Source organism: Thalassotalea sp. SU-HH00458, assembly GCF_040362795.1.
In the GTDB taxonomy this organism is placed as follows: domain Bacteria; phylum Pseudomonadota; class Gammaproteobacteria; order Enterobacterales; family Alteromonadaceae; genus Thalassotalea_H; species Thalassotalea_H castellviae.
This window is the reverse complement of record NZ_BAABWW010000012.1, coordinates 57,672-115,342: the sequence shown is the minus strand read 5'-3', so window position 1 is coordinate 115,342 and position 57,671 is coordinate 57,672. Positions and strand designations below refer to the sequence as shown.

Annotated in this window: 55 protein-coding genes and 1 tRNA gene (1 of these 56 only partly in view); 27 read left to right on the top strand and 29 right to left on the bottom strand. The window is 36.7% G+C overall.

The features are described from left to right. The 3 genes from ABXH06_RS16570 to ABXH06_RS16560 all read right to left on the bottom strand — a co-directional run. A protein-coding gene (locus ABXH06_RS16570; RefSeq protein WP_353518916.1) for a TonB-dependent receptor crosses the window boundary here: on the bottom strand, positions 1-566 show its start. It extends 1,930 nt beyond the left edge of the window; the window shows 566 of its 2,496 coding nt (coding positions 1-566); the start codon lies at positions 564-566; the stop codon falls past the left edge of the window. A 109-nt stretch (positions 567-675) separates the two neighbouring features. Next, positions 676-1,521 carry a carbon-nitrogen hydrolase family protein gene (locus ABXH06_RS16565; protein WP_353518915.1) on the bottom strand — a complete coding sequence of 282 codons (846 nt, stop codon included), beginning with the start codon at positions 1,519-1,521 and terminating at the stop codon, positions 676-678. A 334-nt stretch (positions 1,522-1,855) separates the two neighbouring features. Further along, a complete protein-coding gene (locus ABXH06_RS16560) occupies positions 1,856-3,697 on the bottom strand; it encodes an aminotransferase-like domain-containing protein (RefSeq protein WP_353518914.1) in 1,842 nt (613 codons plus the stop codon). Positions 3,698-3,837: 140 nt separating this feature from the next. Here ABXH06_RS16560 and ABXH06_RS16555 point away from each other — a divergent pair, with 140 nt between their 5' ends. Next, the gene (locus ABXH06_RS16555; RefSeq protein WP_353518913.1) at positions 3,838-4,029 is read left to right on the top strand and encodes a hypothetical protein; all 192 of its coding nucleotides are present in this window, start codon (positions 3,838-3,840) and stop codon (positions 4,027-4,029) included. Positions 4,030-4,087: 58 nt separating this feature from the next. On the opposite strand, the gene ABXH06_RS16550 is transcribed toward ABXH06_RS16555, so the two are convergent. Next, a complete protein-coding gene (locus ABXH06_RS16550; protein ID WP_353518912.1) occupies positions 4,088-6,337 on the bottom strand; it encodes a heparinase II/III domain-containing protein in 2,250 nt (749 codons plus the stop codon). A gap of 771 nt (positions 6,338-7,108) precedes the next feature. Here ABXH06_RS16550 and ABXH06_RS16545 point away from each other — a divergent pair. Continuing rightward, the gene (locus ABXH06_RS16545; RefSeq protein WP_353518911.1) at positions 7,109-10,114 is read left to right on the top strand and encodes a TonB-dependent receptor; all 3,006 of its coding nucleotides are present in this window, start codon (positions 7,109-7,111) and stop codon (positions 10,112-10,114) included. A gap of 223 nt (positions 10,115-10,337) precedes the next feature. Here the strand turns inward: ABXH06_RS16545 and ABXH06_RS16540 are convergent, their stop codons facing one another. Further along, positions 10,338-11,693 carry an aminotransferase gene (locus ABXH06_RS16540; protein WP_353518910.1) on the bottom strand — a complete coding sequence of 452 codons (1,356 nt, stop codon included), beginning with the start codon at positions 11,691-11,693 and terminating at the stop codon, positions 10,338-10,340. Between the two features lie 124 nt (positions 11,694-11,817). Between ABXH06_RS16540 and ABXH06_RS16535 the strand changes: the two genes are divergently transcribed. Beyond that, on the top strand, positions 11,818-12,750 hold the full coding sequence (locus ABXH06_RS16535; RefSeq protein ID WP_353518909.1) for a LysR family transcriptional regulator: 933 nt from the start codon (positions 11,818-11,820) through the stop codon (positions 12,748-12,750). A 565-nt stretch (positions 12,751-13,315) separates the two neighbouring features. After that, positions 13,316-13,918, top strand: coding sequence for a glycerophosphodiester phosphodiesterase (locus ABXH06_RS16530; protein ID WP_353518908.1), 603 nt, complete (start codon positions 13,316-13,318; stop codon positions 13,916-13,918). Between the two features lie 299 nt (positions 13,919-14,217). On the opposite strand, the gene ABXH06_RS16525 is transcribed toward ABXH06_RS16530, so the two are convergent. The 7 genes from ABXH06_RS16525 to rlmE all read right to left on the bottom strand — a co-directional run bounded on the left by ABXH06_RS16525 (position 14,218) and on the right by rlmE (position 20,565). Then, positions 14,218-14,302, bottom strand: a tRNA-Leu gene (locus ABXH06_RS16525). 16 nt (positions 14,303-14,318) lie between these two features. Beyond that, the gene (secG, locus tag ABXH06_RS16520) at positions 14,319-14,723 is read right to left on the bottom strand and encodes a preprotein translocase subunit SecG (RefSeq protein ID WP_353518927.1); all 405 of its coding nucleotides are present in this window, start codon (positions 14,721-14,723) and stop codon (positions 14,319-14,321) included. 9 nt (positions 14,724-14,732) lie between these two features. Next, positions 14,733-15,500 carry a triose-phosphate isomerase gene (gene tpiA / locus ABXH06_RS16515; RefSeq protein WP_311576211.1) on the bottom strand — a complete coding sequence of 256 codons (768 nt, stop codon included), beginning with the start codon at positions 15,498-15,500 and terminating at the stop codon, positions 14,733-14,735. 100 nt (positions 15,501-15,600) lie between these two features. Further along, positions 15,601-16,935, bottom strand: coding sequence for a phosphoglucosamine mutase (gene glmM, locus ABXH06_RS16510; protein ID WP_311576213.1), 1,335 nt, complete (start codon positions 16,933-16,935; stop codon positions 15,601-15,603). A 23-nt stretch (positions 16,936-16,958) separates the two neighbouring features. After that, a complete protein-coding gene (gene folP / locus ABXH06_RS16505) occupies positions 16,959-17,744 on the bottom strand; it encodes a dihydropteroate synthase (RefSeq protein WP_353518926.1) in 786 nt (261 codons plus the stop codon). Positions 17,745-17,897: 153 nt separating this feature from the next. Continuing rightward, positions 17,898-19,844 (bottom strand): ATP-dependent zinc metalloprotease FtsH, encoded by a 1,947-nt coding sequence (gene ftsH / locus ABXH06_RS16500; RefSeq protein WP_503012501.1) that lies wholly within the window; start codon positions 19,842-19,844, stop codon positions 17,898-17,900. Positions 19,845-19,935: 91 nt separating this feature from the next. Then, positions 19,936-20,565, bottom strand: coding sequence for a 23S rRNA (uridine(2552)-2'-O)-methyltransferase RlmE (gene rlmE, locus ABXH06_RS16495; RefSeq protein WP_311576220.1), 630 nt, complete (start codon positions 20,563-20,565; stop codon positions 19,936-19,938). A gap of 123 nt (positions 20,566-20,688) precedes the next feature. Here rlmE and yhbY point away from each other — a divergent pair, with 123 nt between their 5' ends. Beyond that, positions 20,689-20,985 carry a ribosome assembly RNA-binding protein YhbY gene (gene yhbY, locus ABXH06_RS16490; protein WP_311576224.1) on the top strand — a complete coding sequence of 99 codons (297 nt, stop codon included), beginning with the start codon at positions 20,689-20,691 and terminating at the stop codon, positions 20,983-20,985. A gap of 119 nt (positions 20,986-21,104) precedes the next feature. Here yhbY and ABXH06_RS16485 read toward each other — a convergent pair whose 3' ends face one another. Then, positions 21,105-21,485, bottom strand: coding sequence for a DUF3192 domain-containing protein (locus ABXH06_RS16485; RefSeq protein ID WP_311576227.1), 381 nt, complete (start codon positions 21,483-21,485; stop codon positions 21,105-21,107). Between the two features lie 183 nt (positions 21,486-21,668). Between ABXH06_RS16485 and ABXH06_RS16480 the strand changes: the two genes are divergently transcribed. After that, the gene (locus ABXH06_RS16480; protein WP_353518906.1) at positions 21,669-21,977 is read left to right on the top strand and encodes a hypothetical protein; all 309 of its coding nucleotides are present in this window, start codon (positions 21,669-21,671) and stop codon (positions 21,975-21,977) included. On the opposite strand, the gene syd is transcribed toward ABXH06_RS16480, so the two are convergent. Continuing rightward, positions 21,974-22,552 (bottom strand): SecY-interacting protein, encoded by a 579-nt coding sequence (gene syd, locus ABXH06_RS16475; RefSeq protein ID WP_353518905.1) that lies wholly within the window; start codon positions 22,550-22,552, stop codon positions 21,974-21,976. The two genes, ABXH06_RS16480 and syd, sit on opposite strands and share 4 nt — an antisense overlap. A 63-nt stretch (positions 22,553-22,615) precedes the next feature. Here syd and queF point away from each other — a divergent pair, with 63 nt between their 5' ends. From queF to ABXH06_RS16450, 5 genes are all read left to right on the top strand, one after another. Continuing rightward, positions 22,616-23,461: an NADPH-dependent 7-cyano-7-deazaguanine reductase QueF gene (gene queF / locus ABXH06_RS16470; RefSeq protein WP_353518904.1), complete on the top strand. Its 846-nt coding sequence runs from the start codon at positions 22,616-22,618 to the stop codon at positions 23,459-23,461. 199 nt (positions 23,462-23,660) lie between these two features. Further along, positions 23,661-25,256, top strand: coding sequence for a diguanylate cyclase (locus ABXH06_RS16465; RefSeq protein WP_353518903.1), 1,596 nt, complete (start codon positions 23,661-23,663; stop codon positions 25,254-25,256). Between the two features lie 30 nt (positions 25,257-25,286). Next, positions 25,287-26,636 carry a nucleotide 5'-monophosphate nucleosidase PpnN gene (gene ppnN, locus ABXH06_RS16460; RefSeq protein ID WP_353518902.1) on the top strand — a complete coding sequence of 450 codons (1,350 nt, stop codon included), beginning with the start codon at positions 25,287-25,289 and terminating at the stop codon, positions 26,634-26,636. Beyond that, entirely contained in the window at positions 26,637-27,449 is an 813-nt protein-coding gene (xni, locus tag ABXH06_RS16455) for a flap endonuclease Xni (RefSeq protein WP_311576245.1), read from the top strand. It abuts the gene before it with no gap. Between the two features lie 126 nt (positions 27,450-27,575). Continuing rightward, positions 27,576-28,022, top strand: a complete 447-nt coding sequence (locus ABXH06_RS16450) for a DUF3192 domain-containing protein (RefSeq protein WP_311576248.1) — start codon at positions 27,576-27,578, stop codon at positions 28,020-28,022. Between the two features lie 112 nt (positions 28,023-28,134). Here the strand turns inward: ABXH06_RS16450 and rlmM are convergent, their stop codons facing one another. The 4 genes from rlmM to ABXH06_RS16430 are packed head-to-tail and all read right to left on the bottom strand — an operon-like array spanning position 28,135 to position 31,284. Continuing rightward, on the bottom strand, positions 28,135-29,271 hold the full coding sequence (gene rlmM / locus ABXH06_RS16445; protein WP_353518901.1) for a 23S rRNA (cytidine(2498)-2'-O)-methyltransferase RlmM: 1,137 nt from the start codon (positions 29,269-29,271) through the stop codon (positions 28,135-28,137). Beyond that, positions 29,268-29,654, bottom strand: coding sequence for a DUF423 domain-containing protein (locus ABXH06_RS16440; RefSeq protein ID WP_353518900.1), 387 nt, complete (start codon positions 29,652-29,654; stop codon positions 29,268-29,270). Before ABXH06_RS16440 ends, rlmM begins: the two co-directional genes overlap by 4 nt. A gap of 54 nt (positions 29,655-29,708) precedes the next feature. Beyond that, on the bottom strand, positions 29,709-30,389 hold the full coding sequence (locus tag ABXH06_RS16435; protein WP_353518899.1) for an alpha/beta family hydrolase: 681 nt from the start codon (positions 30,387-30,389) through the stop codon (positions 29,709-29,711). Further along, a complete protein-coding gene (locus ABXH06_RS16430) occupies positions 30,379-31,284 on the bottom strand; it encodes a transcriptional regulator GcvA (RefSeq protein ID WP_353518898.1) in 906 nt (301 codons plus the stop codon). Before ABXH06_RS16430 ends, ABXH06_RS16435 begins: the two co-directional genes overlap by 11 nt. A gap of 296 nt (positions 31,285-31,580) precedes the next feature. On the opposite strand from ABXH06_RS16430, the gene ABXH06_RS16425 reads away from it, so the two are divergent. Continuing rightward, positions 31,581-31,868, top strand: coding sequence for a hypothetical protein (locus tag ABXH06_RS16425; RefSeq protein WP_311576262.1), 288 nt, complete (start codon positions 31,581-31,583; stop codon positions 31,866-31,868). Positions 31,869-32,085: 217 nt separating this feature from the next. On the opposite strand, the gene kdsA is transcribed toward ABXH06_RS16425, so the two are convergent. From kdsA to hemA, 7 genes are all read right to left on the bottom strand, one after another. Then, the gene (kdsA, locus tag ABXH06_RS16420; protein WP_353518897.1) at positions 32,086-32,928 is read right to left on the bottom strand and encodes a 3-deoxy-8-phosphooctulonate synthase; all 843 of its coding nucleotides are present in this window, start codon (positions 32,926-32,928) and stop codon (positions 32,086-32,088) included. Between the two features lie 32 nt (positions 32,929-32,960). Continuing rightward, positions 32,961-34,235: a DUF819 family protein gene (locus ABXH06_RS16415; RefSeq protein WP_311576267.1), complete on the bottom strand. Its 1,275-nt coding sequence runs from the start codon at positions 34,233-34,235 to the stop codon at positions 32,961-32,963. A 109-nt stretch (positions 34,236-34,344) separates the two neighbouring features. Then, complete coding sequence (locus ABXH06_RS16410) at positions 34,345-35,130, bottom strand: tetratricopeptide repeat protein (protein ID WP_353518896.1); 786 nt, start codon at positions 35,128-35,130, stop codon at positions 34,345-34,347. Between the two features lie 113 nt (positions 35,131-35,243). Next, complete coding sequence (locus tag ABXH06_RS16405; RefSeq protein WP_311576273.1) at positions 35,244-35,606, bottom strand: SirB2 family protein; 363 nt, start codon at positions 35,604-35,606, stop codon at positions 35,244-35,246. A gap of 34 nt (positions 35,607-35,640) precedes the next feature. Next, entirely contained in the window at positions 35,641-36,504 is an 864-nt protein-coding gene (gene prmC / locus ABXH06_RS16400) for a peptide chain release factor N(5)-glutamine methyltransferase (RefSeq protein ID WP_353518925.1), read from the bottom strand. A 19-nt stretch (positions 36,505-36,523) separates the two neighbouring features. Further along, complete coding sequence (prfA, locus tag ABXH06_RS16395) at positions 36,524-37,612, bottom strand: peptide chain release factor 1 (RefSeq protein ID WP_311576276.1); 1,089 nt, start codon at positions 37,610-37,612, stop codon at positions 36,524-36,526. A gap of 139 nt (positions 37,613-37,751) precedes the next feature. After that, the gene (gene hemA, locus ABXH06_RS16390) at positions 37,752-39,014 is read right to left on the bottom strand and encodes a glutamyl-tRNA reductase (protein WP_353518895.1); all 1,263 of its coding nucleotides are present in this window, start codon (positions 39,012-39,014) and stop codon (positions 37,752-37,754) included. Between the two features lie 163 nt (positions 39,015-39,177). Between hemA and lolB the strand changes: the two genes are divergently transcribed. The 11 genes from lolB (at position 39,178) to arsJ (ending at position 49,185) form a co-directional block, all read left to right on the top strand. Beyond that, positions 39,178-39,846, top strand: coding sequence for a lipoprotein insertase outer membrane protein LolB (gene lolB, locus ABXH06_RS16385; RefSeq protein WP_311576282.1), 669 nt, complete (start codon positions 39,178-39,180; stop codon positions 39,844-39,846). Between the two features lie 2 nt (positions 39,847-39,848). Then, positions 39,849-40,748 carry a 4-(cytidine 5'-diphospho)-2-C-methyl-D-erythritol kinase gene (gene ispE / locus ABXH06_RS16380; protein ID WP_311576285.1) on the top strand — a complete coding sequence of 300 codons (900 nt, stop codon included), beginning with the start codon at positions 39,849-39,851 and terminating at the stop codon, positions 40,746-40,748. A gap of 115 nt (positions 40,749-40,863) precedes the next feature. Continuing rightward, on the top strand, positions 40,864-41,811 hold the full coding sequence (locus ABXH06_RS16375; protein WP_311576288.1) for a ribose-phosphate pyrophosphokinase: 948 nt from the start codon (positions 40,864-40,866) through the stop codon (positions 41,809-41,811). Between the two features lie 118 nt (positions 41,812-41,929). Beyond that, positions 41,930-42,781, top strand: coding sequence for a substrate-binding periplasmic protein (locus ABXH06_RS16370; RefSeq protein ID WP_353518894.1), 852 nt, complete (start codon positions 41,930-41,932; stop codon positions 42,779-42,781). Positions 42,782-43,020: 239 nt separating this feature from the next. Next, a complete protein-coding gene (locus ABXH06_RS16365) occupies positions 43,021-43,650 on the top strand; it encodes a 50S ribosomal protein L25/general stress protein Ctc (protein ID WP_353518893.1) in 630 nt (209 codons plus the stop codon). 22 nt (positions 43,651-43,672) lie between these two features. After that, positions 43,673-44,257 (top strand): aminoacyl-tRNA hydrolase, encoded by a 585-nt coding sequence (gene pth / locus ABXH06_RS16360; protein ID WP_311576295.1) that lies wholly within the window; start codon positions 43,673-43,675, stop codon positions 44,255-44,257. Positions 44,258-44,295: 38 nt separating this feature from the next. Beyond that, positions 44,296-45,387: a redox-regulated ATPase YchF gene (ychF, locus tag ABXH06_RS16355; protein ID WP_311576298.1), complete on the top strand. Its 1,092-nt coding sequence runs from the start codon at positions 44,296-44,298 to the stop codon at positions 45,385-45,387. A 131-nt stretch (positions 45,388-45,518) separates the two neighbouring features. Continuing rightward, positions 45,519-46,361 (top strand): metalloregulator ArsR/SmtB family transcription factor, encoded by an 843-nt coding sequence (locus tag ABXH06_RS16350; RefSeq protein ID WP_353518892.1) that lies wholly within the window; start codon positions 45,519-45,521, stop codon positions 46,359-46,361. A 22-nt stretch (positions 46,362-46,383) separates the two neighbouring features. Then, a complete protein-coding gene (locus ABXH06_RS16345) occupies positions 46,384-46,875 on the top strand; it encodes a phosphatase domain-containing protein (RefSeq protein ID WP_353518891.1) in 492 nt (163 codons plus the stop codon). A gap of 9 nt (positions 46,876-46,884) precedes the next feature. Then, positions 46,885-47,904: an ArsJ-associated glyceraldehyde-3-phosphate dehydrogenase gene (locus tag ABXH06_RS16340; protein ID WP_311576307.1), complete on the top strand. Its 1,020-nt coding sequence runs from the start codon at positions 46,885-46,887 to the stop codon at positions 47,902-47,904. A gap of 42 nt (positions 47,905-47,946) precedes the next feature. Continuing rightward, entirely contained in the window at positions 47,947-49,185 is a 1,239-nt protein-coding gene (gene arsJ, locus ABXH06_RS16335; protein ID WP_353518890.1) for an organoarsenical effux MFS transporter ArsJ, read from the top strand. Here the strand turns inward: arsJ and ABXH06_RS16330 are convergent. Beyond that, positions 49,182-49,976: a phytanoyl-CoA dioxygenase family protein gene (locus tag ABXH06_RS16330; protein WP_353518889.1), complete on the bottom strand. Its 795-nt coding sequence runs from the start codon at positions 49,974-49,976 to the stop codon at positions 49,182-49,184. The two genes, arsJ and ABXH06_RS16330, sit on opposite strands and share 4 nt — an antisense overlap. A 99-nt stretch (positions 49,977-50,075) precedes the next feature. Beyond that, positions 50,076-52,109 carry a winged helix-turn-helix domain-containing protein gene (locus tag ABXH06_RS16325; RefSeq protein WP_353518888.1) on the bottom strand — a complete coding sequence of 678 codons (2,034 nt, stop codon included), beginning with the start codon at positions 52,107-52,109 and terminating at the stop codon, positions 50,076-50,078. Positions 52,110-52,242: 133 nt separating this feature from the next. Between ABXH06_RS16325 and ABXH06_RS16320 the strand changes: the two genes are divergently transcribed. The 3 genes from ABXH06_RS16320 to ABXH06_RS16310 all read left to right on the top strand — a co-directional run bounded on the left by ABXH06_RS16320 (position 52,243) and on the right by ABXH06_RS16310 (position 55,285). Continuing rightward, positions 52,243-53,055 (top strand): putative periplasmic lipoprotein, encoded by an 813-nt coding sequence (locus ABXH06_RS16320; RefSeq protein ID WP_353518887.1) that lies wholly within the window; start codon positions 52,243-52,245, stop codon positions 53,053-53,055. Positions 53,056-53,245: 190 nt separating this feature from the next. After that, positions 53,246-54,367, top strand: coding sequence for an endonuclease/exonuclease/phosphatase family protein (locus tag ABXH06_RS16315; protein ID WP_353518886.1), 1,122 nt, complete (start codon positions 53,246-53,248; stop codon positions 54,365-54,367). Between the two features lie 156 nt (positions 54,368-54,523). Next, entirely contained in the window at positions 54,524-55,285 is a 762-nt protein-coding gene (locus ABXH06_RS16310) for a substrate-binding periplasmic protein (protein ID WP_353518885.1), read from the top strand. A 19-nt stretch (positions 55,286-55,304) separates the two neighbouring features. Here the strand turns inward: ABXH06_RS16310 and ABXH06_RS16305 are convergent, their stop codons facing one another. Then, on the bottom strand, positions 55,305-55,640 hold the full coding sequence (locus tag ABXH06_RS16305) for a zinc ribbon domain-containing protein YjdM (protein ID WP_353518884.1): 336 nt from the start codon (positions 55,638-55,640) through the stop codon (positions 55,305-55,307). Between the two features lie 169 nt (positions 55,641-55,809). Between ABXH06_RS16305 and ABXH06_RS16300 the strand changes: the two genes are divergently transcribed. Beyond that, positions 55,810-56,421 carry a peptidylprolyl isomerase gene (locus ABXH06_RS16300; protein WP_353518883.1) on the top strand — a complete coding sequence of 204 codons (612 nt, stop codon included), beginning with the start codon at positions 55,810-55,812 and terminating at the stop codon, positions 56,419-56,421. A gap of 126 nt (positions 56,422-56,547) precedes the next feature. On the opposite strand, the gene arsB is transcribed toward ABXH06_RS16300, so the two are convergent. Further along, positions 56,548-57,564, bottom strand: coding sequence for an ACR3 family arsenite efflux transporter (gene arsB, locus ABXH06_RS16295; RefSeq protein WP_353518882.1), 1,017 nt, complete (start codon positions 57,562-57,564; stop codon positions 56,548-56,550). Between the last annotated feature and the right edge of the window lie 107 nt (positions 57,565-57,671).

Here is a 57,671-nt window from a genome sequence, read left to right as displayed (position 1 = left end):
CCTAAACCAACACTGGCTGTGCCAGTAAATTCTTCGGTATCAGGACGATTCATACGATATTTTACGGTACCCGCTAACGAACCCGAGCCATATAACGTCCCTTGTGGTCCACGCAGCACTTCTACCATTTCAACATCTTTTAAAATGAAATTGGCATATAAAGGCGTATCGTTAATATAAGAAGCAACTGTTGGTACCGCTGATAAAGCAACGTCGCCATTTGCACCACCATCAACGTTGACACCACGAATAATAACCCCATTAACCGCGCCAGAATTGCGATACCCGCGATCAACCACAGTGATACCAGCAACATTGCGCATCAAATCAGAAGCATCAATAATACCAGCATCTTCGAGCTCTTGGCCTGACACCGCGGAGATATTATAAGGAATTTCTTGAAGTGTTTGTGCTCTTCGGTTTGCGGTAACTTCAATTATTTCAATTTTGCCTTTTTCAGTAGCTTCTGCTTCAGCGGCATTTGCGCTTATCGATGTAAACGACATGAATAAAGCGGTACTCACTGCACTAGAAACGAGCGACTTACTAAAATCTACCTTTTTCATAATATTCCTCGGTGTGTATTGTTTTTAATTTTTCTGAATTTAGAGTAGAACAATCAAATCGCTCAACATAGAGCCAGTTTTGTACTTATGATAGTTCCAGTTTTACGTTTTAACTTTTCGGTACTTCTAATGGTCCAAGTTTGCTCAGTGCGCTATTTTTACGTGCTGTTTCTTGGTTATACGAAAATTTTATTGGGTTATCTCTAAAACTTTTTAACGGTTGACCTAAACCATGTATACCGCGTTCTCGGTTGCGTCGTACCACCGAAAAGTCAATTTCAACCGGAAACACTTCTTTGTTGATCCCCGCTTGATGAATAACACTGCCGTCGGGAGAAACAATGATTGACTTACCATTGCCATAATCTCCAAGGCCATTTACAGCAATAACATAACACTGATTGGTAACAGCGGTAGATTTTGCCATTGATAGCTCCACTTCACGATCTATGGTGCCAGTTAAAGTAGGATAAATAAGTACTTCAGCTCCCAAGCAAGTTAACTCCCTACTCACTTCAGGAAACCAAAGATCATAACAAATGGCTACGCCAATCCGTCCTTGTGGTACGTCAAAAACCACAAAATCTTGGCCGCAAGATACGCCTTTTTCATAAGGCAAAAACGGATATATTTTACGATAACGTTCAATCACAACCCCTTCATTATTAATAACGGAAGTTGTGTTAAATATTTCATCATCACATAACTCGTAATCTGAACCTGGTATCAACCAGATATTGAGTTCTTTTGCTAAATCGCAGTAAAATTTTTCTGCTTTACTGGGCAATGTAGATGCATATTTTTTTTCTGGACCATAAGTACAAAGTTCACTGAGCACTATCATATCCACCCAAGGGAAGCGCTTTTTGGTGTTTTTTATCTCTTGACCGATAGTGGCTAAATTATCGCCACATGGAAGTGACAACTGCATACCGGCGATAGAAAAATGGCTCATTACAATAACTCTCGTGATAAAAATGATTAAACAATCTAATTAATAATTTTACTGTACGGAGTTTAACAAGATAAGGTTAGTACCAGATAGAAACTAACTATAGGTCCAGTGATGAATTTAAAACAAAGTAACTAGGAGAAGGTGCTTCAACATAAAAAGCTAAAGCTTATGCTTTTTGCATTAAACAAAGCCTAAGGGGTTAAACAAGTTGCATCACCATATAGTGTAACAGCTTGTTTTAATTGTTTATATTGAGTTATTTTTTATAAAACTACTTAAGTAAAACTCCCTGCTATTATTGTTAAATTAAATAAAAAAATAATGGATAAAGACATTAATCAAGATACGTTAATTGACGGACAAAACAGTAGTTTTGATCGAACCATTTCATATCATTGCCATCCATAATGACATAAAAACCTTTGACTTCACCGTAGCCCCATAAATTCCATTGACGATAATACATATCTCCTTCCACCCACCAACGTCCAATATCAAACTCTGCGTCAATACCACCGGTATGTCCTTTCATTGAACCATCACTTAATAGCTCAATAATACAAGGAACGCCATAAACCATTTGACACTCTAATTTGGCTCCAGACAAGGCATTCTGTAGCGAAGTACCCGTTAATAGATTACCTTTTGCATCCGATAATTTTTCTTCAAATTCATCCGTTAATTGATGAATAAGATCTGCTAATTTACTCACCCCTACGCGAATTTTATCCGTTGCAATACTGGTAATTCCCATCCGGAAGCAATTCTCAGGATAAACAGAGCTGGCAAAATAGCGTTTCGCTGGCTCAATTAAAATACCTATTTCTGCGGCCTTCTCGCGTAAGTAATCTCCATCAAGTTGTTTTGGCCCTGTGATCCAATACGCGGTGCCTCCTTGGATAGGTCCAGTATCAATACTATCAGGTAAATAGATATTTAATGCTTCTCTTAATTCTAACCAACGCTCAAAAAACACCTTATGCAAGTGCATCATAAAAGAGTCGTAATAACCCAATGATAAAAAGTAAGACACCGCACGTTGATTCGATAATGGAGGATTGCGCATCATTATTTTACGCAGTTTTTTCAGTTCATTAATTACTGAGCTATCAGCAACAATAAACGCAATTTGAACCCCAGATGCTAATACTTTCGACAAACATGACACATAAACCACCCGATTGTTTTTATCTAAACTCCTTAAAGCAGGGTGTGGTTGACCAAGAAAATTACTTTCAAACTCAAAATCATCTTCAATAATTATAAAGTCATGTTTATCAGCTTTTGTCAGCAGTTGATCTCGACGTTCCATAGACATAGTAATACTAGTTGGGGTTTGATGACTCGGTGTGGTGTAAATAACATCGCAATCATTGAGCTTGTCATCAACCACCATGCCTTTGTCATCAATCTCTTGATAAACTAATTTTGCACCTTGTTGTGACAATAAATCACGCATTTCAGGATAGCCAGGCTCCTCTACAGCAGCAGTAACTGAGTTATCTACAAATAATTGGGTAATTAAATGGAGTGCTTGTTGAGTACCAACCGTAATTATAACTTCTTCACGGCTTGCTTGTATGCCGCGGCGAGGTAGAATTTTACTTCGGATCTCATCAATTAACATAGGATCATCTTGTAACCCTTGTAACTCAGACCATTGATATATTTCACCGCTGGCATTGGCACGGTTATTAGCATCACGCCATTCTTTTATCGGATATAATGACGAATCAAATTTACCATCAATAAATGGATAACTATAACTACGCCAGTTTGAGGGGCATGAACTATAGGTTGTTAACGATACCGCGCCTTTAAAATTATAATGAAAAGGCGTTTTAAATTGCGCTAATGATGTCGATTTTTTACTAGTAAGTGCTTGATTGTGTAATTGTGAGTTTGATGTTTGAACACAACCTTTGTGAATATTGTCACTGACAAAAATTCCACTGCGTTCTTTCGAAATTAAGTAGCCTTCTTCAATTAACGCTTGATACACAAGAACTATAGTATTTCTTGAAACATTTAATTGTTTGGCAAACTTTCGAGAAGATGGAAATTTACTGTTTGGTGGAAAAGCGCCAACGAGAATACCATCAACCATTTTAGTACGAATTTGACTTTGCAAACTTTCATCTGATTGATGATCTATATGAATTAAAGGACTAACCATCTTACGACACCTATTTACCAAATGACTAATTTACCAAGAAAAAAGTAAATGATTTACCGTGTAATCTAACCTTATTTCTTTCAACAAATAAATAGTAAATATTCAACGCTATGTTTTATTTGTACAAAACATTCACAATTTTGAGTCATTATAAGCAAGAAAACGATTTGGTAACCAATGCGGTTGCACGAGAAATAGGCTTACATTTAAGAGTAATGATCCCCTTTTTAAACATGGCAAATTTAGCTGATGTTAAGTACGCACATAAAAAAGCATCGTTTCATAAATGTAGCGGATATTATGGTTGGGAAAAGTGTGAAATCACAGATTAATAAACAGAAAACTCGTATTAATGGTATAAAATCAATACGAGCTCATAGCTCTGGAAGCTTAATTCAGGTAAAAATATTGAAATGGACCAGTCCAATGATATGTTTGACCATTTAGTTTCAATTGATGCTTTGCCGCTTTCTTAACGTTCTTATTAGCAACAACAAAATAACGCATGTCACCTTTAACCGTTTTAATGGATACGGCGGTATAGTTGTCATCATCTTGAAGGACTAATAATTCAGCAATATTACTATTTGAATTATGTGCTGATTCAGAAACGGGGGTATAACTGCCATGAGGTTCGATCACTGATGCAAAAAGTGTTTGTTTAGCATTCTTTCGGCTAAAGATAATGGCAGGATCTTTACGTAAATTAAACTGAGGATCATTTGCACCAATACGGGCAAGTTGCACTTTATCACCCTGTTCAGTCGCCATGGTTAAAGTATAAAAACGGCCTTTATCTAACCATGAGAATTTAGTATTTTCACTATTGGCTATCCCCTCAGCTTCCAAGTAAAGGTGTTGATAACCATTATTATCGCCTAACGGTTTTAAAGAGCGAGGAATTTGATAATCAATATTTGATTTTAGTATTTGACCAAAATAGTAAAATGGTAAGTCATATTGGTGATTGTTTTGAGCATCAGCTTTAAACAAATCTAAAACGAATGCTTTTTCAAAAGCTTCATCTTTGATCATCGCCATGGTTCTTTGCATTTTAGTGCCTGGGTAGGCATTTAGTTCTTCAGCACTGATCACTTGAACCGCTTTATTTGAAGCGTCGTAAAAACGCAACTGGGAATGATGTTGGCTACCTATTTCGTATTTTCCAGAAAAATGTGATTGTCTATTTTGAACCAACGTATTATGCGCAATGGTTTGTTTTGCCCAAGTTTTGTTTTCTGGCAGATAATTGCCTCCTCCTTTTTGTTCAATATTAACAAAACGAGCTAAACCGTAGTCCTGCATGATTTCTTCGCCTTGGCCATAAAGTGAAAATGACAATTTGTCATAATGGCCATGACTTAAGCCTTGAGCGGTATATTTAAATAATAAGGTTAACGCTTCATCACCATGACGTAATAAACCTAATCCACCTTCATCGCCATCAGATCCATCCGAGTAATTTTCAGAGCCTTTGGTAAATTTTTTCGCTAAGCCATCACGAATGCCAGCTGCAACGGCATAACCGGTGTCATCAAGTAAAACCCGCCCTTGTTTTTCGGCGATACTCAATAAACGAGGATCTTTATTGCCATAAAAATAAGCTATATTAACCGCAGTTACTACCGCATCATTGTAGTACGACATACCTTTTTGGCCATCATTAATCGGGAAAAAGTCACCGTCAGCATCAGATAAATTCAATAATACATCTACCGCTTTTAATAATACGCCGTTTTTATAATTTAATACGTCAAGATCTGGCCTTGCATTATTTAAAGCTTGGGCGAAAACTAAAAACGGATACATAGCATAACGTTGATAGTAAGGCCCTTCGGTATAATATCCATCTGGTGAAAAAGGTTCATTTAAATTCGCGAAAAAACCAGCGCCTTGTCCTTCTACTTTCAGGAAACCACCATCATCATCTTTTGCACCAATTGCTAAACCATCTTCTTCTAAACCATATAAAGCTCGTTGAATAAGTTCTTCATCTTGCATGACTAGACCTATCATACCAACGGCTGCAGCTCCCCATGTACTATGGTTGTGTACTCGATTAAAAAACTGCGGGCTATCAATTGAGATATGATCAGCAAAAGGTCTAAATAAATTATCTTCTAAGGTTTCTCTGTCTGCTGCAGGTAACCAGTCATAAATAGCATCATAAGCTTGCGCTGCATACACCAACCAATTTGAATCATTTAGCGATTGCCAAAAAAGTTTTCCTCTTGCGTATGAACGTGTTTGTGGGTGTAAAGGGAGATCTTTATACATAGCTTCATATTGAAAAAACATATCACGCACATAGTTTGCATACTTTTCATCTTCTAAAATTTGAAATAAGACGCCTGCCTTTTGTAATAAAAAGAAATTCGCTTTATGACGTTGATGAGTATAGCCACCCGAAAAATCACGGGGTACAGGAGTATCAATACCTTGTTCAATTTCAGCATCAACTTCTGTTTTCAATTGTTGCAAGGTTTTATCAAACAAAGGTGTTTTTCCTAAGTTTGCTTGAATTTTTGTGATGCCTTCTTTCGTTAAAATTAATCCTTTGCGATCACTTGCATGACAGGCTGAGATAAGCCCAAAATTGATAGCGATTAACAACCAAGCAATCATGATAATTGGCTTCATGTATTTAATACCTTTTCCATTGTTTGAGAAAAATAAAGCAAAAGTGTTAAAACTTAATTCTTCTCAGAACACCTTTTGCTCATTATTAAACGATGAGTTTAATAATAATATTGATTTACTTATTTTTAATTAATATAAGCAAGTTAAAAAGAGTAATAATTTAAAATAAGAGCATCGAATTTACACCCTTAACTTAAAATAAAAGCATCTTTATTTATATTGCTAATCTCTCCATAGTTTTCCTAAGAGCTAGGTAAAACACTGGTAATAGACCTGACTTTTAAATTGGTTACAAAAGTCAAAATCAAATGTAAACAAAAACAACCAATTGGTCAACCAAAACGCTTATCATAGTTTTTTAATCAACTATTTAATCATTCTATTTGTATATTTATCAAACCATTTAGCGATAAATAACTGCCAAATCATCAATACTGAACAAAATATAGCTGCAAAAAAACATTTTAAATAAAACCTCTTAAAACAATAGCTTAAACTGAAAACCCCGTGTAAAAACAAAGCCAATACTAAATGTTAAACCATATTGGTAATAACCTATGCGATATTTATTTTGACCAATTAACCACCAAAAGGGTTGACCTTTTGAATTTTAATTGTAAGTATAATGAACAATCTTTGTAAGTATCATCGATATGCTTATAAAGATTAAAAGAAAGGTTTATCAAAAAGACTATATAAAATTTATTCAATAAAAGTGTTAAACAAAAAAACATTTTTATTTTTAATGATAAAGAACCACTGGGGAAAAACATGAAACAAAAACTATCGAAAATAAGCTTAGCAGTTCTGTCTGCTACTGCGCTTAATATGACAACATCTGTGTACGCACAAGATGCTGAAGAAGCAGCGAAAGAAGTTGAAGTTATCGAAGTTACAGGCATGCGTAGTTCACTAACAAGCGCACTTGCTGAAAAACGTGATACTGATAACTTAACCGAAATCATCATGGCAACGGATATTGGTAAGTTACCTGATCAAAACTTAGCAGAAGTACTTGAAAACGTAACGGGTATTCAAATTACACGTACCGCAGGTATAGGTACAGGTGTTCAAATTCGTGGTAGTAATGCTAACCGAGTAGAAATTAACGGTGCTTCAACAGTAGGTTCAGGTGCTGGCCGTAGTGGTATGAACTTTGAAGATTTATCGGCTGCAATTATCGCTGGTGTTGAAATTACCAAAGCACCAGAAGCTAAAACAACAGAAGGCTCTATTGGCGGTACGGTAAATTTACGTACCATTCGCCCGCTTGAATTATCTGAAACATTAGGCTCGTTACGTGTTCAAGGTGAAGACAGTAGCCTTACCACCGATGGTGTACAACCACGCATTTCTGGTGCATACGGTGATAACTGGGAAACTGACTCTGGTCGTTTTGGTGTCGTAGTAAGTGGTAGTTATACAAAACAAGAAGCAACTTCATTCCGCCCTCGTGTTGACCGTGATGGTAGTCTTGTTGAAAACGCAAGTGCTGATGTTTACCGTAATGGTTCATTAGAAGACCAAGCCACTAAACGTCCAGTAGCTCAATCTTTTGACTTTCTAGGTGTTCAATTCTTAAACCAAGAACTAGAAAACTTTGAATATGAAACCACTAACTTAGCAACAACGTTTGAATTTGCACCAAATGCAGATATGAAATTTTTCTTTGATGCGATTATAACTTCTCAAGAACGTCGTCAAGACAGTACTCGTGTTCAAGCATCAGGTGTTAGTAGTGTATTAAATTATAATTTACCGACTGAGTTCGAAACAGTAGATTTTGGCTCTTTAGACGGTGTTGATTTAGGCAGCATCCAAGCAGCATTACGCGGTACAGTTCAACCAAACTTAGGTGTGGATGATGATGATCCTAACTTACGTTTTAACAGTGATACAGGTGCACGTGTTACAGATACACAAGTATTTAGACTAGGTGGTGAATGGCAAGGTGAAGACTTGTTTATTAGTGCAGAAGTGTCAACTTCTAGCTCTGACACAAGAACACCTTCTTTGAACTCTCAATTAAACTTTATCAACCCTAACCCACTGACGCCACTTGATGGTTCAAGTAACGATAATGCCGTACCATTTATTTATGATTTATCTGGTAATGCGTTAACTTTTGGTGTGGATTTCGACTCTCCTTATGCTCCAACAGTAGCTGACTTATTAAATCCAAACAATGTGGTATTAGACCAAGTAGATATTTCACGTAGTACGGTTGATAACTCTGACGATACTTTCCGTATAGACTCAACTTACTTTATCGACGATAACATTATTACTTCAATTGACTTTGGTTACCGTTACAATAAAGCTGAGCATAGTGCGGTTTCTATTACTGACCGTATCGGTGGTTTTAGTAAAATGGTAGATAGCCCTAATGGTTCTTTATTTTCTGAGCTTTTAGTTGCTGGCCCTAGTCATTTTGGTGACGCTGATGGTCGTGAATTAGCTATGCGAAATTTCTTAATTGTTGATCCTAACCTTGCATTTTCTGACCCTGATAAAGTTTTATCTGTTTTAGAAAGCGCAATGGCAACTCATGGTGGTAATCAAGATTATTCTGACTTAACACCAGGTGATACTGCAGCCTTTAACATTGAAGAAAAAAATCACGCGTTTTATGCACAAGCAAACTTTGAGTATGAAATGATCCGCGGTAACTTCGGTGTTCGTCACGTTAAAACTGATATAGCATCTACTGGTAACACCGTTGTAAATGGCAACGTAACGCCAACAACAAACACTGCAGATTATAGCTTCACATTACCGCGTTTAAATATTGTCGCTGATGTACATGATGATGTATTGGTACGTTTAGGTTGGGGTAAAGACATTTTACGTCCAAACTTTGGCGACTTAAATACTTCTGTATCATTTGGTACTAACGAAAACCAAGCTGTAGAGTTAGGTAATGCGGCTCTTGAGCCTGAAGAAGTTACATCGTTTGATATTGGTGTTGAGTGGTATTTTGCTGAGGCTGCTGTAATCAGTATTGGTTACTTTAAGAAAGATCGTACTAACTTATTTGTGACTGAATTAGACAGTGCGACACTAGATGCAAATGGCTGGCGCGATAGTAACCCTGCTTGTTCAGGTGGTGGTATATGGAACCCAGCAGTACAACCAAACGTCTTGGGTGACCCAAATACAGTTGGCTTATGTGTTGACCGTGAATCAAAATTCAATGACTCAGCTACAACAACTCAATCAGGTTTTGAAATGGCATTTCAATATGACCTATCAAGCTTTGAAGAACAGTTAGGTTGGGCATCAGGTTTTGGTATTGTTGCTAACTATACTATTCAAGAATACAAAGGTGGTTCTGCATTCTATACGTCTGCAACGCGTGGTACCGATATCTTTAATGCTATTAACGGTGTGTATGATGACAGCCAATTTGTTAAATACACATCAGACCGTGGTCTTTTAGATTTCTCTGAAAATGCGTATAACGTTGCTGTATACTATGAAAAGCATGGTTTAGCCGCTCGTTTACGTTACACATGGCGTGATGCGTTCCGTACAGAAGATACGGCAGCGGGTGCAAGTCTTAACTCTACATTAGGTTTCCCTGTTACTACCCATGACAGAGGCCAACTTAATGCCAGTGTGAGCTATGATGTAAACGAAAAATTAAACATTGGTTTAGAAGCAGTTAACTTAACGGAATCAGATATTACGCAATCTTGTGTTAACGAAGGCGCTTTATTATGTGCTCAAGGTATCACTGACCGTCGTATCACTTTCGGTGCTAGTTACCGTTTTTAATACCAGTTTGAATATATCAACTTGATATTTTCATAGAAAAATGAATAAAGAGCAAGCTGACCGGCTTGCTTTTCTTATGAAAAAATTTGATTAAAGGTGAATACCTTGAGTATGGTTAATGCCTATTGATATGCCCAACTTACCCGCTTATGTATAGCAAAAACGAGTGTTTATATGTTTGAGAAACGTTTAAACACTCATTTAGCCCTTGAATTTACCCCCGCTACTCCTTAACAATTAAGTTATTTTTCATAGCATAGATTAGTGTTTCGTCTAACGCTTTTTCCAAAACGAATATCATCTCGTCTATTTGTGAGGTTGTAATAATAAGTGGCGGACAAAATGCTAAAGAAGAGCCTGCTATCGCGCGCGTTATCATACCTAACCTCTGGCATGCCGCCATCGCATAATGACCGATGTCACCATTAGGAAAAGCTTGACCTGTTTTTTTATTTGCCACCATTTCAACGGCCGCAATCATGCCTTTTCCTCGTATCTCACCAACTAAAGGATGCGCGTTTAATTTTTGGAGTTTAGACTGCATATAGTCACCTTTCACTGCAGCGTCATCGAACATATTATCTCTTTGATATATTTCCAAAGTTTTTAACGTAACAGCGCACGCCACCGGATGACCTGAGTACGTATAACCGTGTCCGAATACTCCAACTTTATTACTAGGTTCGATTAATGCCTGATAGATATCGCCACTGATCAGTGAAGCACTGATTGGCATATACGCTGAGGATAATTGTTTAGCTAACGTCATTAAATCGGGTGATTTTATTCCCATAGTATTACTACCAAAATCGTTACCCGTTCGGCCAAATGCAGTAATAACTTCATCGCACCAAAATAAAATATCGTACTTTTCCAAGATAGCTTGGACTTTTTCGTAATAACCTGGGGGTGGCACAATGACACCACTGGCTCCAGTTATAGGCTCAACAATAAAAGCCGCGATAGTCTCTGGACCTTCTTCAATAATGAGTTTTTCTAGATTATTTGTGATCCTATCGACAAACTCTATCTCACTTTCATTTTCTAATGCACCTCGGTAGTAATGGGGTGCATCTGTTCGTAAAATACCTAATGCCTCAAAAGGTAAATCAAAATTCGAGTGATTTACAGGCAAGCCTGTTAAAGAAGCAGAAGCGATGGTCACACCATGATATGAGCGCTCTCTGGCGATTATTTTATACTTTTGTGGCTTTCCAATCGCATTAAAATAGTATCGTAATAACTTAATATGAGTATCATTTGCGTCACTACCAGAATTACCAAAAAATACCTTTGCATTATTCATTGGTACCATAGAGGTTAATTTCTCGGCCAAATCAATTCCCACTTGATGAGTTTTCCCACCAAACATATGAGAATAAGACAACTTACCCATTTGATCACTGCAAGCATCTATCAATTCTTTATTGTTATAGCCTAAGGAAGAGCACCACAAACCAGCCATGGCTTCTAAATATTTATTTCCTTTATTATCATAAACATAAACACCTTCACCTCGTTCGATGACTAAGTTACTTGGCTTTTTCAGATTGGTGGTTGGGTATATAATTTGGCTCATAATCAGTTGTAGTCTTTGGTTATTGTTTAATAAATCGTATAAGAACTTTTAATTTGTTTATATAATTACTTGCCTATACTTACATTTAGATATACAAATATAATAAAACTTTTCATGAGTCATTATGGGTAGAAAAAAAGCCGCTCTTTCACGTCAACTTGCAGACATTGATTTACGTTTGTTAAATGTTTTTAAAGCTGTGGTTGATTACGGTGGATTTAGTGCCGCCGAACTCCCTCTTAACTTAGCGAACTCAACAATATCTAATTACATTTCAGATTTAGAAAAAAGATTAGATATGCATTTATGTATTAGAGGGCGTGCAGGATTCAATTTAACTGAACACGGTGTAGTAGTTTATAATGCGACAACAGAGCTATTAGCTGCTATAGATCAATTCCGTACGACAATTAACCATTCACATAACCGACTTTCCGGCTATTTACATATAGCGTTTGCTGAACACATGTTAAGTGTTCACAACTCATGTGTAACCGATGCACTAAAGTCTTTTACCCAATTAGCACCAGATGTAGAAGTAAAAATTAGTACCATGGGTTCAGATGAAGTAACTATTGCGGTTCAAAACAAAAAAGTTGATATCGGTATTACCGTATTATCTGAGCGTTATCATGAAATAGAAACGTTAGCTTTATTCTCTGAGGAAATGTATGTTTATTGCGCTAAAGGACATCCGCTTTATGAACAAAACAATATTACAACACAAGATTTACAACAGTATCCATTTGTAGAATCTCCCCGGCTTTTGCGTGGCCGAGAACCTCATCCTGATATGGAATTGTGGAAAAAAATGGCAAAAGCACATCATCAAGAAGCTAGAGCAACGCTTATTTTAACAGGGGCATATCTTGGAATATTACCCAAACATATCGTGATGAATTGGGGATTAAATCAAAGAATGAAGCCGCTATTCCCCAAGCTTTACGGGTATCAAAACACCTTTAAAGCAATTAGACGAAAAAATATCGGCAACGCGTTAATCTCAAATGCTTTTTATCAGTGTTTAACTGACTCATTGAAAGTTTCGCAAAACTAAATTAAAAACCTTCAGACATAAAAAAGCTCTTTCTTATCTCATTTAATGACTCGGTAATTCCTTCAATTGAGACATTCATGTATTAAGTGGCCATTGAGTAATGTGACCATTACCCCCATCCACTTAATTACCATTGACGAATTCCTGTTTTCTAAAAAACAGGTAATTTTATCGCGTTAATGTTCAATAGTTTTCCAGCCCATTAATTTGACCTTAATCCAACATGCAACTTTAATTTGAGAAAGTGAATTGTAATACATTAGCTGATCCAGTGTAGATAATGTCATTGATTAAAAGTTTAATATCGCCATTCATAAACGTTGAAAAACCTCCTTTATTATATTTACTTATAACCTTAAAAGTTCAATATAATAAACAACTTACATAAAAACATTTATGTCTTAGGTCGATAACAGGTTTACATCAAAATAGTCCTAAAATTTGTGGATTGTGAAACTCTAGAAATTCTCATAAAACAATGAAACAATGTTAGTTGCTTTACTCGCTATTTATTGAATAAATTTATAATGAAATATTTAAAATTACTAAATAAAAAGGAATAACCTTGTTAAAAAGAAGTATTTTTGTCCCGTTATTTTTTTTGTGTCTTATTTCATGTGATGAGTCTTCTAACTTACCCCCAGCTGAAATAATTTCGCATAGAGGGCTTAACGAAAATAAGCTAGACGGTTTTCAAGCAGCCATTACCCATGGTTATCGTTTTTTAGAGGCTGATGTAAGGTTAAGAGAAGGTATCCCTGTATTACTTCATGATGACATTGAATGTTTCGATTGTACTAGCTTAGTTGATTTACTTAAACTTGCAGAACAAGAAGGCGTAACTTTATTTTTGGAGTTCAAAGAATTTAGAGCAATTGATGAATCACTTAAATTGATAAGCCAATTTAACGTTGATGTGGTGCTAATTTCAACTGTCGCTGACGATCTCATTTATATTAACTCTGTATCAAACTATAGTTTGGGCTACATAACATTAAGTGATTTTGATTTGGCGAATTTACCCAGTATTGATTACCTCTTGATTTACCATTCGGATATAAATAAATGTTTAGAAGAGATAAAGTGCGTGGCATGGACTATCACGAAAAAGAAGCAGTATAATAAAGTAAAGTACAAAGTAGATTATGTTATAGCCGATTTATTTTAAAACCAACGACACTAAGGTTTTACTCCACTCGTATTTTAGTTCTTTTTATGATCTGACTTATCACCTTTTCTTAATCCGGATTAACTTCTGTATTGATAAATGGCTATCTTATTTGGATTGTTTTGGTCATTCCTGCGCAAAAGTTATTTTAGTTATTTTAGTTATTTTAGTGCTTTTATTGTTACTAAACCCACTGCTTTTTCCTATTAGTCACTGCCGAATTTTCAACGAAAAAAAACCGGAGAACCCTGTTTTAATTAGGCTTTCCGGTCTTTATTGGTTCTTAATGAACCTGTATTTGGTGCAGATGGAGAGACTCGAACTCTCACGCCCTAAGGCACCACCCCCTCAAGGTGGCGCGTCTACCAATTCCGCCACATCTGCATTTTAAAACTTTGAACTAGTCTGGGATATCGCTGTTATCCGTTGCTTTCTTTTCTGAAGTAGCAGCTGGTACATCAGGGTTTTCTGAAGCAACTGGTTCGGCACTTTCTTGAATTGGCGCAACATCATTACCTGGGATAGTTTGCTCAGCAGGAACAGCTAACTCGTTCCATTCATCACTTGATTTCACACGATTTGCAGTTAAGTTACCTAACACTAAACTGATAACAAAAAAGGCAATGGCTAACCAAGTAGTGGCTTTAGTTAAAAAATTACCCGAGCCACTTGAACCAAAAATAGTTGCTGACGAGCCGGCACCAAAAGATGCGCCCATATCAGCACCCTTACCTTGCTGAATTAACACTAAACCAATTAAGCAAATTGCTACAATTAGGTAAATTACAATTAAACTTTGATACAACATATTTTACTATCCTTTCGCAGCTGAACAAATCACTTTAAATTCGTCAACTTTTAAACTAGCACCACCAATCAATCCACCATCGATATCTGGTTGTGCAAATAATGTTTCGCAGTTAGAAGCATTAACACTTCCACCATATAGTAATGGCACTTTGTTCGCTATTTCAGCGTTACTCAGAGCAAGAAATTCTCGAATAAACTGATGCGTTTCTTGTGCCATTTCAGGTGATGCTGTTTTTCCTGTACCTATTGCCCAAACAGGCTCGTAAGCAATAACAACATCATCAAATTTTTCAATACCAATTTTGTCAATTACCGACTGTAATTGAGCCGATAATACAAGATTAGTTTGCTCGGTTTCTCGCTCCGCTTCACTTTCACCGATACATAATATTGGTGTTAAACCAGCATCAAGAACACAAGCTACTTTATCCGCAACTAACTTAGATGATTCTTTATAAATATCGCGTCTTTCTGAATGCCCTACAATAACATATTGTACTGAACATTCCTTCAACATATCGATAGATATTTCACCTGTAAATGCACCGCTTTGATGTTCATTAACATTCTGACTGCCTAAATGAATGCTTTTTTGTAAGCCTTCGCGTTGAGCAATGGCTGTAAATGAAGCGAGATAAGGAAAGCTTGGACATACCACTACATCAACATTTTCAGTCAAGTGTACAGCATTCAATCCAGTAATCATGTCATTGATTAACGATAAGTTGCCATTCATTTTCCAGTTGGCAGCTACAATTGAGCGTCTTTTCATTTGTCTTTCCTAAATCAAAGCGGCGAGATATTAACGAACCTACTCACAAGATACAAGTATTTCACTTAATAACTTGTTCATTTGCTCAATATTCAACCGGTTAACAAGCTTTTTTGACGGCATCAGCAATTTCATTCGCTAAAGCGGTTACTTCATCAATTTCTGGACCTTCAACCATAACTCGAATTAATGGCTCGGTTCCTGACTTTCTTAATAGCACTCGACCTCGTCCAGTAAGCTTTTCATTGACTTTATGAACCGAAGCGACCACTGAATCCGCTTGTAACGGATCGTTATCACCCGAGAAACGAACGTTCACTAATACTTGTGGTAGTTTTGTCATGCCTTGGCGTAGTTCAAACAAGCTTTTCCCTGTTGAACAAACAGCCGTTAATACGTTTAATGCGGCAATTATGCCATCACCTGTAGATGTATGTCTTAAGTTAATCACATGACCTGAGTTTTCAGCACCTAATTGCCAACCATTTTGCTTAAGCATTTCCATTACATAGCGATCACCTACTTTACTACGTGCAAAAGGTACTCCCATGTCAGCTAAAGCTAACTCTAGGCCCATATTACTCATTAACGTACCAACAACGCCTCTAATACTTCCTGATTTCAAGTCATGGCTAGCGATCACATAAACACATTCATCGCCATCTACAATATATCCCGTGTGATCAACCATCATCAAACGGTCACCATCACCATCTAAGGCGATTCCTAAATCAGCTTGATGTTCAACAACCGCTGCGCTTATCGCATCCATAGAGGTTGCGCCACAGCCTTCATTGATATTTTTACCGTTTGGTGACGTACCAATTTCAATAACTTCTGCGCCTAATTCTCGAAAAACATTAGGTGCAATATGATAGGTTGCCCCATGAGCACAATCGACGACAATTTTCATGCCCGACAAAGAATACTCACTCGGGAAGTTACTCTTACAAAATTCTATGTATCGCCCTGCTGCATCATCAATTCTATTCGCGCGCCCTAAATTAGCCGAATCAACACAACCCATGTCTTTATCAAGTTCAGCTTCAATAGCAAGTTCAACGTCATCAGGTAACTTTTGCCCATCTTGTGAGAAAAACTTTATACCGTTATCGTAAAAAGGATTATGAGAGGCACTGATCACAATCCCTGCTTCAGCACGAAATGTTTTGGTTAAATAAGCAATAGCAGGAGTAGGCATTGGGCCTAATAAACCAATATCGATACCCGCGGCAGAAAAACCAGCCTCAAGTGCTGATTCAAACATATAGCCTGATATACGCGTGTCCTTACCCACCAATACTTTTTTTGTCCCTTTTGCTGCTAACACTTTACCTGCTGCATAACCAAGTTTCATCACAAACTCAGGGGTGATTGGATATTGCCCGACTAATCCTCTCACGCCATCAGTACCGAAATATCTTCTTTCAGACATTATTTTTCCTTAATTTTAAAATTTCACTCGCAGGTGATTTTATGCGTAGTTGCTAATATTCTCATAGCGTCCATGGTTTCTTTAACATCATGCACACGTATTATTGATGCGCCATTTTGAACCGCTAGAATAGCAGTGGTAACACTACCAACTAAACGCTCTGAAACATCTCTCTTTAATAAGTTACCTATCATAGATTTACGAGAAGTTCCTGACAAGAGGGGTAAACCTAACGTTTTAAATGAAGCTAATTGCGACAGCAATTGATAATTTTGCTCAAGCGTTTTACCAAAACCAAATCCTGGATCTAAAATTATCCGTTGCTTATTGATACCATTGGCTTCACATGCGGCAATACGTTGTTTAAAAAAAGTTGAGATATCTTCAATCAAATCATCATAATGAGGATTATGCTGCATAGTTCTAGGTTGCCCTTGCATATGCATTAAACAAACGGGCACAGTAGATTGAGCGACAACTGACAAACAATGATCATTTTGTAATGCTCGTACATCGTTGATTAAATCAGCGCCGTACTCTATAGCTGAAGCCATCACAGCTGATTTACTGGTATCAATTGATACCGCAACATCAAAACGCGCTTTAATTGCTTTTAGCACGGGAATAATACGAGAAATTTCATCGGATTCAGCTACATCGACAGCGCCCGGCCTAGTAGATTCACCACCAATATCAATAATATTTGCGCCATCGTTGATCATAGTTTCAACTTGACGAAGTGCATTATCGATTTGTGTATATTGACCACCATCAGAAAAAGAATCAGGGGTGACGTTTAAAATGCCCATGATCTGAATATCTTGAGGATCAAATGATATTCGAGCGGGGCTAGTTAAAATATTCAAACAAGTCTCTTATTTTTATTAACGGTATAATTAAATAAAATAAAGCCCCGATTAACTAAGTTTAAATCGAGGCTTGTTTTGCATTGCTGAGTAAATTTATTTAGCCGGCATATCAGACGGCTTATCTAAATCAGGTTCAACTTTATTTTCATCTTTCGCGTCTTTTTTAGCCGCTCCAGATTTAGGTGGTTCATTTTTATCAATGTTATCGCCATGGAAATCTGACGGTGGACGAACTTCTCTACGCGCCATTAAGTCATCAATTTGCAACGCATCAATGGTTTCATAGTGCATTAACGCATCTTTCATCGCGTGCAAAATATCAATATTGTCTTTTAATATTTGCTCAGCGCGTTGATAGTTACGATTCACAAATTCTTTTATTTCAGCATCAATCGCTTGCGCCGTTTCATCAGACATATTTAACGACTTAGCAGACGTTCGACCTAAAAATACTTCGCCTTCTTCTTCAGCAAATAACATAGGGCCCATTTTTTCAGATAAACCCCATTGTGTTACCATTTTTCGCGCTAGCTGAGTAGCACGTTCAATATCGTTTGAAGCTCCGGTAGAGACTTTGTCAGCACCGTAAATCATTTCTTCAGCAATTCGGCCACCATAAAGTGATGAAATATTGCTTTCTAAATGCTGTTTAGAATGGCTGAATCTATCCTGCTCTGGTAAATACATAGTCACCCCTAACGCACGACCGCGAGGAATAATACTCACTTTGTAAACAGGATCATGATCTGGTACTAAACGACCAACAATGGCATGCCCTGCTTCATGATAAGCCGTCATCTCTTTTTCTGACTCAGTCATCACCATAGATTTACGCTCTGAGCCCATCAAGATCTTATCTTTTGCTTTTTCAAACTCTTCCATTGATACAACACGGCGTGTGCAACGTGCAGCAAATAATGCAGCTTCATTAACTAAGTTAGCTAAATCAGCCCCTGAAAAACCAGGGGTACCACGGGCGATTACAGATGCTTTTACATCATCACCTAAAGGTACTTTACGCATATGTACTTTTAAAATTTGCTCACGACCACGAATATCAGGTAATCCAACCGTTACTTGACGGTCAAAACGACCTGGTCGTAATAAAGCTGGATCTAATACATCAGGGCGGTTAGTTGCAGCAATAACGATAACGCCTTCATTACCTTCAAAACCATCCATTTCAACTAACATTTGGTTAAGTGTTTGTTCACGTTCATCGTGACCACCACCCATACCAGCGCCACGTTGGCGACCTACTGCATCAATTTCATCAATAAAGATAATACAAGGTGCAGACTTTTTCGCTTGTTCAAACATATCACGTACGCGTGATGCACCAACACCGACAAACATTTCAACAAAATCTGAGCCTGAAATAGTAAAGAAAGGTACTTTTGCTTCACCAGCAATTGCTTTGGCTAATAATGTTTTACCTGTTCCCGGTTGACCAACCATTAATACACCTGATGGAATACGACCACCAAGTTTTTGGAATCTAGATGGGTCTTTTAAATAATCAACTAATTCAGAAACTTCTTCTTTCGCTTCATCACAACCAGCAACATCAGCAAACGTTGTTTTAATTTGGTCTTCGCTCAATAAACGTGCTTTTGATTTACCAAATGACATGGCGCCTTTTCCGCCACCACCTTGCATTTGACGCATGAAGAAAATCCAGACACCAATCAATAAAATCATCGGGAACCAGGAAACAAATATAGTCGTTAAGAAGCTTGTTTCTTCAGGTAATTCACCCGAAGCATTAACGCCTTGTTTAACCAGATCATTAATTAAATCGCGATCATAACCACCGGGAATAACAGCAATAAAAGTTTCACCGCTACGTTTAACACCTTTAATGACACCATTTCGATCAACATTCGCTTCTCTGACTTGTCCTTGACGAACATCTTGAATAAAACGCGTATAATCGACTTGTTGTTCATTAGCATTGTTTGGCGTAAAACTCTGAAATACTGACATCAACACAACAGCTATTACTAACCACAAAATAAGATTTTTTGCCATATCGCTCAACTTAATGACCTCTTGATAAATTTAACACCCAATGAATATTGTTCAAAAAACAATCGCAAAAAAGTGTCTTAAAATAATTATGTTTAATTTACTACAATTTAAAGCCTGTCGCTACTAGATAAACCTCTCTTGATCTCGCACGAGACGATTGAGGCTTTCGAGTTTTAACCGTTTTAAATACTTGGCGGGTTTCTTTCATAAATTGTTCAAAGCCCTCACCTTGAAAAACTTTAACCACAAACGCACCATTTTTTTTCAATACTTGATGACACATGTCTAAAGCTAACTCTACCAAATACATGCTTCGCGCAGAATCTGCACTATCATTTCCGGTAAAGTTTGCAGCCATATCAGACATCACCACATCAATATTTTTACCATTAATACGTGTTAGTAAAGCATCGAGTACAGCTTCTTCTCTAAAATCACCTTGCAGAAAATCGACGCCTGCTATGGGGTCCATTCCTAAAATATCGCAGGCAACTACTTGACCACTTTCGCCCACTGCTTTCACGGCATATTCTGACCAACCACCAGGTGCTGCGCCTAAGTCCACCACTTTCATACCAGGTTTGATCAATTTGTCTTTTTTATTGATTTCTTCAATTTTAAAAACAGCGCGAGAACGTAAGCCTAATTTTTTGGCTTTTTTTACGTACTCGTCTTCAAAGTGTTCCTGCATCCATTTTTGGCTGCTATTTGATAATTTACTTTTACTCATTTAGCTAACTTTTCACTTCGACTGAATAAAAATCAAACAAAGCTTTACACGTTTTATTAGTATTACAAACAAGATGAGGGTAAAATAGCGTTAATTCAAGCTAACTTGTAACGAAAATTGTTAATGAGCCTAAATAAAAAACAAATCCAGCATCTAAAAGGGCTGGCACATTCATTGAAACCTGTTGTTCTTCTTGGTAATAATGGATTAACGGAAGCGGTTGTTGCCGAAATCGACTTTGCTTTAAATCATCATGAATTAATTAAAGTAAAAATTCCAACCGATGATAGAGAAACCAAAGGATTGATTGTTGACGCAATTTGTCGTGAAACTGAATCCACGAAAGTACAAGTGATTGGTAAAACTTTAGTTATTTATCGCCAGTCGCCGGAACAGAAAATTCGTATTCCAAAACTATAACGTTAACCTAAATCGATAACGTTTAACGTTCAGTTAAAAAAGCCAAGTAGTTTATTTACTACTTGGCTTTTTATTTTACTTCATTAATATCGTTTTTAATGCGCTAATATTTTTGCCTATTAACGAGAAATATTTCTTGAAAAGTCACCACCCTGACCAGTTTCAACAAGCTCTCCATTGACAAAATATAAGTAAGTACATTCGTCACGTGTTGTTAAACCATCTTTATGAATACGATTAGTACGATAAAATAATACGCGTATTGCATTACCATCTTTTTCATAAGTTTCATTAAAATCAGCAACACCAAGACGGTTAGTTACATCAATAATGCTAGAGTTTAAAGCAATGCGGCTGATTTTTTTTCTGTTAGTGTATTCTCGATTTTCATAATCACTCGACATATTGTATCCATCGTCACCACCAACAGACACAACACAGCCAGTTAATGATAAAGTTAACGGAGCAGCAATAATTAACGCTAAAATAGATTTTTTCATGTTTTATACTCTTTTGATCAAATTATTATTGTGAATTTTGAATAAGTTGTAGCAAAAGTCACTCCAAAAAACATAAGCTATTGATTAAAAATAATTTTATTAAAAAAGTGTGTAATTAAACTAACACTTACTCTAATTTTTTCGCTAAAATATAGTTTTTTTAACGAAGATAAAGTTATCAATATGACCATCAATGATGAGATTTTAGCCATTGCTAACCAGCTTGCGAACCAAGGTAAGAAACCGACAGTAGCATTAATAAAAACAAGACTTTCACAGCCCGTTCCCTTACCTCAATTGATTGCCACTTTGAAAACTTGGCAACATGAGCCCAGTTTTACCGAAATCAATACGGTTGAAACGACAGCTATTAAGGAAGAACCAAAAAATAATGACGCATTAACCGAAATAATTAATCAGGCGATAACACCATTAAAAGATGAAATTAACTCATTGAAATTAATGATTGAGCAATTAATCAATAAAAGTTAATCAGTTTCTGGCTCAATATAAATATCAGGTTGTAAACTCGCGATAAAGTCTGTTAATGAATCGGCAATTTTTTTATGTGGTTTACAACCAACTCTTTCTGCCCAAACTTCACCACTTTCATTTTCTACGGTGAGCATAATATTGTCATCATCGGTCACAGCAAAAAATAAGGTTACTGTTTGTTTGAGCTTCTGCTTCATTAAAACGTGACCAATGAGGTTTTCTTGCAAACGAGCAAAGTCATCTTCACTCCAAGCAAATAACAATTGTAAATGCCCTTCAGAACAACTAGCAGGAATATTTTCACTAAATATGGTGGTAAAATAATGAACAATAGAAGGATGAATCACGAGATCAAGCGCATCCTCTAAATTTGCAAAAGACAAAGCAGGTTGCATTTCAACAGGCTGCCAGCACATCAATTTTTCATCAAACCTATTTTGTAAACAGGGCGAGGGCCACTGTTCATCATGCTCGACTAAAGGTAAATGCTGGAGTTTCTCTTGATATTGTTCAACATAGCGTTGACTAAAGGTAAGTATATTTGCAGTTAATTGTGTGTCGGTTGTTTTCATCTAATGAATAATTCCTATAAAATAAATATTGCAGCGAAAATTACTTAGCGAGCCATCACTATCATGAGCCATTATAACAACGCATCCGAGTTAGATAAATTAACTTTAGGCAAAACTACCCAGTACATTAGTCATTACCAACCATCATTACTACAAGGTGTTCCCCGTAGTTTAAATCGAGAAGCGTTAAATTTAACACCAGAAGACCTACCCTTTCACGGAGAAGACATTTGGTATGGCTATGAATTATCTTGGCTAAATGAAAAAGGTAAACCCGTTGTTGCCGTTGCAGAGTTTAGGTTTCCGTGTACAAGCCCTAATATTGTTGAGTCAAAATCTTTTAAACTATATCTGAACAGCTTTAACCAATCAAAATTTGCCGATATAAATGCGGTGCAAACTGTGCTTAGCCAAGATTTGTCAAAAACGTGTGGCACACAAGCTCAGGTAAAATTATTTAAAGTAGACAATTGTGCACCGTTAGAAATTAATCACTTATCTGCTCAATGTATTGATGAACTTGACATCGCAATCGACGAATATACTCTGAATCGTCAACATCTATCAGTAGAAACAAACGAGAAAATGATTGATGAATTTTTAGTATCTCATTTATTAAAATCAAATTGTTTGATCACCAACCAACCCGATTGGGCAAGTATTTATATTAAGTATTCAGGTAATAAAATCAATCATAAATCATTGCTGAAATATCTTATTTCGTTTCGCCAACATAACGAATTTCATGAGCAATGTGTGGAACGTATATTTTGTGATATCCAACACTTTTGCCAACCAGAAAAACTCACGGTTTATGCAAGATATACTCGCAGAGGTGGTTTAGATATTAACCCGTTTAGAAGCACTGAAGTCGACACTGCCCCACTTGCTAGAACATTAAGACAGTAATCTTTGATCTAACAACATTAATTAACTAAAATTTTATTTAATTGTTTTTTCTCCGCATACTAATGCTGACTTTTTTAATATCTGCGTATATTATTAATAAACAAATAATTATTTTTACACTTTTGTATTTTAAACTCGAACAGTTGAATACTAAAAACTAGATAATCTGTACTCATCATAACAAAGGATATGATTTTTCATGAGCGGTAATTCAACGGTCGATAAAGAAATAGCAGCACTTAAGAAAAAGCTCGATGCAGCTATTGAATCTCGTAGTATTATCGATGATGAATTTAAATTACAGACGACACTATTTACCGAGTTCATCATTAAACTAAGTCAAGCAACTAAAGGCATTGACTTATCCTTAGATAATAAACTAGCAAAATTACGATCATTATTTACCAAATCGGCGCCGATTGCCGATGTACAAAAGTTAGTTAAGGAAATAACCTTACTTCTACAAAAGTTTTCGATAAAGAAAGAGCAAGAAATCGCTAAATTACAAAGTCAATTTAATTTAGCCGGACAAGCGCTTCAAAAAGTAAATGGCTTACCTGAAAATTTAAGAAGACAATTACGTACTCTGTTAAAAGATAATGAAGAAACAAAGGAAGCATTGGCACAATATATTCCTTTAATGAGTCAATTAGTAAACTTTTATCAAACCGCCTTAAAAAAAAGCAATGTGGCTGATAACGCAGAAGGATTACTAAGTCAGCAAAATAGTAATAGAAGTGAAAAAACGGTTACAAAACCAGATCATAAAGTCATTGAAAGATTTACTGAGTTGTTATCAAAAATCAATGTTTCTCGACAATACCAAAATCAATTATTAAAAATAAAGTCTGAATTAAAAGATGATATGCCTAATGAAAAATTATTTAATAGTTTTTTAGCGGCTTTCGACGTCATCAGTCATGATTTACAGCACGAAAGAAATACTGCAAAAGTGTTTTTATCGACGTTAAGTGAAACCCTATCAACCATTCAGACTGCAGTAAAAAGTACCATTTCAACACAAGATAAATGTAATAAAAAACATCAAAAACTCAATACGCAACTCCAAAGCCAAATTACCGATATGGCAAGTGGATTAGACCAAGCGAATTCATTGGTTGATATAAAAGTAGATATCAACGGAAAGCTAAAAGCTATTGCGAAAACGCTTGACGAAAAAACCTTACTTGAGAGCACGTTACAAGTAGAACTTGAAAAGAAACTTGTTGACATGCAATCTAAAATTGAAACACTTGAAGAGCAAAGTTTATCGTTTGAAAAACGTATTCAAGAACAACAGGCAAAAAGTATGCAAGACGCATTAACAAAACTAAATAATAGGGCTGCTTTTGATGAATACTTTGCCAAAGAAACCGTAAGATACCAACACAATGGCGGTTTTTTAGCAATCGCCATTGCAGATCTCGATGACTTTAAACGAATTAATGATACCTATGGTCATACTGCCGGAGATAAAACCTTACAAGTACTTGCAAGCACATTCAAAAAGAACCTAGCTGGCGATGCTTTTATTGCTCGTTATGGTGGTGAAGAGTTTGTTTTTATTTTTAGAGGTTTTGATAAAGCGGAAATTATCAAAAAACTCAATGCTTTAAAATTAAATATTGCTAGATTGCCATTTAAATTTAAAAATAACAAAGTATCAATGACTTTATCTGTTGGTGTCACTCATATTAAAACAGAAGACAATGTTCATATAGCTTTTGAAAGAGCCGATACCGCACTATATAAAGCCAAAGAAGAAGGAAAAAATAGAGTTATTTATATTCAATAAGCTTATATAAAGTCATTAAAGGAGTAATAAATGCATACACATTTAGACCCAGTTGGGAATATGAAGTTACTTTCTCCTATTGAAGTGGCACAACTTCAACAATCGGCATCAAGTAAGTTATATAACCTCTATAGGAATTGTTCCCTCGCAGTGCTAAATTCTGGTAGCCACACTGACAACGCAGAAATTATTTACCAGAAATTTCAAGATTTTAATATCGAAGTATTACGCCGTGAACGCGGGGCAAAAATTTCACTTGAAAACCCTCCTGAACATGCCTTTGTTGATGGAAAGATAATTCTTGGCATACAAGAACATTTATCCGCGGTATTAAGAGATATTTTATTTACCAGCCAACGATATAAAAATATATCACCTGACAACGAAAACATTACTCATATCACCTTTGATATATTAAGAAATGCTAATGTCATTATCCCTGACAGCGAGCCAAATTTAGTTACCTGTTGGGGCGGTCATTCTATCAATCAAACTGAATATCGTTATACCAAAGAAGTGGGTTATCAATTAGGGCTTCGTGGCTTTAATATATGTACAGGATGTGGGCCTGGAGCCATGAAAGGCCCAATGAAAGGTGCGACAATTGGCCATGCAAAGCAACGCAATAATCATGGCAGATATATAGGGTTAACCGAGCCAAGCATCATAGCAGCAGAGCCACCTAATCCTATTGTTAATGAATTAGTGATTATGCCTGATATCGAAAAACGTCTTGAAGCTTTTGTGCGAATATCTCATGGCATTATTATTTTTCCAGGGGGGGCAGGTACAGCAGAAGAATTACTTTATATTTTAGGCATTATGCTTAACTCAAAAAATCAAGATCAAAAACTCCCTATTATCTTAACCGGCCCTGCCTCAAGTGCCGCCTACTTTGAAAAAATAGATGCGTTTATTGGTGCAACCTTAGGCGAAAAAGCACAAAATTTATATCAAATTATTGTCGATGATGCGGAAAACGTCGCTAAAAGCATGAAATCAGGATTGAACGACGTACTCTCTCATCGCAAGCAAACTGGCGATGCTTATCACTTTAACTGGTCTCTAGTGATTGAAAATGACTTTCAACAACCATTTGAGCCAACACATAAAAATATGGCTAAAAATAAAATCAGTTATGATTTGGATATTGCTACCTTAGCAGCAAATTTACGACGAGTATTCTCCGGTATCGTTGCGGGTAACGTGAAATCAGATGGCATCAAAGAAATCAGAGAGCATGGCCCTTTTCAAATCACCGGAGATAGTCGTATTATGTCGTTAATGGATGAGCTACTTAATTCCTTCGTTGAGCAACAACGGATGAAATTACCGGGTACTGAATATATTCCGTGCTATCAAGTCATTAGGGAAAAATAAATGTCAGTACATGTAGTATTAATTGACGCTTTAAATTTAATTAGGCGAATTTATGCGGTGCAAGAACGTCCTTTTTTAATGAACAATGAGTTAGCAGACAATACTAAACAACAAGTCTTATTTAACACTCAGCAAGCTTGTAGCCAAGCACTAAGTAAAATACTTGAATTACAACAGCCCACTCATGCTCTTGCAGTTTTTGACAGTATAAAACCTTGTTGGCGATACGCTCTTTATCCTGATTATAAAAAAGGTAGAAAGAAGATGCCTGCGCATTTAGCGGATAAATTAATCGATATCCAAGATGCATTTATGGAGCAAAATGTTGACTCATTAATTTCAGAAGAAGATGAAGCTGATGATTTAATTGCCACTTTAGCAATAAAGGTTGCACTTCGCGGACAAAAAGTGACCATTATTTCAACAGATAAGTGTTTTCTTTCATTATTGAATCAAAACATAGAAGTATACGATTACTTTAATCGTCGATATCTCGACCATCACTACGTCAAAGAAAAGTTTGATGTACGAGCCGACCAATTATTAGATTTATGGACCTTAACGGGGGACTCTACTAATAAAATTCCTGGGGTCGCGGGAATTGGCCAAGTGATCGCGTCAACCTTATTAAACCAATACGGTTCATTAAATGCGATTTTAGTCGCCAATGATTTGAAAAGTAGCATTAATGAAAAGCTCAAAAAACATACCGAACAAATTGAATTAAGTAAAAAACTGCTTCAATTAAAACAAGACATCCCTTTAGGGTTTAATTTAAAAGACATTCGATTAACCGAAATGAGTCATAGTTAAAAGCAACGGCTGTTTTCACAAAAATAAGTAAATAACAGCTTTAATCGTTAAAAACTTCCAATCATTTTCGCATATCGTTATGCTATACAAAATTTTTACATTGAATCCGCTCATTTAAAGGTTAACATGAACAAAAAAGTCATTTCGCGCATCTTATTAGCATTAGCGGCATACGGCGTATTTGTCGTACTTGTAGTAAGTTTTTATGATGACAGCCCAGCGAATATGCAATGGGAAGATAGGGAAGCCTATAACAGACAATTTATTAGTAAATTAAAATTAGGCGAATTCACCTTTGACCAAGCACTTGAAAAGCTAGGGAGTCCAGATATTACTGAAGCGAAAAAATCGAAAGACACTAACTATCAAGTCTTATTTTATCGTACTCAACATGTAAAATCAGATGGAATAACAACGCAAGATGAATGTACCTACTTGTTGTTTGTTAATGACCAACTTGCAGAGTACGCAAAAGCCGAGCATTACAAAGGGTTGGATGACGTTATCACCGAATATTCGATTAAGCACTCATTAGAAAGCCAAGTAAAACATTTAGACAGTATTGCCAATTAACCTTTTTAGCACGGGTAAATAATGTAAACAAACTTATACAATCGAAACAAAAAAAGAGCAATACATTGCTCTTTTTTTGTGTTCACAATTCTCAATTAAAGTGAGTGGTTTGCTACCTTTGATTGGCTCGGTGCACTTTATATTTTACTAATAAAGTAATTTCATCACGATCATAATAAAGATGTTTTGCTTCGTAATAACAATTAGGTAACGCATCTTTTAATTTATCGAGTAACCCTTTTACAGTATCGTATTTTTTAGCCATCGGCAGTTTTAAATTAACAATAGCTTCGCGACAATAACCTTGAGTAAACCAATGAATAATTAGATCAACCACGCGCTGAGGCTTTTCAATCATATCGCATACAAGCCAATCAACCGGTGTTTGATCCGGAATATTCACTTTTTCACGCTTTTTAGTTTCACGCACTAACCAGTAAATTTCATGTTTAATAGGCTCATATTTAAAACCGTCAACCATGCGATGCTTAACTTGTCCTGTTTCCATCAAAGACTCTGCCATCGGGCCATTATCAATAGATGTTACCATCATGCCTCGACGTACAAGTTGATAGGTCCAACCGCCAGGTGCCGCGCCTAAATCAACGGCTTTCATACCAGAGCACAAACGATATTCTCTTTCTTCTTTAGGAATAAAATATAAAAATGCTTCATCTAATTTCAGTGTTGAACGACTTGGAGAAGCGCTTGGAAATTTTAATCGAGGGATCCCCATCACATGAGGCGAAGTATTGTTACCAAGCGAATAGCCTAAGATCACTTCGGTACCACTGAAAAAAAGTGCATGTAAAACGGCACCTTCATGTTGATTTTTTTCCGTGAGAACTTTTTTCTTTCTAAGCGCTTGTCTTAACGGAACGGCTAATTTTCGACAAAACTTAGATAACGCTTTACCGTCATTGGTATCAGGTGTTTCCATTCTTAAATCAGCATATTGCCATTCACTGCCAAGCTCCTCAACAATAGCTTCTACTCTATTATAATCAGGTAGTGCTATTTTATCGGTTAAGGTAACAAACCACTGACGCGTAAAGATAAGGCGCTTTAGTGGTAGCTTTGCCATTATTTTTTCACCATCTTCTGGATTATTAAGATGATAAAAAACAATCCCTTCGTTTTTAGTTATCTGTAAATAACCAAAGGCTTCAAGCCAAGCTGCTTTTTCTTGAATTTCAGCACCACACTCTTTTTCAAAGCCGGGTCTGCAATATAAAACTATTGATGTCATGATTTTTCTTTACCTAAAAAAGCTAAACTTAACCAACCTAACGCTAATGTTATTCCTCCAAGGGGCGCAAAACCACCGAGACTTAACATGCCAGTATAGGTTTTCAAATATAAACTGCCACTAAAGAGTATTATCCCTAAAATAAATAAAATCGCCGAAATAAATAAAGTACGAGATTGGTTATTTCGATAAGCTAAACCGACAACCAGTAATGCAAGTGTATGAATAACTTGATATTGATGTGCCGTTATTAAACGAACTTTATCTATTTCATTGATATGTTGACCCGCATGAGCTAGCCAAGCGCCGAATAATACAGAAAAACACCCACTAAGGGCAGTAAATACTAAAAATACTTTAACAAAGACGTGCTTGCTTTTCATTTTAGTGGCCTTATTTATTATTAACAATTCTAAGAGAGTAACTAGTTATTGGCTTTAGCTGTGTTCGTTGATAAATGTTTGTATAAGTTGTACTGCAGATTGAAGGTGTTGTTGATGAGTGTAACCAGACTTCACTCTTGGTTTTAAATCATGGTCTCCATCAGCTAAAAAAGCAACCTGACACAATGAAGACATTTGATACCGCTCTATTTCTTGTTTATTGCCTAATGCATCTCTTTCACCTTGGACAATTAAAATGGGAGAGCTGGTATTTTGCAATGGCTCTAAACGTAATTTTTCCGGTTTTTTTTGCGGATGAAAAGGATAACCTAAGCAAATAACGCCTTTTACTTTAGCTAATTTATCTTCTACTAATGTTGCTGCAACCCTTCCGCCCATTGATTTACCTGCAAGAAATAACGGTAAAGAGCTATCAACATATGATAATACTGTTTTTAAGCAATTTAACAATTTTGGCATTCTCTCGGGTGGATAGCGTTTATCCTCTTTTAACCTCTTATCCATATAACCAAAATTAAACCGTAAGACATTAATCTTTTGAGCATTTAATAACTCAGTCATGGTTTGCATAAAATCAGATGATTTATCGGCACCCGCACCATGAGCGAATACAACCAAGGCAATGGCACCATCCACGGTATTTTCTACCACAGAAATATCAGGTAAATTTTCGCCAGTGACATTTACAAAGTTTTTTTCTGTTTTATGCATCATTCCATTCTTCTTCTTGGGCAACCGTATCAAGCACCCATTCTCTAAAAGCAGCTATTTTACCTACATCGACCTGATGTTCTCGACAAACTAAATAAAACGAATCTTTACTAATAAGCGTATGCGAAACAGGCTTAACTAATCGCCCAGCATCAAGATCAGGTTTAGCTAAAATACTTTGTGCTAACGCTATTCCCTGGCCGTAAACAGCAGCTTGTACTACCATCGCTGAATGACTAAAAATAGGTCCATGATTAACATTGGTCCCTTTTACGCCAACATCTTTAAACCAACGTTTCCAGTCTCGTCGAGAGGTATCATGTAAAAGAGTATGATTGGTTAAATCATGAATTGTGTTTAACGGTTTATTCCCTTCTAATAATAAAGGCGAACATACCGGTATTAAATATTCGGTATGTAACTTATCGACATGAACGCCTGGCCAACGTCCTCGTCCATGATAAATAGCAATATCAACATCTTCTGTTAATGAATTATCGGCTTGATCAACGGCTTTGATTCTTACATCAACATCAGGATTTAATAAATTAAAAGTGTTTAATCGAGGAACCAGCCATTGAATTGCAAAACTTGGCTGTAAACTGACAGTAATTGCACCTTTCGCTCCACGCGCTAATAATTTTTCAGTCGCTTCATGGAGTAAATTGAACACATTTTTGATATCAGAATAATATGATTGCCCTTCTTCAGTTAATAAAAGCGCACGATTTTTTCGCATGAATAACTTTAAGGCTAAATGTTCTTCCAAAGATTTAATTTGATGACTAATTGCCGCTTGAGTAACAAATAATTCTTCAGCTGCACGAGTAAAACTCAATTGTCTTGCAGAAGCCTCAAATACCCTTAAAGCATTGAGTGGTGGTAAACGAACAGCCACGGCATCACCTATTATAATAGTTAAATATGACATTTTTTTGAATAAAAACTCTATTCAAAAAACAAAAACCAATTAGCATTAGATTTTCTAATGAATGGCATTATAAAATGTCATTTTATTTATTACCAGCATTAACTTATCATTTACACATAGATGAAGGACACCATCTTTATCCTACCATGAGACAAGCATGAGTAGCTGGGCAAGAATGTTTACCTAAAGAAAACATTAGACCACGAGAGAAAAGGTCCTAAAACATCTATATGGATATTTGACGTTTTATACAGGTGACTACAATGAAATTACTTACACAACTCTCTACCGTTTTAACCCTAGCATTAGCAACCACAGTTGCAAATGCCAACACAACCAACGTAACCACAACTGAATTAGTGAAAGCACAACCAATTAATGCTGCAGAATTGATCAATACTGTGGAGTTAAACCTTGTTCAATCTATGGAACAATTAAAAATTACGTTCGTGAATGATACCGTTAATAATCAAAAGTTATTGATTACTCAGGCAAAGTCTGACAGCAATACTAAAGGCTACACAACTAAGCTTTCTTTAGCGGCTGAATAAAGCCAGATTAACAGTTTTAGGTTTAAATTCATTCCCAACTGAATTTAACCTTAGTTAAGCGTTAAAAGCTTCTCTAGGGCGATTGACGTGATAAACCACATGAGGTTCTTTAGTTTGATGGCTTAGTAATCTTTTGCGGTTAAAAAAATGCTCGCGCATAAATATTTAAGGGTGCTTATGCACCCTTTTTCTTTGCCTATACGCTTTTAATAAAACACTATTGAGTGATCAAAACAGGAAAGCTTTTAACCAGATCGTCCACCGCTTTCATCTGTTCTAAATACGGCAATAATTTATCTAAAGGTAATGCACAAGGGCCATCACATTTGGCAACAGTAGGATCAGGATGCGCTTCAATAAACAAGCCAGCAATGCCTAATGCCATTCCACTTCTTGCTAATTGCGCAGCTTGAGCTCGACGTCCATCAGCAGAATCTGCTCGGCCGCCAGGCTTTTGCAAGGCATGAGTAGCATCAAAAATGACGGGTGCATACGACTTCATTTCTTCCATGGCTAACATATCTACCACTAAGTTGTTGTAACCAAAACAGCTGCCTCGTTCACATAAAATAATTTTATCATTTCCAGCTTCGCCGAACTTGTTAATAATATGACGCATTTCATGAGCTGCTAAAAACTGCGGCTTTTTCACGTTAATAATGGCATTGGTTTTTGCCATCGCAACAACGAGATCCGTTTGACGTGCAAGAAATGCCGGCAACTGAATCACATCAACAACATCAGCAACGGGCTGAGCTTGATACGGTTCGTGAACATCTGTAATGACCGGAACATTAAAGGTTGATTTGATTTCTTCAAAAATCTTTAAACCTTCATCTAAGCCTGGTCCTCGGTATGAATGCACCGAAGATCGATTTGCCTTGTCAAAAGAGGCTTTAAAAACATATGGGATGTTTAATTTCTCAGTGACTTCAACATAATGTTCAGCAATTTTCATCGCTAAATCACGGGATTCTAGAACATTCATGCCACCAAAAAGTGTAAAAGGCTGATCATTACCTATTGTAATATCATCAAGTTTAATCTGAGAAATACTCATTTTTGTTCCTAACTATTATTTCTATTAATTTTTTAGCCAATGGCCTGCAAAATTTGACCACACAACCATGCCATATATGTTCCTATGGTATAGCCTAATACGGCCAATAAAACCCCTACTGGCGCTAAAGAGGGATGAAAGGCAGAAGCAACAATTGGAGCAGAGGCCGCACCGCCAACATTAGCTTGGCTGCCTACCGCCATGTAAAATAAAGGCGCTTTAATTACCTTAGCGACGATCAACATCAACGAAGCATGAATAACCATCCAAATAGCCCCAATGATGAAATAAATCGGAGCATCAAGGATCATAGTTACATCCATTTTCATACCAATAGTGGCAATAAGAATATATAAAAATGCCGAACCAACTTTAGAAGCACCTACTCCTTCAAGTTCACGAGCTTTGGTAAATGACAATGCAATACCGACAGTACTGGCAAAAACTATCATCCAAAAAAACTTACTATGAAAACTAAATTTAGCTAAGCCTGGAAAGTTTTCAATAAAATATGGCGTAATATTATCGGCAAATAAATGTGCAAAACCAGTGACACCTAGACCAACAGCAACAATAATCATGATATCTGAAAGCGTCGCAATTCGACCATGTTTAGCATGAAACTGTTCAACTTTTTCTTTTAAATCAACAATCGCACTAGTGTCAGCACCGGTTTTTTTATCGATATTGCTGGCATTTGCCGACATAACAAGTAACACCGCCATCCATAAATTAGCAACAATGACGTCAACCGTTACCATGGCAGAGAAAATTTGATCCCCTGCACCATAAATTTCTTTCATGGCGGCTTGGTTTGCACTACCACCTATCCAACTTCCAGCTACGGTTGTCATTCCACGCCATACGGCTTCTGGACCTGAAACACCTAATAATTCAGGAGCAATACTTGAGACAATTAATAAAGCTATTGGCCCGCCAATAACAATCCCTATCGTACCGGTTAAAAAAAGTATGACGGCTTTATTACCTAATCTGGCAATCGCTTTTAAATCAACGCTAATAGTTAATAATACTAAACAAGCCGGTAGTAAGTATCGTGAGGCTACATAATAAAGTTGAGATGACTCTCCATCAATAATGCCAAAGGTATTTAATAGTGAAGGAAGGAAATAACATAATAAAACGGCAGGCACAAAACGATAAAAGTTTTTCCAAAAGGGTGACTTACTGTGAGCGGTATAGAATACCAGTCCAAGCATAATAGTGATAATACCGAGCACGGTGGCATCATTGGTTAAAAGTGGGGTGTGTTCAACCACTTCAGGTGTAGACGATAACGCAAACATACTTTCTCCCAAAATTGTTTGTCTAATTTTTATATGATTGTTTTAATTATATTTTTTATTTTGAACAATAACTCGTTAATTATTTAACCTTCTCTTATGACAGACATCATTAGTGTAACACGGTATCTGAAATCGTAATTTTATCTAACTGTAATTTCAATAATTGAGCCGCCGGATCTTGCGGGCACTCTTTGACAAAAAATTGGTAATCATCATACGCCACTTTAAAACAATCTAATTGATGAAGTAAAAAACCTCTATCTCTTCGCTCAAAAGGATCATCAGGTCTAAGTGCTAGCAACAAATCTACGCACTTTAACGCTTTATCAAATTGCACTTCTCTAATTAATGAGTTTTTTAGTGAAGTCAAATACTCGACTAAAATACTCTTTACTTCCATTGGCGCTAAAAAGGTTTGAGTTGGATCCCCATCCAATTCACCTAAACGATCATCTAACTGTTGCCAATTTAATGATTCGCCACTGACAGGCTCAAAAATAATAGAATAAATGTCATCACAAATTATACGAACCATCACTTTCTCTGGCACAAAGACAATTTCTGCCTCCATATCACACGCATTAACAATCGCTTGAACGATAGCGGCTTTAAGGACAGGAGCCATCAACTTATATTCAACGGCTGATGAAATCTTTTGAGCAACAACCGGCCAAATATTTCGTTCGTTATCAAGAAAAAGTTGGCTAACATAAAGCTCATTGATTAAACACTCCGCTTTTTCCATCGGCTCTTCAATATCAATAATCGCCAAACGACAAGCTTCAATAACCTCATGTAACATTTTCTCAAAGCTTGGTGTTTCAGAAAAAATATATTCTTCAACCAAGGCAAATGACGATAATAAATTTCTTTGTTCTGAGTTGAGCTCAGACATCAACAAATCATTCATTTATAACAACTAAAACCTTATTACTTTGTTTCTTCTAAGATATGGGGTAAAAATCATTTTTAAAGTCAGATGGTATTAAAACGGCCTCAAAAAGTAATTTAGAAAAATACCGTTTCTTTTGACATAGCAAGTCTTGCGACTAATAAAATCCAACCCATTGCGCCTAAGTAGCCAATAACTTGCATCATTCTATTTCTAGCAAGTTTTAACGTGTAATAGCCGGTAAAAATGTAAGCAAGTACCGCAATTAATTTTTCGCCAAGCCATAGTTGCTCAAATGGGTTTAACGCTAATTTTATCATCATCGCAACGCCTAAACCTAATAACAGAGTATCAATAATGTGCGGCGCTATTTTCACCCACTTTTTATTTAACTGCGCAGAGTCAGCCAAAGTCCAATAAAAGCGTAATGTAAATAACAGCACGCTAATTAACGCAATCGTCATATGTAAATGTTTCATGTTTTATCCTTTGTTATTCTTCTTGTTTATATAATTATTGATGGGACTTATAACATGCGTATGTCACACGTTCATTACCGTTATAATCTTTTACCGTTTCTATTTCACTAAAACCATTTTGCAAAAATAATTCATGTATTTTCTTCGCTTGTTTAAAACCGTGCTCAAAATACAGGTATGCATTATCGTTTAAAAAAGCGATTGAATTTTTGATAATATGTTCAATATCAGCAAAACCTTGATCTTCAGCAACAAGCGCACTTTTCGGCTCAAATCTTACATCACCTTGCGCAAGATGTTCATCTAATTCATCAATATAAGGAGGATTACTCACAATCAGGTCAAATCTTTTTTCATGGGTTATATTAGAAAACCAATCACTTTGATAGATTTTAACCCTAGATAACCCCAAATGTTGTGCGTTTGATTTTGCTAACGCTACCGCTTCATTTTGAAAATCTACCGCATCAATTTGCCAATTTTCACGCTCAGACGCTAAAGCAAGTGCGATAGCTCCTGTTCCTGTGCCTAAATCTAAGCAATGAAGCATTGGATCCGTATGATTATTTAATACAGTTTCCACTAAAACTTCGGTATCAGGTCGAGGAATAAGTGTTGATGGAGCAACCTGAAATTTGAGTGACCAAAATTCTTTATAGCCAAGAATATATGCAATTGGTTTGCCTGCTCTTCGCTGTTCGAATAAAGTGACGAATTGTTGAAATTCTTGCAGCGATAACTGTTTATCAGGCCAAGTCAACAAATAACTTAATGGTTTATTAATAACATGACTTATCAACAATCTGACATCGAGTTTGGCACTATCAGACAATGGCGCTAATACTTGTGCGCCATTCTTTACTAATAAAGAAATAGAGTCGGAAGCAGAAAAAGGCATATCGATAAAATTAATTAAATTAATTTTGTTCTGCAAGCGCCGCTAATAAATCCGCCTGATTTTCTTGTAAGATTGGCTCTAAAACCAGTTGTAAATTACCTTCTACTACTTCATTTAAGCGGTATAAGGTTAAGTTAATACGGTGATCTGTCATACGACCTTGCGGATAATTATAAGTGCGAATTCGTTCTGAACGATCTCCACTTGCCACTAAATTTCGGCGAGAAGATTCTTCTTCACTACGGCGTTTTTCATCTTCCGCTTGTTGTAAACGGGCTTGTAAAACCGACATCGCTTGTGCACGGTTTTTATGTTGTGAACGCTGATCTTGACACTCAACCACCACACCCGTTGGAATATGCGTGATACGAATTGCTGAATCGGTTTTATTAACATGCTGTCCACCAGCACCTGAAGCTCGGAAAGTATCTACTTTTAAGTCAGCTTTATTAATTTCAATCGCTTCAGATTCAGGAATTTCAGGCATGACAACCACAGTACAAGCTGAAGTATGAACACGACCTTGAGATTCAGTTTCTGGTACACGTTGTACACGGTGGCCACCCGATTCAAATTTCATTTGACCGTAAACACCTTCACCGTTGATCTTAAAAATAACTTCTTTAAAACCGCCCTGCTCACTTTCGCTAAGGTTCATCACCTCAATTTTCCAGCCTTGTTTTTCACAATAACGGGTATACATACGATATAAATCACCCGTAAAGATAGCCGCTTCGTCACCACCTGCTCCAGCACGTATTTCAACGAAACAGTTATTGTCATCATTTGGATCTCGAGGCAATAAAAGAATTTGTAATTGATCTGAAATTTCTTCAACGGCCTTTTTAGCTTCTTTAAACTCTTCTTGTGCCATTTCACGCATATCAGGATCGTCATCTTTTAGCATTTCTTCTGCCGTGGCAAAATCATTTTCTGCTTCTTGATACTGATTAAAAACACTTGTTACTTCTTCTAAGCGTTTAAATTCCTTAGAAAGCGCTAAAAATTTTTCTTGGTTAGCGATAGTATCGGGATCTGATAACAAGGCTTGAACTTCTTCAAAACGTTCAACTAAACCTTCAAGCTTTTGATAAACTGATTTATTCATTAAATATTCTTTTATTTGCTATAAATGAGTGAAATTCCATTCGAAAGTATAACTGATAGTAATCGATAAGAGTTAACAAGAATGATTTATTTTAGATTGCGGGCAGTGTAAAGATTTCAACAACGACTTTCAATAATTGCTACTTATCTATTTGTAAAACGTCTCTTAAATAAACTATTTTATCTAATTCGCCCCCTTGGGCTGCTGTTTGAATGGCATTGGTTGGGGCATGCATTAATTTATTGGTTAATTTTGTTGCTAGCTCCGCGACGACAGCTTCAGGCGCTTTATTACCTTGTAATTGTATTAGCGCTTTTTCAAGTAAAATATCTCGCTCAGACAAACATTGCTTACGATAACTGACGACAGTATCTTGTGTATTTAAGCCTCTTAACCAAGACATAAAGCCACTGGTTTGATGATTAACAATTGCTTCGGCTTCAATCGCAGCTTTACGGCGATTTTCCATATTTTGCGCAATAATACTTTGTAAATCATCGACAGTATATAAAAAGACATCTTCTAAATCAGAGACTTGCTCTTCAATATCACGAGGTACGGCTAAGTCGACCATAAACACAGGACGATGTTTACGTTTCGCCAAGGCTTGTTCAACCATACCTTTGCCAATTAAAGGTAAAGTACTGCCTGTGGAACTAATCACGATATCAGCATCCGCCATATGTTGCGGGATTTGCGCCAAAGTGATCACATCAGCACCTACTTGTTTCGCCATATCTTCTGCTCGATTTAGCGTTCTATTTGCTACCGTGATATGGCCAACTTTATTTTCATAAAGATGTTTCGCCACTAATTCGATGGTTTCGCCCGCGCCCACGAGTAATACTTTTGCTTTTTCTAAACTTGCAAAAATATGCTTCGCTAAATTAACCGCTGCAAAAGCAACAGACACAGCACTTGAACCAATTTCAGTTTCTGTTCGCACTTGTTTAGCAACGCCAAAGGTACGTTGAAATAAACGGTCCATCACTAATGCCATCGACCCTGCGGCTTTCGCTTGGCTATAGGCTTGCTTCATTTGCCCTAAAATTTGTGGTTCACCTAAAACAAGTGAATCAAGTCCACAGGCAACTCGCATCATATGGTTTACCGCTTTTTGGTCACTGTGCCAATACAAACTTGGGATAATAGTAGAAGCAGGTATATTATGATGATGTTCCAGCCAAGCAATAACTTTTTCTTGGGTAATATCGTATTTGTCGGCGGCAACTAAATATAATTCAGTTCGATTACATGTAGATAATATCGCCGCCTCTTTACATTGCACTTGTGAAAGCATCTCTTGCAACGCGACTGACAACTTATCAGGATTAAAAGAGATTTTCTCCCTGATAGCGACGGGTGCGGTTTTATGATTGATACCAACGGCAACTATGGACATACGTTAACTATTAAACCTACTTGAAAGTAATCTAGTAAAAACTTACTTTTATTTATTAAGAATTAAATTAAATATCTATGATAATAAGGTATTATGCCAGCAGCTTATTAAGTGCAACCTGATCTAACACAAACTATTGTGTTAATTTTACGAAAGATTGGCGGTGATTGAAAGCAATCACCTCGATAAAACTGAAAGTACCGTTAAAATAATGTTCATGACCAAACACATCATCACGCTGCTATGTCTATTATTTCTTCTAATGGGTTGTGCCACGAATAAAACTATAGAGCAATCACAACCAGCAGTTAATCAATCAAAAGCAGCACGTTTTGAAAAAATTACGCGTATTCAACAATGGCAAATTAAAGGTAAAATTGCCTTTCTCCAAAAGCAAAAACGAGAAAGTGCTTCATTGTTTTGGCAATACAACCAAAATAATGCGCAACAAACTCTTAAGCTCACCACGTACTTAGGGATTAATGTATTAACGCTTAACACTGATAATGGCAAGCACAGTGTAAAAGTAGATGGAGAAAGCTATCAAAGTGATAACTTAGAACAATTAATATATTCTCTGACCGGTTTATTACTGCCTACAAAAGCTTTACATTATTGGTTAAAAGGTCAAATTTATTCTGCTGCGGATACAATCACCTATGATAAACAATCACAATTACCCAATACACTTACCAGCTATTATCAAGGAAACACATGGCGGATAAGCTATAAAAAGTATCAAACCGTCGATGATGTTCAACTCGCTCATCAGATATCAATTAAACAAAATGACTTAACCATTAAAATAATCATCAATCATTGGAAGCTATAACTATGCCTGTTAGTTTACCTGCAACTGACTCTCCATTTTACCCATTTCCATCACCCGCTAAATTAAATTTATTTCTACATATCGTCGGCCGAAGAACCGATGGTTATCATGAACTGGAAACCGTTTTTCAGTTTTTAACTTTGGCCGACAATATTGCGATTAAGCCGACAACCACCTCAACCATTACCTTATTAACACCGATTGACGGTGTTCCAAATGACGATAATTTAATTGTCAAAGCAGCCAAATTACTGCAAGCAGAAACACAATCACCATACGGCGCTGAAATAAAAATAAATAAATTGTTACCTATGGGCGGTGGTTTAGGTGGTGGTTCGTCCAATGCTGCAACCGTATTATTAGCATTAAATGTGTTATGGCAATGTAAACTCTCTTATCAACAACTTGCCGAATTAGGGTTACAACTAGGTGCGGATGTACCAATCTTTATTCATGGTTTTGCTGCATTTGCTCAAGGTATCGGCGAAAAGTTGTCGCCTGTTTATCCTGATGAATCTATCTATTTAATCACTAAACCTCAATGTAGTATTTCGACCCAACAAGTATTCACGGCAAAAGCACTCACTCGCAATACTAGAAAACTTGATAACAACGCATTTGATGATAAAACATACATCAATGGCTATCATAATGATTGTCAAAATTTAGTAATAAATCACTATCCTGAGGTTGCCAAGTTGCTTGCTTGGTTGATAGAATACGCGCCGTCTCGAATGACAGGTACAGGCGCTTGTATTTTCTCTCGCTTTGATTCTGAAGAAGAAGCTAAACGAGTACAAAAATTACTTCCTAATACCATGACTTCATTTGTTACTAAAGGTATTAATACTTCACCTCTACATAGTGTTTTACAGCAATTAGAGTCTGAGATTTGTACTTAATTTTTTTGAAAAAAAAGCCTGAAAAGTTGGCTTTTTTAAAATAATGTGCTGATATTAACAACATGTTTTATTCAGCATTCTACTTATAATGTCAAAAGTTTCTGAGGAACTGCTAGTGCCTGACATGAAGATCTTTGCGGGTAATGCCACCCCTGAATTGGCCAAACAAATTGCTAATCGTCTCTACATTACACCAGGAGAGGCCAAAGTTGGTAGTTTTAGTGATGGCGAAATTAGCGTTGAAATTACTGAAAATGTTCGCGGTGCTGACGTTTTTATCATTCAATCAACGTGCGCTCCAACCAACGATAATTTAATGGAACTTATCGTAATGATTGACGCGCTTCGTCGTGCATCAGCTGGCCGTATTACCGCTGTTATGCCTTACTTCGGTTACGCTCGTCAAGACCGTCGTGTACGAAGTGCTCGTGTACCTATTACCGCTAAAGTTGTCGCTGACTTCTTATCGAGTGTTGGTGTTGACCGTGTTTTAACGGTTGATTTACACGCAGAGCAAATTCAAGGTTTCTTCGATGTGCCGGTTGATAATGTATTCGGTACGCCAATTCTATTAGAAGACATGAAAGACAAGAATTTAGAAAATCCTGTCGTTGTTTCTCCTGATATTGGTGGTGTAGTACGTGCGCGAGCAGTCGCTAAATTATTAGATGATGCTGACTTAGCTATTATTGATAAACGTCGCCCTAAAGCGAATGTTGCTCAAGTCATGCATATTATTGGTGATGTTGCTGGACGCGATTGTATTATCGTTGACGATATGATCGATACTGGCGGCACATTAGCGAAAGCAGCAGAAGCGTTAAAAGATCATGGAGCAAAACGTGTATTTGCTTACGCTACTCACCCTGTATTATCTGGCAATGCTGCTGAAAACCTTAAAAATTCAGTAATAGATGAAGTTATTGTTACTGACTCTATCCCATTATCACCAGCAATTAAAAAGCTTGGTAATGTACGCCAATTAACGTTAAGCGGTATGTTATCTGAAGCGATTCGTCGTGTTTGTAATGAAGAATCAATTTCTGCGATGTTTGATAGTTAATTTCACAGACAATTCGAGAGATTTTAAAAAGCACCTCAGGGTGCTTTTTTTATGAGAGAAATATTTTATTTTTTTGTCTACACTTAAAATATGTCCCACAGCATCAGCTTAGGCGTCGATGAAGGTATTTAATAAAACAGTTACATTTATTTTTCTATTGTTTTCAATAAATACGTTTGCATCTATTCAAAAATCACTGTTCATAAATGATATTAATTGGCCGCCCTTTTTCTTCCAAGAAATAAAAGCTAACACTATTGGTATTGGCAAAGAAATTATTAATTATTGTTTGAGTGAACAAGGTTATCAGTGGCAATACAAAAATCTTCCCATTAAAAGAACGCATCAAAATATGACATCAGGTGAACTTGATATCAGTGTCTATTCTTACCAAAAAAGTAGAGAAGACTTTGTTGTCTATGGTGCTGAGCCTATTTTCTTTTCTCAATATGGCTTCGCATCCAATAGCCAAGACAATATCACTATCAATAAATTAGATGACATAAAGCAATATCAACTGGGACATTTAGCAGGCTTAGCTCACACACAAGAACTGATGAAAATAATTGAAGAAAAAAAAGCGCTCAATCAAGTCACAGTTGGTTATAGTATTGATGCTATGCTTAGACAACTCACCGCTAGTCAACAAAGATTTCAAATACTTCCTAACTCGATAGAAACATTATTATGGCGGGCAAAACAATTAAACATTGAAAACCAGATACATATTCATGACTTTGTTTTAAAACAAAAAGCCTATTACGTCACGGTATCTAAAGCCAGTAAACACATAACCAATCCGAAAATGTTTCTAACAAAATTTGATGCTTGTATTAAAGCTTTAAAAGAGTCAGGAGAATATCAAACAATCAGCGAAAAATATGGATTAATATCACAACTTGCACGCTCGCCGTCAAAAAGTCTTTACCAGCCAATTAACCCACTGAAAAAAAATCCTTTTATAGATTAAAACAGATGAAGCTCTTACCTTTTACTTTGGGTAAATATGCCCATAGAACTCAGGAAATAGCATTTTAAAAGTAATCAACGATTAATTACAGTAAACGTTTGGTTTTCCAGCCATCAAATGTTATTATGCCGCGCCTTTTTTATCTGCCGTTAAGAAATTAATGAAGATTTAAAATGGCGATGCGTTATTTTTGGTCGCAAAAAATAACAAAAATTCAATTAAAATTAAGGTATTAAACCATGACTGATTTATTTACTTTGGATGCTGAAGTACGTACAGACACAGGGAAAGGTGCGAGCCGCCGCCTACGTCACGCGAACAAAGTTCCAGCTATCCTTTACGGCGAAGGCAAAGAGCCAGTTTCTTTAACATTAGCGCACAACAAAGTTTTCCGTGCACAACAAGAAGAAGCTTTCTACTCTCACGTTTTAACATTAAACGTTGATGGTAAGCCAGTTGAATGTTTAATTAAAGACATGCAACGTCATCCTTTCAAGCAAATCATTATGCACATGGATTTCATGCGTATTGATGCAACTCACTCTGTACACGTTAATGCTCCAATTCACTTTGTGAACGAAGATGTTGCAGAGAAAAAAGGTGGAGCTATTGCTCACCACATTAACGAAGTTGCAGTTAGCTGTTTACCTGGCGATATCCCAGAATTCATCGAAGTTGATGTTGCTGGTTTAGAAGTTGGTCAAACATTACATTTATCAGACATCACTTTACCTAAAGGTGTAACCTCTGATGAATTAGCTAAAGGTGAAAGCCATGACCAAGCTGTTGCTTCATTAAATGCGCCTAAAGGCTCAAGCGATGAAGAAGCTAGCGATGAAGCTGCAGAAGAAACTGCTACTGAAGAATAATCCAAAGGACACTATCCTTTAGATGACTATTCAACTAGTTGTGGGCCTGGGTAATCCAGGCCCTGAATATACAAAAACCCGCCACAATGCTGGAGTTTGGTTCGTAGAAGAACTCGCTTCACGCTATAACATTTCGTTAAGACCTGAAAAAAAATACTTTGGATTATACGGCAAAGGCCAAATTGGTAATGAAGTGATTCATTTACTTATTCCAACGACATTTATGAATAAAAGTGGTCAATCGGTTGCCCCACTGGCAAATTTTTTTCGCATTCCCGTTGAAAATATTTTAGTCGCACATGACGAACTAGATATGGAACCTGGTGTGTGTAAAATTAAACAAGGTGGCGGACATGGTGGACATAACGGCTTACGTGACATCATTGCACGTATGGCAAATAATAAAGAATTTTATCGGTTACGCATAGGTATTGGCCACCCTGGCCATCGAGATCGCGTGACTGGTCATGTACTTGGCAAAGCGCCAGCTATTGAGCAAAACAAAATAGATCAAGCCATTGATGAAGCATCACGCTGCATGGATATTTGGCTTAAAGATGATTTAAAAAAAGCACAAAATCGTCTGCATTCATTTAAAGCGTTATAATACAAATCGTTAATCGCTTAACATATTAAGGTAATATCATGGGATTCAAATGCGGTATTGTTGGCTTGCCCAACGTTGGTAAATCTACACTTTTCAATGCACTCACCAAAGCTGGTATTGAAGCAGCAAACTTTCCATTTTGTACGATAGAGCCAAATACTGGTGTGGTACCCGTACCTGACCCTCGTTTAGATGCATTAGCAAAAATTGTTAATCCTGAAAGAGTTTTGGCTACCACTATGGAATTTGTCGATATTGCTGGTTTAGTTGCAGGTGCTTCAAAAGGTGAAGGTTTAGGTAATAAATTCCTTGCCAATATTCGTGAAACAGACGCCATTGGCCATGTAGTTCGTTGTTTTGAAAACGATAACATAATCCACGTTGCCAATAAAATTGATCCCGCCGCTGATATTGACGTGATCAATACTGAATTAGCATTAGCTGATATGGACACCGCTGAACGTGCGATAACCCGTCAAGCAAAACGTGCAAAAGGCGGTGACAAAGACGCTAAATTTGAAATTCCTGTTTTAGAAAAAATATTAAAACATGTTGAAGAAGGTGAAATGGTTCGCTCTTTAGACTTAACAAAAGAAGAAAAAGCAGCCGTTGCTTATCTAAACTTTTTAACCATTAAACCAACCATGTATATTGCAAACGTAAATGACGATGGTTTTGAAAACAACCCTTATTTAGATGTTGTGCAAGCAATTGCAGACAAAGAAGGCGCGGTTGTGGTTGCTGTTTGTGCTGAAATTGAAGGCGAATTGTCTGAGATGGATGATGAAGACCGTGAAGAGTTTATGGCTGATTTAGGCCTAGAAGAGCCAGGGTTAAATCGTGTGATTAACTCAGGTTATGGTTTATTACACTTACAAACATATTTCACCGCTGGGGTGAAAGAAGTTAGAGCATGGACAGTGAAACAAAATGCGACGGCGCCACAAGCAGCTGGTGTTATTCATACTGACTTTGAAAAAGGCTTTATTCGCGCCGAAGTTATTGCCTATGATGACTTTATTGAATTTAATGGTGAATCAGGTGCAAAAGAAGCGGGTAAGTGGCGTTTAGAAGGGAAAGATTACCTAGTTAAAGATGGAGACGTTGTCCACTTTAGGTTCAATGTTTAATACATAAAACAAATAATTAAAACGAAAAGCGAGCTAAGGCTCGCTTTTTTTATATGTAAATTACCTCTTATCCTTTACATATGAAATTCCATATATATAATATTTCACATATTAAAGGTTGGTGACGTTATATGAATAATTCCATTAAAAACGAAACAACTCAAGAAGTACAAAACGCTAAACAGAAAGTGCTTTTTTTATGTACCGGTAATTCAGCAAGATCACAAATGGCTGAAGCATTATTAAGACATAAAGCTGATGATATATTTGAAGTATATAGCGCAGGAACTTCTCCTGAAATGGTTGATCCACGTACGATTGAAGCGTTAAGTAAATTTGGATTAGACACACAAAACCTTCAGTCTAAAGACATGTCCGAGTTTGCCGGTATAAATTTTGATTATGTGATCACTCTGTGCGATAAAGCGAATACTGAATGTAGAAGCTACCCTCACACCGAGAAACAATTAGCTTGGGACTTCCCAGATCCGAAAACACGTTCTGGTCATAATCCATTTTCAGCAACACTTAATGAGTTGAACAACCGCTTATCAATGTTTCTCTTAGTAGAAGAAAAAAAACTGATTAAGGTTAAAGAAAGCAATGACAACGATAAAATTGAAAACATAGACCCTATCGAATTTTATAAAACTCTTACCGACAATATTCGTTTAAAAACATTAATGTTAACTCACTATCACGGTGAGCTTTGTGTCTGTGAATTAATGACAGCATTAGACGAAGACAGCCAACCAAAAGTTTCTCGCAATTTAGCGGTATTAAAAAAAGCAAACATACTCTCCGATAGAAAACATGGTAAATGGGTATTTTATCGTATTACCCCTGAATTACCGCTTTGGGCAAAGTCGGTAATAGCGGAAACAACCGAAAATAACGTGCTATTAATCGCTGAAGAATTACAGCGTTTAAACGCAATGAATAACCGGCCAAATAAAGCTAATTTTTGCTCATAACCTAAATCATTGGAATCGATATATGACCACTCACCCTTTTGATATTTTAACGCTAGAAAATGGCGCTCAACTTATTTTCACGCCTTGCCCTGGCACTAAAGAAGCAACATTAGTAGATGCGGTCAGCACATTGAAACAAGCGGGTACTGAGATGTTAATCACGCTCATGTTTGATGAGGAAATGGAAAAGCTTTCGGCACAATCATTACCTAAAGTATGCGCTGAAAATAATATTGTATGGTTGCAGCTGCCGATATTAGATGACGCAGCGCCCAATCAAGCATTTGAAAGCCAATGGCAAGCACATAAAGCAAGCATCCTCGAAGTTATTAATAATAAAGGTACCATCGCCGTGCATTGTAAAGGCGGCTCGGGCCGTACAGGTTTAGTGATTGGGCTTATCTTAGCGGCTTACGGTTACTCGGCTGACAACGTTATCGAAGCAGTGCAAAAAATAAGGCCTAATTCTTTAAAAAACCCTACTCAGCTTGATTATTTTAACTCACAAATTTAAGGCAACATCATGACAATTAAAATAGGAATTAACGGCTTTGGACGCATGGGACGTTTAACAATGCGCGCGCTTTTTGATCAAGACGATATTGAAATAATTCATATCAATGATCCCGCGGGAAATGCCGAAACCTTAGCGCATTTATTAAATTTCGATTCTGTACAAGGTCGTTGGCACCATGATGCAATAGCCGAAAAAACAAATGATGGCGAAGTTATCATCATCGATAATAAAACTATCACTTGTACACAAAATGTTGCCACTCAAGACACAGATTGGTCAAAATGTGATGTGGTCATTGAAGCTTCAGGAAAAATTAAAACCAACGCATTATTACAAGCTTATTTAGCACAAGGCGTTAAACGTGTAGTGGTGACAGCTCCAGTGAAAGAAGAAGGTATTTTAAATGTAGTAATGGGTGTCAATGATGATTTGTACGACAAAGCCATTCATCCAATTGTAACCGCAGCTTCTTGTACCACTAACTGTATAGCACCTGTCGTAAAAGTTATTCATGAGAAGATTGGCATTAAACATGGTTCAATAACCACCATTCACAACATCACGAACACCCAAACAATTATTGATGCGCCGCATAAAGACCTACGCCGTGCCCGTTCTTGCGGCACTAGCTTAATTCCAACAACGACAGGTTCAGCAACGGCAATTACCCATATTTTCCCAGAGCTAAAAGGCAAATTAAATGGTCACGCGATTCGTGTGCCGTTAACCAATGCCTCTATTACTGATTGTGTTTTTGAAGTAGCAAAAGGGACGACTGTTGAAGAAGTCAATCAATTACTCAAAGATGCCGCTGATAATGAGCTCAAAGATATTTTAGGTTATGAACAACGCCCGCTTGTATCAATTGATTACAAAGGTGATCCGCGCTCAAGCATAGTTGATGCACTATCAACGATGGTCGTAAACGATACCCAAGTGAAAATTTACGTGTGGTACGACAATGAATGGGGTTATGCCAATAGAACCGCAGAATTAGCGTTAAAAGTTGGCTTATCCGACCGTTAATATCACGACAAAATTGTTTGAATAAAAACTAGGAAAAGCAATATGGGGCTGTTATCGCTATCAACATTATCACCACAAATTAAGCAATACTTGGTGGTAACTGGCAATTATTGGGCATTTACGTTAACAGACGGCGCTTTGCGCATGCTAGTGGTGTTGTATTTTCATCAGCTTGGTTATAGCCCCTTAAATATTGCAATGTTATTTTTGTTTTATGAAGTATTTGGCGTGATCACCAACTTAGTCGGTGGTTGGCTTGGTGCACGTCTAGGCTTAAACAAAACGATGAACATAGGGTTATTTTTACAAATAATAGCCTTACTTATGTTAGCCGTGCCCAGCGAAATGCTCACCGTGGTCTATGTAATGGTGGCTCAAGCATTATCGGGAATCGCCAAAGATTTAAATAAAATGAGCGCTAAAAGCTCAATAAAATTATTAGTGCCTGACAGCGAAAAAGACGGCGATAAAAACCACAGTGAAAGTAAACTATATCAATGGGTTGCTTTATTAACGGGTTCTAAAAATGCACTAAAAGGCGTTGGTTTTTTTCTAGGTGGTTTATTACTCACCTTATATGGTTTTAAAGGAGCCGTGCTGTTAATGGCTGCTTTGCTCGCTTTAGTATTCACTTGTAGCATACTCTTTTTAAAGGCGGATTTAGGCAAAGCGAAAAACAAACCTAAATTTAATGATATTTTCTCAAAAAGTGCTGACATCAATATTCTATCTGCTGCTCGCATGTTTTTGTTTGGTGCGCGTGACGTATGGTTTGTCGTCGCATTGCCGGTATTCTTGGCCGTTACCTTTAATTGGGATCATTGGTGGGTGGGTGGCTTTATGGCAAGCTGGGTTATCTGCTACGGTATTGTGCAGTCGATAGCGCCTATTATCACAGGTAAAAAATCAGGTAAAACCCCCTCTGGAAAAGCAGCTTTTATGTGGGCAAGTTACTTAACCTTAATTCCAGCTTTAATCGCGCTAACTTTACATTTTAACTTTTATATTCAAGTGTCAATTATTGTTGGCTTGATGATTTTCGGCGCGGTGTTTGCGATAAACTCTTCATTACATAGTTATTTAATTGTTAGCTATGCTGGTAAAGATGGTGTATCGCTCGATGTTGGCTTTTATTACATGGCCAATGCCATGGGCAGATTAATCGGCACATTACTTTCAGGTTGGGTATATCAAGCGCATGGCTTACAAGCGTGTTTATGGATATCTTCGCTATTTTTAGTAACGGCGAGCTTATTATCGTTAAAGTTAAAACGTAATTAGTTTTTCTTTTTAAGCGTTATAGTATTTTGGTAAATTCGTCCATCATGTATTTTTTCAAGCATGGCCAAAGAAGGAAGGCAGTCATCGTCAACATAATCAGCAAAATCACCACAAGGATCAAACACCAAAATATCTAACGCTAAACGGTCTAGCCCATATATTCCTCGATGGATCATATCTGCAGAAAACACTAATAAATCCCCTGCCGCTAACTGAACTTTTTGACCCAGTGATAGTGGCTCGTCACTTGTTCTACCATGCTCTTCTTGTCTTACATTATGCTCTTCTTCATTGTCCCAACGTTTATGCGTTTCAGGTACAAGTTCCATCCCTAATTCATCAAATAAAGGTACCCGTAAATGCACAACCTGCGTTTCTTGTATCGCCCGCTTTTGCCCTTCAATGTCGTGATCATACTGACAATCACGATGCCAAAAGTCTTTTTGATCCGGGTTTACCGGATTAAAAAATAATTGGGTATTCATAAACGATGGTGCCTCAGGAATAAGCAAATCAATGACCTTCATTAACTTTTCTGAGCTAATAAAGTTAAATAGCTTGAGTCTATCGTGAGTGGTTAAATATTGGCTACCGGTAATTAATGATGAGTTAAAAGCTTCTTCGTGATAAAAAGTAGCATTGTCTTGTTTCCAGGCATGGTGAAAAGTTAAAATCACTTTTCTTAATGCGGCTATCTCGTTAACTGAGAAATAATCTCGAATAACAAAATAGCCCTGCTTTTCATATTGTTTGACTAATTTTTCATGGAACTGATGATTTTCGTTTAACATTTATGCCTGTTTACCCACAATGAACTGCTGAGTAATTATCGCTTAAAAATGAAGGTTTCAACATCACTATTCGATTTTTATGGACAATAATTGAAGCACTTAATGTGCTAATTGAAATTGCCAAATATTACTGGTATTCACTTCTACTTTTTCGCAAGCAAAAGTTTGATGGTTAAAAGTCATATCACAACTAAATGGTACTTTTTGATCAAAACGATATATTGGCTGTGATAGCCTAGAATTCACATCGAAAACACGGTATTCCTTATTCAATATATAATAAATTTTGTCATCTCGTAATTGCCAATGACGCCATCCAGTAATGGGTAAAGATTGGATAATCTGTGATTCTATTTGTGTTTCTAAATCTATTTGAAATAAGCCGGGTTGGGTAAATTTAGTAAAATAGACATACTTATCATTGCCTTGCACACTATAACCACCTTTACGTGTGACTTGTTTCACTTGTAAATCATGTAAGGTTAATTGCCAAATATTCCATTTTCCATTAACTTCTGCGCTGAACATAATAGACTCATTCACAAAAGCAACATGATGAACTTTACCGAATGTAGGCACTAATGGTTGCCAAGTTTTTTCTTTCACAGAATAGAGATATAAACGATTATTCATACTAACGACGAGTTTTTCATCATCGGCTGACCACGACATTGCGCTAACATATTCAATCGTATCTTCAAATTCTATCGCGTAAGGGAACTGTTCATCTTGTTTGAGGTAAATAGATAACAGTCCTGTTCTATCAGAGACAAAAGCAAAACTATTTGATTGGTTAGCAAATTTAGCCCGGTGACTTATACCACTGCTTTGAGTTAGCGCTTGAGGTTGCGCTTTATTTATTGAATATTTAAAGATATTAACGGTTGATTGGCCCCGTTCACTGAAAATTTTCTGATTATTGTCGTCTTGCATCAAACGACCAAATTGGTCACTTTTTTCCACCGTTTCAAAGGCGATATTTTTAACATCGTAGAGGTATAAACCAGTATGATTTGATGTCAAAAGTTGATGATTACCTTGCCAAAGTAAACCATAAACATTATTAATAAATGGGACATTGGTCTGTATTTTATTATCCGCTAAATCAAGCAATTTTAATCTGTCTGTGCCATCTGCGTCATACTCGACAACCGCTAAAGTCAAGCTATCTTTGGAAAGAGCAAAAAGATAATCTCCTAAGTTATTCCCTGATTGAGCAGGATGGGTAAGTTGTGTTTTTCGCCCCGTATCTAATTGATAAGAATACAAGGCATAAGGCTCAGAAATACTATTTCTAAACCGGTATATTAAACGGTTTTTTCGTTGATCATGAACAATCGGTGTGAAAACTCTTTTTCCGCATTCGATAAGACGATGAAACTGCTGGCTCTTCTTATCAAAAAAAACAATTTCACAAGCCCTTTCTTCAAGGTTATTCAATCGTGTGGCATAAATGTTCCCATCGTTAGCCGCAATCACGTCGGTATAATAAAAATTATCCTGTGAAAGTCTTTGCGCTGTCATATTATTTTGCTGAAAATAGACTTGAGCATGAGTTGATTGCTCTGAGCGATGCAAATAATACAAGGTTTTAGTGGTACTGGCGTAAAAAGGATTAAAGGCACTCCCCATGGTTGAAGTGACAGGTTGTCGATCTACAATTTTTACATAAGCAGTTTTTTTAGCATCATTGAAAATTAAAATAAATATCGCCATCAGTAAAACTGAACTTACAATCCAAATACTCTTGAGGCTCAACAATTTTAAACTTTGAGTGATCTTGAGCTTAGGTTTGACATTCTTACTGTCATTTTCAAAAGAGCCGATTAAACGTGGTTTGACTGTAAGTCGATAACCAACTTTGCTGACGGTTTTGATCCATTGTGGCTTAGATGGTTGATCTTCGATTAATTTTCTTAACTCTCCAACCGCTCTATTTACGGCTGCATCACTGACAATTCGCCCATCCCATACTTCGTTGACTAATATTTCTCGGGGGATTGCTTCTAAAGGGTGTTGACAAAAAAAGACTAATAGCTCAAAAACACGCGGCTCAAATTCTAAAGGCTCACCTTGCTTAGTGACGATTATTTGTTCTGTGTCTACAACAATACTGCCAAAAGCGTAGTGCATTAAGTACCTTATTTGTCATTCATTACCATTTCATTATCTATTCATTGTCACCTCTTTATTGTGTTGAATCAATAAGCTGACAAACTAAAGCCAATTAACATCAAACAAGTTTTGTAAACAACAAGGAATGAAAATGCGTTCAATTATTTATATATTTTTTCTGCTTTTTCTTTTGTCTGCTTGCTCTAGCGACTCAAAAAGCGCGAAGACTTCAGTATCAGAAAAAGATAAAGCGGTGGTGGAAACTGGATTATCGTCTTCAAATCTAGCCATACCTGATAATCGCTTTGCCAGTCATTATCAAATTTTAATGTTTGGCAATAGTCATACTGCTGGCTTAGACTCGCTGATAAAATTACTGCTCCATGCAAGTAATGAAAATCTAACCGTCAATATTGTTAATGCCGGAGGAGGCTTTCTCGATAACCAAAGTAGCCAGCAAAGACGCTTAACATTATTAGAAAGCCAACCATGGACACATCTTATTTTACAAGGACAAAAATATTCGCAATCAGGTGCGTATGATTACTCAACAGCTTCTACGAAAGCATGGATAAATACAGCAAAGTCATTGAACATTACACCAATTTTATTTCCCGAACATCCCCAAAAAGGGAATACCGAGGAAGGAAAACGTATTCACGCGCTTCATACTAGCATAGCTGCCACACAAAGAGCTTGTGTGGCACCGGTTGGCTTAACTTGGGACAAAGTGATGATGACTGAGCCCACAATAAATTTACATCATGACGATGGTAACCACGCTTCATTAACTGGCCGGTTATTAACCGCTTTTATTTTCTACGAAGTGATCACCGGTCAATCAGCTGAGTTACTGCCTGTGCTCAATTCAAATGAAGTCGACGGGGCTACCCAGCAACTTTTAAAACAACTTGCTTCAACAACCATTCAAACGAACCTTCCTTGTACCTTCGAAAATGAGTAACCATTTCGACTTCACTTTCGTCACTTATCGTTTTTTATTGAGAAATAATTTACGATAAATGACGACTAGCTTTCATGTTTCTGTCATTTTCATAAGCGATAATCTAGTGTAAAAGTTTATTTAAGGTATAGTTATATAATCTTAAATAATAGCAATATAGAAGAGTCAAAAAATTAATCCTGCTACCCCTTTGTTACCTCCGAAGATAAGCTATAGTCAATTAAAAATCGCGACATTCAATTTATTTAATTATCTTGAACCACCGAACGCTTACTATGAATTTGAACGAATTTATAGCCTTGAACAATGGCAAAAAAAACAACATTGGATAGCGAATTATCTCAATGAATATCAACCAGATATTATTGGCTTCCAAGAAGTTTTTAGCATTGAATCTTTAAAAGCGTTAGTTGAGAAACAAGGCTATAGCCACTTTGCTGTTGTTGATGAACCACATATTGAAGATGACTTTATATATTCGAAACCCGTTGTCGCCATTGCATCTAAATTCGCTATTATTCAGACCAATTCAGTAAAAGTGAATAATGAATTAGCCTCTCTTATAGGATTATCTGATGAGTTTTCCTTCACCCGTCAGCTGTTAAGAGCGACGATTGATATTCCTCATTTAGGTCATACCGACTGTTATGTCGTCCATTTCAAGTCTAAACGTTCGATGATCGAATATCATGAGCAAAATGCTAATCAGTCAGCAGAAAAAACAATCATAGAAACGCTTAAAGCTCAAGTGGTTGGTGGTTGGGGATCAACCGTACAACGCGGTAGTGAAGCCACACTATTGATGGCAGAAATAATTTCTCGGCGTGAACAAACACAATATCCCATCATATTATTGGGAGATTTTAATCACCCGTTAGACGATGGCGTTTTAAATCAATTACTAACCAATACGCTCCGTTTCGCTTCAACATCCGATTGTGATAAATACCTAGCCAAATATTGCCTACAAGATGCTTGGCAATTAAGTCAAAAAGTGGCATTAAACAACACCACTTATGCAAATAAGAATCACGAGAAGCTTGATGGAAATACTTTATTGGTCTCTAACTCACGTGAAGCAAACCAGCAAAAAACAGCAGAGCGTATCCCTACTCATTATTTTGCTGGAAAAGGGTCAGTGTTAGACTACATTTTATTGTCTTGTGAATTTGATGCTAGTTATCACAACAGTCTTTATCAAGTAAGTAACCATCAAACTTATGATAAACATTTAATCAATCCTATCTTTGACTACGATGGTGAGAGTACCGACCATGGCATTGTTTTAGTCACTTTAACGTTACGATCGTAAAAATTAGCGCTAGTCGAATAACTAATTCTTACCTTATTACCTTATCGGTGCTACTGTTAAGGTAAAGGCGAAAGGGATTGAGTCAGACCTATTAGCCACTTCAGCTAAAGATTTACTCTTCGATTGTTTTAAACCAGCGATAAATAAAGAGTGAATATGAAACTTAATATTAAGAAGTTTTTCATAAGTTTATTGACTTTAATGATGGTGAGTTTGTCATCTATTAGTGTTGCTGAACAACTCATTTTTGTTGCTGAAGATTTACCTCCTTATCATTTTAATGGCCAAAATAATCAACCAACAGGCATTTTAGTCGACTTGATTGATGCCGTCATGTTGCAAGCAAAATTACCCTATAAAATTGAGCTAATGCCGTTTGCTCGTATTTACACGGTACCCCATGAAACCCCCAATGTCGTTATGCTTTCATTGATGAAAAGTGATGACAGAGCAGCAGAATTCAAGTGGATTGGCAAAAGTTTCAAAAGCAAAGCTTTTTTAGTGGGTCTAAAAAATAGAGAGGATATAAATATAAAAAACCTCGAACAAGCAAAGCAACATATTGTCGGCACGATACGGGGTTATCATTCTGAAAAATATTTAAAGGATGCTGGATTTACTGTCAATAAAAACATGCATTTGTCGGTTAATTATAAACATATGTGGAATATGTTATTTGAACAGCACATTGATTTCATCTTAACAAATTTTATAGCTATCGAAAAAGAAATGACCAGTATCGGTTTTAAGCAAAGTGATATAAAAGCGGTTATTGAATTAACTGACTTTCCCGGAGATTTATTTCTTGCCACTGGATTATCAACACCAGACAAGACAGTTAATAAACTATCAAAAGCGTTAGCGCAGATTAAGGAAAACGGCACTTATGATAAAATAATGAGCAAATGGGGAGCATAAATTACAATAACGCTTGTTATTAAGCCATTTTAACTTTATCTGCTTTTATTAACATATCGCCGTATCCTTCTACTTTACAGTCGAGAGGATGATCGCCCTCAATTAACCGTTTTATCGTAGCTTTACTGCCAATTTTTAGTACTGTCGAACTTCCCTTTACTCGTAAGTCTTTCACTAAGATTAACTTATCACCAACGGATAATTGATTACCGTGAATATCTTTGACAATCAATTCATCTTCATCTGGCTCATCAGGGTTCCATTCATAATGACATTCAGGACAAATGAAAAGCGTTTGATCTTGATAAACATATTCTGAAGAACAGTTAGGGCAATGTGGTAAAGTTTCACTCATGGTTGATGTTAAAAAATTAATAAGACACTGAGCTTATTTTATCAAGGTAACTTAAGCGTTGAAAAGTAAAAATAACCCGCTAAGCCAAACATTTAAGGTGTACCTTCTGTCGTTTCTCGTTAAAATATCGAATCATCCTAACGCTATATCGCAATCTTAAGGTACAACCGTGATCAGAATATTATGTTTAAGCTTGGCAATTTTATCTTTTTCTTTTACTGCCTTGCCGTTGAATGCCGCCAATACCAAAGGACAATATATTCAACCCGATAATTTATCACCTAAAGTGCGTATTGATACTTCTATGGGCAGTATAGTGATAGAGCTTGATCGCCTAAGGGCTAAAATCACCGTAGATAATTTTTTAGGTTATGTGATCCGTGGCCAATATGACCAAACACTTATTCATCGAGTCGAAGAAGGATACTTAATACAAGGTGGCGGCTTTATGACAAATTACACGGAAGTAGAACCTGATGAGCCTATTTTCAACGAATCAGGCAACGGTTTAAAAAACAAAGAAGGCACCATTGCCATGGCGAAACAGCTAAGTGATGCTCATTCTGCCACCAATCAATTTTTTATCAATTTAAATGACAATACAAATTTAGATCCCGGAAACTCATGGGGTTATGCGGTATTTGGCGAAATAATCGAAGGCTATGACGTGGTTGAAGCTATCTCTAAAGTAGAAGTAGGTTATAGTGAGCAATTAGGCTATCCAACCGTGCCGAAAAAAATGATCACTATTTTAAGGGTGGTTGTCCTTGATGAAGAATAGGCTGTCTGATTTTTCTACGATTTACCAACAAGCTATTTTTAATTGAATGATTAATTCTTGCCATGGCTAACATAATTAACTTACGGGGAAAATTGTGAATATTGGGTGAACAAGCTTAGTCACGAATTAATCAAACCAGCTTTGTGTGTTATTGATGATATAAACTAAAGACAACATCACCGGCACTTCCACCAAAACCCCAACAACGGTTGCTAACGCTGCACCTGAGTGTAAACCAAATAACGAAATAGCCACGGCAACGGCTAATTCAAAGAAGTTAGAAGTACCAATTAAACAAGCCGGTGCAGCAATATTTTGAGGTAATTTCATCCATTTTGCCGCGACATACGCAATAATAAAAATTCCATAGGTTTGAATCATTAATGGGATGGCAATTAAGCCAATAGTGGCAGGGTCTGAGAGGATAGTATTTGCTTGAAAACCAAATAATAACACCACGGTTGCTAACAAGCCGATAACAGAATAAGGTTTTAAACGCGATAGAAATTGCTCTATTGATTGTTCCGCATGCCATTCATTTAGTGCTTTTCTGGTGATAATCCCGGCTAGTAATGGTAATAGCACATACAAGACAACAGAAATAATTAAAGTTTCCCAAGGCACTTGAATATCACTAACTCCCAATAAATAGGCAGAGATTGGCGCAAAAGCAAAAATCATAATCACATCGTTTACTGACACTTGCACTAAAGTGTAATTTGCATCACCTTTGGTTAATTGTGACCACACAAATACCATAGCTGTACAAGGCGCCACCCCTAACAAAATCATACCTGCGATATACTCTTGTGCAGAAGCGGGATCGACTAAATCGACAAATATAAAATTAAAGAATAACCAGCCTAGGGCCGCCATAGTAAAAGGTTTGATGAGCCAATTTATCACCAGAGTTAACATCAACCCCTTGGGATTCTTTCCAACGTCTTTGATTGCTGAAAAATCAATTTGAACCATCATTGGGTAAACCATTACCCAAATAAAAACTGCGACAACAATATTTACGTTAGCCATTTCAAGGTTTGCGATGGCTTGAAAAACATTCGGCTGCCACAAACCTAAAATCACACCTAAAACAATGCTTAAAGCCACCCAAATAGAAAGAAAACGTTCAAAAATACCCACAAAAAATCCTTATTGTTTTAAGCTAGCTTACACGCATAATTCATCAGCATTTAAAAATAATAACGTGTCGGTTACCAAGCATAAATTAACACCGTAAAACACTTTGC

Bases quoted from the DNA above. Each gene is read 5' to 3' on its own strand.
- ABXH06_RS16565 (WP_353518915.1), bottom strand. From the start codon at position 1,521: ATGAGCCATTTTTCTATCGCCGGTATGCAGTTGTCACTTCCATGTGGC.
- ABXH06_RS16560 (WP_353518914.1), bottom strand. From the start codon at position 3,697: ATGGTTAGTCCTTTAATTCATATAGATCATCAATCAGATGAAAGTTTG.
- ABXH06_RS16550 (WP_353518912.1), bottom strand. From the start codon at position 6,337: ATGAAGCCAATTATCATGATTGCTTGGTTGTTAATCGCTATCAATTTT.
- ABXH06_RS16545 (WP_353518911.1), top strand. From the start codon at position 7,109: ATGAAACAAAAACTATCGAAAATAAGCTTAGCAGTTCTGTCTGCTACT.
- ABXH06_RS16540 (WP_353518910.1), bottom strand. From the start codon at position 11,693: ATGAGCCAAATTATATACCCAACCACCAATCTGAAAAAGCCAAGTAAC.
- ABXH06_RS16535 (WP_353518909.1), top strand. From the start codon at position 11,818: ATGGGTAGAAAAAAAGCCGCTCTTTCACGTCAACTTGCAGACATTGAT.
- tpiA (WP_311576211.1), bottom strand. From the start codon at position 15,500: ATGAAAAGACGCTCAATTGTAGCTGCCAACTGGAAAATGAATGGCAAC.
- glmM (WP_311576213.1), bottom strand. From the start codon at position 16,935: ATGTCTGAAAGAAGATATTTCGGTACTGATGGCGTGAGAGGATTAGTC.
- folP (WP_353518926.1), bottom strand. From the start codon at position 17,744: ATGGGCATTTTAAACGTCACCCCTGATTCTTTTTCTGATGGTGGTCAA.
- rlmE (WP_311576220.1), bottom strand. From the start codon at position 20,565: ATGAGTAAAAGTAAATTATCAAATAGCAGCCAAAAATGGATGCAGGAA.
- yhbY (WP_311576224.1), top strand. From the start codon at position 20,689: ATGAGCCTAAATAAAAAACAAATCCAGCATCTAAAAGGGCTGGCACAT.
- ABXH06_RS16485 (WP_311576227.1), bottom strand. From the start codon at position 21,485: ATGAAAAAATCTATTTTAGCGTTAATTATTGCTGCTCCGTTAACTTTA.
- ABXH06_RS16480 (WP_353518906.1), top strand. From the start codon at position 21,669: ATGACCATCAATGATGAGATTTTAGCCATTGCTAACCAGCTTGCGAAC.
- syd (WP_353518905.1), bottom strand. From the start codon at position 22,552: ATGAAAACAACCGACACACAATTAACTGCAAATATACTTACCTTTAGT.
- queF (WP_353518904.1), top strand. From the start codon at position 22,616: ATGAGCCATTATAACAACGCATCCGAGTTAGATAAATTAACTTTAGGC.
- ABXH06_RS16465 (WP_353518903.1), top strand. From the start codon at position 23,661: ATGAGCGGTAATTCAACGGTCGATAAAGAAATAGCAGCACTTAAGAAA.
- ppnN (WP_353518902.1), top strand. From the start codon at position 25,287: ATGCATACACATTTAGACCCAGTTGGGAATATGAAGTTACTTTCTCCT.
- xni (WP_311576245.1), top strand. From the start codon at position 26,637: ATGTCAGTACATGTAGTATTAATTGACGCTTTAAATTTAATTAGGCGA.
- ABXH06_RS16450 (WP_311576248.1), top strand. From the start codon at position 27,576: ATGAACAAAAAAGTCATTTCGCGCATCTTATTAGCATTAGCGGCATAC.
- rlmM (WP_353518901.1), bottom strand. From the start codon at position 29,271: ATGACATCAATAGTTTTATATTGCAGACCCGGCTTTGAAAAAGAGTGT.
- ABXH06_RS16440 (WP_353518900.1), bottom strand. From the start codon at position 29,654: ATGAAAAGCAAGCACGTCTTTGTTAAAGTATTTTTAGTATTTACTGCC.
- ABXH06_RS16435 (WP_353518899.1), bottom strand. From the start codon at position 30,389: ATGATGCATAAAACAGAAAAAAACTTTGTAAATGTCACTGGCGAAAAT.
- ABXH06_RS16425 (WP_311576262.1), top strand. From the start codon at position 31,581: ATGAAATTACTTACACAACTCTCTACCGTTTTAACCCTAGCATTAGCA.
- kdsA (WP_353518897.1), bottom strand. From the start codon at position 32,928: ATGAGTATTTCTCAGATTAAACTTGATGATATTACAATAGGTAATGAT.
- ABXH06_RS16415 (WP_311576267.1), bottom strand. From the start codon at position 34,235: ATGTTTGCGTTATCGTCTACACCTGAAGTGGTTGAACACACCCCACTT.
- ABXH06_RS16410 (WP_353518896.1), bottom strand. From the start codon at position 35,130: ATGTCTGAGCTCAACTCAGAACAAAGAAATTTATTATCGTCATTTGCC.
- ABXH06_RS16405 (WP_311576273.1), bottom strand. From the start codon at position 35,606: ATGAAACATTTACATATGACGATTGCGTTAATTAGCGTGCTGTTATTT.
- prmC (WP_353518925.1), bottom strand. From the start codon at position 36,504: ATGCCTTTTTCTGCTTCCGACTCTATTTCTTTATTAGTAAAGAATGGC.
- prfA (WP_311576276.1), bottom strand. From the start codon at position 37,612: ATGAATAAATCAGTTTATCAAAAGCTTGAAGGTTTAGTTGAACGTTTT.
- hemA (WP_353518895.1), bottom strand. From the start codon at position 39,014: ATGTCCATAGTTGCCGTTGGTATCAATCATAAAACCGCACCCGTCGCT.
- ispE (WP_311576285.1), top strand. From the start codon at position 39,849: ATGCCTGTTAGTTTACCTGCAACTGACTCTCCATTTTACCCATTTCCA.
- ABXH06_RS16370 (WP_353518894.1), top strand. From the start codon at position 41,930: ATGAAGGTATTTAATAAAACAGTTACATTTATTTTTCTATTGTTTTCA.
- ABXH06_RS16365 (WP_353518893.1), top strand. From the start codon at position 43,021: ATGACTGATTTATTTACTTTGGATGCTGAAGTACGTACAGACACAGGG.
- pth (WP_311576295.1), top strand. From the start codon at position 43,673: ATGACTATTCAACTAGTTGTGGGCCTGGGTAATCCAGGCCCTGAATAT.
- ychF (WP_311576298.1), top strand. From the start codon at position 44,296: ATGGGATTCAAATGCGGTATTGTTGGCTTGCCCAACGTTGGTAAATCT.
- ABXH06_RS16350 (WP_353518892.1), top strand. From the start codon at position 45,519: ATGAATAATTCCATTAAAAACGAAACAACTCAAGAAGTACAAAACGCT.
- ABXH06_RS16345 (WP_353518891.1), top strand. From the start codon at position 46,384: ATGACCACTCACCCTTTTGATATTTTAACGCTAGAAAATGGCGCTCAA.
- ABXH06_RS16340 (WP_311576307.1), top strand. From the start codon at position 46,885: ATGACAATTAAAATAGGAATTAACGGCTTTGGACGCATGGGACGTTTA.
- arsJ (WP_353518890.1), top strand. From the start codon at position 47,947: ATGGGGCTGTTATCGCTATCAACATTATCACCACAAATTAAGCAATAC.
- ABXH06_RS16330 (WP_353518889.1), bottom strand. From the start codon at position 49,976: ATGTTAAACGAAAATCATCAGTTCCATGAAAAATTAGTCAAACAATAT.
- ABXH06_RS16325 (WP_353518888.1), bottom strand. From the start codon at position 52,109: ATGCACTACGCTTTTGGCAGTATTGTTGTAGACACAGAACAAATAATC.
- ABXH06_RS16320 (WP_353518887.1), top strand. From the start codon at position 52,243: ATGCGTTCAATTATTTATATATTTTTTCTGCTTTTTCTTTTGTCTGCT.
- ABXH06_RS16310 (WP_353518885.1), top strand. From the start codon at position 54,524: ATGAAACTTAATATTAAGAAGTTTTTCATAAGTTTATTGACTTTAATG.
- ABXH06_RS16305 (WP_353518884.1), bottom strand. From the start codon at position 55,640: ATGAGTGAAACTTTACCACATTGCCCTAACTGTTCTTCAGAATATGTT.